Annotated in this window: 59 protein-coding genes and 5 tRNA genes (1 of these 64 running past the window's edge); 24 read left to right on the top strand and 40 right to left on the bottom strand. The window is 64.2% G+C overall.

Features of this window, described 5'->3' with window-relative positions; translation table 11 throughout:
* Positions 1-631, bottom strand: partial view of a 6-carboxyhexanoate--CoA ligase gene (locus HMPREF2550_RS05930; protein ID WP_070790312.1) — the 5' portion only. Its footprint begins 80 nt before the window's first position; the window shows 631 of its 711 coding nt (coding positions 1-631); its start codon is at positions 629-631; its stop codon lies off the left edge, out of view.
* Positions 632-708: 77 nt separating this feature from the next.
* Between HMPREF2550_RS05930 and HMPREF2550_RS05925 the strand changes: the two genes are divergently transcribed.
* Entirely contained in the window at positions 709-1,998 is a 1,290-nt protein-coding gene (locus tag HMPREF2550_RS05925) for an adenosylmethionine--8-amino-7-oxononanoate transaminase (RefSeq protein ID WP_070790311.1), read from the top strand.
* Complete coding sequence (bioD, locus tag HMPREF2550_RS05920; protein ID WP_070790310.1) at positions 1,995-2,660, top strand: dethiobiotin synthase; 666 nt, start codon at positions 1,995-1,997, stop codon at positions 2,658-2,660. Before HMPREF2550_RS05925 ends, bioD begins: the two co-directional genes overlap by 4 nt.
* Before the next feature lie 21 nt (positions 2,661-2,681).
* Here the strand turns inward: bioD and HMPREF2550_RS05915 are convergent, their stop codons facing one another.
* The 3 genes from HMPREF2550_RS05915 to HMPREF2550_RS05905 form a co-directional block, all read right to left on the bottom strand.
* Positions 2,682-3,890, bottom strand: a complete 1,209-nt coding sequence (locus HMPREF2550_RS05915) for an ATP-binding protein (RefSeq protein ID WP_070790309.1) — start codon at positions 3,888-3,890, stop codon at positions 2,682-2,684.
* Positions 3,891-4,056: 166 nt separating this feature from the next.
* Complete coding sequence (locus HMPREF2550_RS05910; RefSeq protein WP_070762132.1) at positions 4,057-4,530, bottom strand: ribose-5-phosphate isomerase; 474 nt, start codon at positions 4,528-4,530, stop codon at positions 4,057-4,059.
* Positions 4,531-4,540: 10 nt separating this feature from the next.
* Positions 4,541-5,161, bottom strand: a complete 621-nt coding sequence (locus tag HMPREF2550_RS05905) for a DsbA family protein (protein WP_070790308.1) — start codon at positions 5,159-5,161, stop codon at positions 4,541-4,543.
* Between the two features lie 74 nt (positions 5,162-5,235).
* Here HMPREF2550_RS05905 and pepN point away from each other — a divergent pair, with 74 nt between their 5' ends.
* Complete coding sequence (pepN, locus tag HMPREF2550_RS05900) at positions 5,236-7,635, top strand: aminopeptidase N (RefSeq protein WP_070790307.1); 2,400 nt, start codon at positions 5,236-5,238, stop codon at positions 7,633-7,635.
* Here the strand turns inward: pepN and HMPREF2550_RS05895 are convergent.
* Complete coding sequence (locus HMPREF2550_RS05895) at positions 7,632-8,354, bottom strand: GntR family transcriptional regulator (protein WP_070790306.1); 723 nt, start codon at positions 8,352-8,354, stop codon at positions 7,632-7,634. The genes pepN and HMPREF2550_RS05895 overlap by 4 nt on opposite strands.
* A 308-nt stretch (positions 8,355-8,662) precedes the next feature.
* Positions 8,663-9,799, bottom strand: coding sequence for a cystathionine gamma-synthase (locus HMPREF2550_RS05890; protein ID WP_070790305.1), 1,137 nt, complete (start codon positions 9,797-9,799; stop codon positions 8,663-8,665).
* A gap of 177 nt (positions 9,800-9,976) precedes the next feature.
* On the opposite strand from HMPREF2550_RS05890, the gene HMPREF2550_RS05885 reads away from it, so the two are divergent.
* Both HMPREF2550_RS05885 and HMPREF2550_RS05880 read left to right on the top strand, forming a co-directional pair.
* Positions 9,977-11,005 carry a mechanosensitive ion channel family protein gene (locus HMPREF2550_RS05885; RefSeq protein ID WP_083319801.1) on the top strand — a complete coding sequence of 343 codons (1,029 nt, stop codon included), beginning with the start codon at positions 9,977-9,979 and terminating at the stop codon, positions 11,003-11,005.
* Complete coding sequence (locus HMPREF2550_RS05880; protein WP_070790303.1) at positions 10,995-11,408, top strand: globin; 414 nt, start codon at positions 10,995-10,997, stop codon at positions 11,406-11,408. The genes HMPREF2550_RS05885 and HMPREF2550_RS05880 overlap by 11 nt, the downstream gene beginning before the upstream one ends.
* On the opposite strand, the gene HMPREF2550_RS05875 is transcribed toward HMPREF2550_RS05880, so the two are convergent.
* The 5 genes from HMPREF2550_RS05875 to HMPREF2550_RS05855 all read right to left on the bottom strand — a co-directional run bounded on the left by HMPREF2550_RS05875 (position 11,405) and on the right by HMPREF2550_RS05855 (position 17,231).
* Complete coding sequence (locus HMPREF2550_RS05875) at positions 11,405-12,046, bottom strand: DUF8185 domain-containing protein (RefSeq protein WP_070790302.1); 642 nt, start codon at positions 12,044-12,046, stop codon at positions 11,405-11,407. The two genes, HMPREF2550_RS05880 and HMPREF2550_RS05875, sit on opposite strands and share 4 nt — an antisense overlap.
* Positions 12,047-12,057: 11 nt before the next feature.
* Positions 12,058-12,531 (bottom strand): acyl-CoA thioesterase, encoded by a 474-nt coding sequence (locus HMPREF2550_RS05870; protein WP_070762124.1) that lies wholly within the window; start codon positions 12,529-12,531, stop codon positions 12,058-12,060.
* A 166-nt stretch (positions 12,532-12,697) separates the two neighbouring features.
* The gene (gene ettA, locus HMPREF2550_RS05865; RefSeq protein WP_070790301.1) at positions 12,698-14,368 is read right to left on the bottom strand and encodes an energy-dependent translational throttle protein EttA; all 1,671 of its coding nucleotides are present in this window, start codon (positions 14,366-14,368) and stop codon (positions 12,698-12,700) included.
* 96 nt (positions 14,369-14,464) lie between these two features.
* A complete protein-coding gene (locus HMPREF2550_RS05860; protein WP_070790300.1) occupies positions 14,465-15,091 on the bottom strand; it encodes a single-stranded DNA-binding protein in 627 nt (208 codons plus the stop codon).
* 145 nt (positions 15,092-15,236) lie between these two features.
* Complete coding sequence (locus tag HMPREF2550_RS05855; protein ID WP_070790299.1) at positions 15,237-17,231, bottom strand: bifunctional copper resistance protein CopD/cytochrome c oxidase assembly protein; 1,995 nt, start codon at positions 17,229-17,231, stop codon at positions 15,237-15,239.
* A gap of 93 nt (positions 17,232-17,324) precedes the next feature.
* On the opposite strand from HMPREF2550_RS05855, the gene HMPREF2550_RS05850 reads away from it, so the two are divergent.
* Positions 17,325-17,398 (top strand) — tRNA-Arg (locus HMPREF2550_RS05850).
* Positions 17,399-17,418: 20 nt separating this feature from the next.
* Here the strand turns inward: HMPREF2550_RS05850 and HMPREF2550_RS05845 are convergent.
* On the bottom strand, positions 17,419-17,967 hold the full coding sequence (locus tag HMPREF2550_RS05845; protein WP_070790298.1) for an LURP-one-related/scramblase family protein: 549 nt from the start codon (positions 17,965-17,967) through the stop codon (positions 17,419-17,421).
* Positions 17,968-18,017: 50 nt separating this feature from the next.
* On the opposite strand from HMPREF2550_RS05845, the gene HMPREF2550_RS05840 reads away from it, so the two are divergent.
* From HMPREF2550_RS05840 to HMPREF2550_RS05815, 6 genes are all read left to right on the top strand, one after another.
* The gene (locus tag HMPREF2550_RS05840; protein WP_141760534.1) at positions 18,018-18,446 is read left to right on the top strand and encodes a hypothetical protein; all 429 of its coding nucleotides are present in this window, start codon (positions 18,018-18,020) and stop codon (positions 18,444-18,446) included.
* Positions 18,439-18,765 (top strand): transcriptional regulator, encoded by a 327-nt coding sequence (locus tag HMPREF2550_RS05835; protein WP_070790295.1) that lies wholly within the window; start codon positions 18,439-18,441, stop codon positions 18,763-18,765. The genes HMPREF2550_RS05840 and HMPREF2550_RS05835 overlap by 8 nt, the downstream gene beginning before the upstream one ends.
* Before the next feature lie 19 nt (positions 18,766-18,784).
* A complete protein-coding gene (gene cmrA, locus HMPREF2550_RS05830) occupies positions 18,785-19,591 on the top strand; it encodes a mycolate reductase (RefSeq protein WP_070790293.1) in 807 nt (268 codons plus the stop codon).
* A gap of 2 nt (positions 19,592-19,593) precedes the next feature.
* Positions 19,594-20,223: an oligoribonuclease gene (gene orn / locus HMPREF2550_RS05825; RefSeq protein ID WP_371441172.1), complete on the top strand. Its 630-nt coding sequence runs from the start codon at positions 19,594-19,596 to the stop codon at positions 20,221-20,223.
* 50 nt (positions 20,224-20,273) lie between these two features.
* Positions 20,274-20,346, top strand: a tRNA-His gene (locus HMPREF2550_RS05820).
* A gap of 164 nt (positions 20,347-20,510) precedes the next feature.
* Complete coding sequence (locus HMPREF2550_RS05815) at positions 20,511-21,371, top strand: siderophore-interacting protein (RefSeq protein ID WP_070790291.1); 861 nt, start codon at positions 20,511-20,513, stop codon at positions 21,369-21,371.
* Here the strand turns inward: HMPREF2550_RS05815 and HMPREF2550_RS05810 are convergent.
* From HMPREF2550_RS05810 to HMPREF2550_RS05800, 3 genes are all read right to left on the bottom strand, one after another.
* On the bottom strand, positions 21,368-21,706 hold the full coding sequence (locus HMPREF2550_RS05810; RefSeq protein WP_070790418.1) for a P-II family nitrogen regulator: 339 nt from the start codon (positions 21,704-21,706) through the stop codon (positions 21,368-21,370). The two genes, HMPREF2550_RS05815 and HMPREF2550_RS05810, sit on opposite strands and share 4 nt — an antisense overlap.
* 6 nt (positions 21,707-21,712) lie before the next feature.
* On the bottom strand, positions 21,713-23,161 hold the full coding sequence (locus HMPREF2550_RS05805) for an ammonium transporter (protein ID WP_083319800.1): 1,449 nt from the start codon (positions 23,159-23,161) through the stop codon (positions 21,713-21,715).
* A gap of 166 nt (positions 23,162-23,327) precedes the next feature.
* A complete protein-coding gene (locus tag HMPREF2550_RS05800) occupies positions 23,328-24,527 on the bottom strand; it encodes a L,D-transpeptidase (RefSeq protein WP_070790290.1) in 1,200 nt (399 codons plus the stop codon).
* Positions 24,528-24,747: 220 nt separating this feature from the next.
* Between HMPREF2550_RS05800 and HMPREF2550_RS05795 the strand changes: the two genes are divergently transcribed.
* A tRNA-Lys gene (locus HMPREF2550_RS05795) sits at positions 24,748-24,820 on the top strand.
* 336 nt (positions 24,821-25,156) lie between these two features.
* Positions 25,157-25,723 (top strand): isochorismatase family protein, encoded by a 567-nt coding sequence (locus HMPREF2550_RS05790; RefSeq protein WP_070790288.1) that lies wholly within the window; start codon positions 25,157-25,159, stop codon positions 25,721-25,723.
* Positions 25,724-25,797: 74 nt separating this feature from the next.
* On the opposite strand, the gene HMPREF2550_RS05785 is transcribed toward HMPREF2550_RS05790, so the two are convergent.
* Positions 25,798-26,073, bottom strand: a complete 276-nt coding sequence (locus HMPREF2550_RS05785; RefSeq protein WP_070790286.1) for a DUF3618 domain-containing protein — start codon at positions 26,071-26,073, stop codon at positions 25,798-25,800.
* A 65-nt stretch (positions 26,074-26,138) separates the two neighbouring features.
* Between HMPREF2550_RS05785 and bcp the strand changes: the two genes are divergently transcribed.
* Complete coding sequence (bcp, locus tag HMPREF2550_RS05780) at positions 26,139-26,624, top strand: thioredoxin-dependent thiol peroxidase (protein WP_070790284.1); 486 nt, start codon at positions 26,139-26,141, stop codon at positions 26,622-26,624.
* Positions 26,625-26,722: 98 nt separating this feature from the next.
* Positions 26,723-27,346 carry an Ltp family lipoprotein gene (locus HMPREF2550_RS05775; RefSeq protein ID WP_070790282.1) on the top strand — a complete coding sequence of 208 codons (624 nt, stop codon included), beginning with the start codon at positions 26,723-26,725 and terminating at the stop codon, positions 27,344-27,346.
* 16 nt (positions 27,347-27,362) lie between these two features.
* On the opposite strand, the gene HMPREF2550_RS05770 is transcribed toward HMPREF2550_RS05775, so the two are convergent.
* A tRNA-Leu gene (locus HMPREF2550_RS05770) sits at positions 27,363-27,447 on the bottom strand.
* A gap of 96 nt (positions 27,448-27,543) precedes the next feature.
* Between HMPREF2550_RS05770 and HMPREF2550_RS05765 the strand changes: the two genes are divergently transcribed.
* Together HMPREF2550_RS05765 and HMPREF2550_RS05760 are read left to right on the top strand one after the other, a co-directional pair.
* Positions 27,544-28,005 (top strand): hypothetical protein, encoded by a 462-nt coding sequence (locus HMPREF2550_RS05765; RefSeq protein WP_070790417.1) that lies wholly within the window; start codon positions 27,544-27,546, stop codon positions 28,003-28,005.
* Entirely contained in the window at positions 28,002-28,379 is a 378-nt protein-coding gene (locus HMPREF2550_RS05760) for a DUF3817 domain-containing protein (protein WP_070790280.1), read from the top strand. Before HMPREF2550_RS05765 ends, HMPREF2550_RS05760 begins: the two co-directional genes overlap by 4 nt.
* 3 nt (positions 28,380-28,382) lie before the next feature.
* On the opposite strand, the gene HMPREF2550_RS05755 is transcribed toward HMPREF2550_RS05760, so the two are convergent.
* Genes HMPREF2550_RS05755 through clpS form a run of 9 tightly spaced genes read right to left on the bottom strand, consistent with a single transcriptional unit; the run spans position 28,383 to position 34,478 of the window.
* Positions 28,383-28,763, bottom strand: a complete 381-nt coding sequence (locus HMPREF2550_RS05755; RefSeq protein WP_070790277.1) for a hypothetical protein — start codon at positions 28,761-28,763, stop codon at positions 28,383-28,385.
* A 9-nt stretch (positions 28,764-28,772) separates the two neighbouring features.
* Entirely contained in the window at positions 28,773-29,402 is a 630-nt protein-coding gene (locus tag HMPREF2550_RS05750) for a non-canonical purine NTP pyrophosphatase (RefSeq protein ID WP_070790276.1), read from the bottom strand.
* The gene (gene rph, locus HMPREF2550_RS05745) at positions 29,396-30,124 is read right to left on the bottom strand and encodes a ribonuclease PH (protein ID WP_070790273.1); all 729 of its coding nucleotides are present in this window, start codon (positions 30,122-30,124) and stop codon (positions 29,396-29,398) included. Before rph ends, HMPREF2550_RS05750 begins: the two co-directional genes overlap by 7 nt.
* Positions 30,125-30,145: 21 nt before the next feature.
* Positions 30,146-30,910 carry an MBL fold metallo-hydrolase gene (locus tag HMPREF2550_RS05740; protein ID WP_070790271.1) on the bottom strand — a complete coding sequence of 255 codons (765 nt, stop codon included), beginning with the start codon at positions 30,908-30,910 and terminating at the stop codon, positions 30,146-30,148.
* A gap of 54 nt (positions 30,911-30,964) precedes the next feature.
* Entirely contained in the window at positions 30,965-31,783 is an 819-nt protein-coding gene (murI, locus tag HMPREF2550_RS05735; protein ID WP_070790270.1) for a glutamate racemase, read from the bottom strand.
* An 8-nt stretch (positions 31,784-31,791) separates the two neighbouring features.
* Positions 31,792-32,571, bottom strand: coding sequence for a rhomboid family intramembrane serine protease (locus tag HMPREF2550_RS05730; protein WP_083319799.1), 780 nt, complete (start codon positions 32,569-32,571; stop codon positions 31,792-31,794).
* 40 nt (positions 32,572-32,611) lie between these two features.
* Positions 32,612-33,586 (bottom strand): P1 family peptidase, encoded by a 975-nt coding sequence (locus HMPREF2550_RS05725; protein ID WP_070790268.1) that lies wholly within the window; start codon positions 33,584-33,586, stop codon positions 32,612-32,614.
* 4 nt (positions 33,587-33,590) lie between these two features.
* The gene (locus HMPREF2550_RS05720) at positions 33,591-34,130 is read right to left on the bottom strand and encodes a DUF2017 domain-containing protein (protein ID WP_070762103.1); all 540 of its coding nucleotides are present in this window, start codon (positions 34,128-34,130) and stop codon (positions 33,591-33,593) included.
* Between the two features lie 15 nt (positions 34,131-34,145).
* Positions 34,146-34,478, bottom strand: coding sequence for an ATP-dependent Clp protease adapter ClpS (gene clpS / locus HMPREF2550_RS05715; RefSeq protein ID WP_083316890.1), 333 nt, complete (start codon positions 34,476-34,478; stop codon positions 34,146-34,148).
* A 116-nt stretch (positions 34,479-34,594) separates the two neighbouring features.
* Between clpS and HMPREF2550_RS05710 the strand changes: the two genes are divergently transcribed.
* The 3 genes from HMPREF2550_RS05710 to HMPREF2550_RS05700 are packed head-to-tail and all read left to right on the top strand — an operon-like array spanning position 34,595 to position 38,528.
* On the top strand, positions 34,595-35,131 hold the full coding sequence (locus HMPREF2550_RS05710) for a CAP domain-containing protein (protein ID WP_070790265.1): 537 nt from the start codon (positions 34,595-34,597) through the stop codon (positions 35,129-35,131).
* A gap of 21 nt (positions 35,132-35,152) precedes the next feature.
* On the top strand, positions 35,153-36,490 hold the full coding sequence (locus HMPREF2550_RS05705; RefSeq protein ID WP_070790263.1) for a nicotinate phosphoribosyltransferase: 1,338 nt from the start codon (positions 35,153-35,155) through the stop codon (positions 36,488-36,490).
* A 34-nt stretch (positions 36,491-36,524) separates the two neighbouring features.
* Positions 36,525-38,528 carry an ATP-dependent DNA helicase gene (locus HMPREF2550_RS05700; protein ID WP_070790415.1) on the top strand — a complete coding sequence of 668 codons (2,004 nt, stop codon included), beginning with the start codon at positions 36,525-36,527 and terminating at the stop codon, positions 38,526-38,528.
* Here the strand turns inward: HMPREF2550_RS05700 and HMPREF2550_RS05695 are convergent.
* The 4 genes from HMPREF2550_RS05695 to nrdF form a co-directional block, all read right to left on the bottom strand.
* Positions 38,525-39,247 (bottom strand): aminoacyl-tRNA hydrolase, encoded by a 723-nt coding sequence (locus HMPREF2550_RS05695; protein ID WP_070790261.1) that lies wholly within the window; start codon positions 39,245-39,247, stop codon positions 38,525-38,527. The two genes, HMPREF2550_RS05700 and HMPREF2550_RS05695, sit on opposite strands and share 4 nt — an antisense overlap.
* A complete protein-coding gene (gene serB / locus HMPREF2550_RS05690; RefSeq protein ID WP_083319797.1) occupies positions 39,244-40,503 on the bottom strand; it encodes a phosphoserine phosphatase SerB in 1,260 nt (419 codons plus the stop codon). Before serB ends, HMPREF2550_RS05695 begins: the two co-directional genes overlap by 4 nt.
* Before the next feature lie 89 nt (positions 40,504-40,592).
* A complete protein-coding gene (ctaD, locus tag HMPREF2550_RS05685; RefSeq protein WP_038592192.1) occupies positions 40,593-42,344 on the bottom strand; it encodes an aa3-type cytochrome oxidase subunit I in 1,752 nt (583 codons plus the stop codon).
* 385 nt (positions 42,345-42,729) lie between these two features.
* The gene (nrdF, locus tag HMPREF2550_RS05680; RefSeq protein WP_038592195.1) at positions 42,730-43,719 is read right to left on the bottom strand and encodes a class 1b ribonucleoside-diphosphate reductase subunit beta; all 990 of its coding nucleotides are present in this window, start codon (positions 43,717-43,719) and stop codon (positions 42,730-42,732) included.
* 139 nt (positions 43,720-43,858) lie between these two features.
* Between nrdF and HMPREF2550_RS05675 the strand changes: the two genes are divergently transcribed.
* A complete protein-coding gene (locus HMPREF2550_RS05675; RefSeq protein WP_070762096.1) occupies positions 43,859-44,572 on the top strand; it encodes a FadR/GntR family transcriptional regulator in 714 nt (237 codons plus the stop codon).
* Between the two features lie 86 nt (positions 44,573-44,658).
* Here HMPREF2550_RS05675 and nrdE read toward each other — a convergent pair whose 3' ends face one another.
* The 5 genes from nrdE to HMPREF2550_RS05650 all read right to left on the bottom strand — a co-directional run bounded on the left by nrdE (position 44,659) and on the right by HMPREF2550_RS05650 (position 49,769).
* On the bottom strand, positions 44,659-46,812 hold the full coding sequence (gene nrdE / locus HMPREF2550_RS05670; RefSeq protein ID WP_141757731.1) for a class 1b ribonucleoside-diphosphate reductase subunit alpha: 2,154 nt from the start codon (positions 46,810-46,812) through the stop codon (positions 44,659-44,661).
* A 78-nt stretch (positions 46,813-46,890) separates the two neighbouring features.
* A complete protein-coding gene (gene nrdI / locus HMPREF2550_RS05665; RefSeq protein WP_083316887.1) occupies positions 46,891-47,418 on the bottom strand; it encodes a class Ib ribonucleoside-diphosphate reductase assembly flavoprotein NrdI in 528 nt (175 codons plus the stop codon).
* A 98-nt stretch (positions 47,419-47,516) separates the two neighbouring features.
* Positions 47,517-47,750: a glutaredoxin-like protein NrdH gene (gene nrdH / locus HMPREF2550_RS05660; protein WP_038592204.1), complete on the bottom strand. Its 234-nt coding sequence runs from the start codon at positions 47,748-47,750 to the stop codon at positions 47,517-47,519.
* Positions 47,751-48,124: 374 nt separating this feature from the next.
* Positions 48,125-48,247 (bottom strand): type B 50S ribosomal protein L36, encoded by a 123-nt coding sequence (gene ykgO, locus HMPREF2550_RS05655; RefSeq protein WP_005511141.1) that lies wholly within the window; start codon positions 48,245-48,247, stop codon positions 48,125-48,127.
* Positions 48,248-48,365: 118 nt separating this feature from the next.
* Positions 48,366-49,769, bottom strand: a complete 1,404-nt coding sequence (locus HMPREF2550_RS05650; RefSeq protein WP_070762094.1) for a sugar porter family MFS transporter — start codon at positions 49,767-49,769, stop codon at positions 48,366-48,368.
* 26 nt (positions 49,770-49,795) lie between these two features.
* Between HMPREF2550_RS05650 and nadE the strand changes: the two genes are divergently transcribed.
* Positions 49,796-50,653: an ammonia-dependent NAD(+) synthetase gene (nadE, locus tag HMPREF2550_RS05645; RefSeq protein WP_070762093.1), complete on the top strand. Its 858-nt coding sequence runs from the start codon at positions 49,796-49,798 to the stop codon at positions 50,651-50,653.
* Here nadE and HMPREF2550_RS05640 read toward each other — a convergent pair.
* The 4 genes from HMPREF2550_RS05640 to HMPREF2550_RS05625 form a co-directional block, all read right to left on the bottom strand.
* Positions 50,650-51,048 (bottom strand): type II toxin-antitoxin system VapC family toxin, encoded by a 399-nt coding sequence (locus HMPREF2550_RS05640; RefSeq protein WP_070790258.1) that lies wholly within the window; start codon positions 51,046-51,048, stop codon positions 50,650-50,652. The two genes, nadE and HMPREF2550_RS05640, sit on opposite strands and share 4 nt — an antisense overlap.
* Complete coding sequence (locus HMPREF2550_RS05635; protein WP_070790256.1) at positions 51,048-51,377, bottom strand: type II toxin-antitoxin system Phd/YefM family antitoxin; 330 nt, start codon at positions 51,375-51,377, stop codon at positions 51,048-51,050. The genes HMPREF2550_RS05640 and HMPREF2550_RS05635 overlap by 1 nt, the downstream gene beginning before the upstream one ends.
* A gap of 63 nt (positions 51,378-51,440) precedes the next feature.
* The gene (locus tag HMPREF2550_RS05630; protein ID WP_070790255.1) at positions 51,441-52,214 is read right to left on the bottom strand and encodes a fructosamine kinase family protein; all 774 of its coding nucleotides are present in this window, start codon (positions 52,212-52,214) and stop codon (positions 51,441-51,443) included.
* Positions 52,207-52,686: a methylated-DNA--[protein]-cysteine S-methyltransferase gene (locus HMPREF2550_RS05625; RefSeq protein ID WP_141760533.1), complete on the bottom strand. Its 480-nt coding sequence runs from the start codon at positions 52,684-52,686 to the stop codon at positions 52,207-52,209. Before HMPREF2550_RS05625 ends, HMPREF2550_RS05630 begins: the two co-directional genes overlap by 8 nt.
* 62 nt (positions 52,687-52,748) lie before the next feature.
* On the opposite strand from HMPREF2550_RS05625, the gene HMPREF2550_RS05620 reads away from it, so the two are divergent.
* Positions 52,749-53,453, top strand: a complete 705-nt coding sequence (locus HMPREF2550_RS05620; RefSeq protein ID WP_070790250.1) for a hypothetical protein — start codon at positions 52,749-52,751, stop codon at positions 53,451-53,453.
* A gap of 64 nt (positions 53,454-53,517) precedes the next feature.
* On the opposite strand, the gene HMPREF2550_RS05615 is transcribed toward HMPREF2550_RS05620, so the two are convergent.
* Positions 53,518-53,590 (bottom strand) — tRNA-Ala (locus tag HMPREF2550_RS05615).
* Positions 53,591-53,645: the final 55 nt, after the last annotated feature.

The raw sequence follows: 53,645 nt of genomic DNA, 5'->3' as shown, positions 1-53,645 counted from the left end.
GGACGAGGAAGGCGCGCGCCCCGGCTGGCGAACCTTTCGGCTTGATGTGCGGGATGCGCGTGTACGTGCCGCCGTGGGCAACATAGCCCGTGGTGTACTCGGGGTCGTCCGAGATACACAGCTCGGCGATCACGTCCGGGTGCGCGGCAACTTTGCTGCTCAGCACGAGCGCCTCGCGCGCGGCGTCCTTGCCGGTGGCGTGTACGTATTCGAGCGCGTCCATGTGACTGACCCGCACGCCGCGCTCGCAGTCCGGTTCCAGACGCGCGCCGGTGCCCGCGCACACGAGCATCGCGCCGCGCATGTCGCGAGCGGCAAACGTTTCGCGGATCAGCGCGTCCGCGTGCGGGGTCAGCGGCGCAAGCAACCCGTGGATCACAGCGCGCGCGGCGTCCGGATCCGGACACTCGGCGACGTCGACGCGCAGGGCATCGGCGTGCGTAATCGCAGCCGCGTCGAGCGCTTCCACGGTCAGGTGCGTCTGCGCCGCCTCGCCTTTGGGGTGGTCCAGCGCCCGCTGCGCGAGTTGCGCGCAGGTCTCGGCGACATGCTCAGCACCCACGATGCGCTCGGCACCGGAGATGTGTCGGCCCTGGGTGTTGGCGCGCATCCGCACCGAAAAGTAGGTCATGTGACTCAACCTACACTCCCAGTTGTACGGTGTTCAATAAAGTTCAATATCGCCACCAACAGCAACGAAAGGCCCTCATGACGCCCGAGACACTCGCGGCCATCGACACCGCGCACATCTGGCACCCCTACGCCGCGCCCGGCTCCGGCAACCTGTCCGTCGCCCGCACCCACGGCGTGTACCTCGAGCTCACCGACGGCCGCCTGCTTATCGACGCCATGTCGTCCTGGTGGGCCGCCGCCCACGGCCACGGACACCCCCGCCTAGTCCGCGCCGCCCACGAACAGATCGATAAAATGTCGCACGTCATGTTCGGCGGACTCACCCACGAACCCGCCGCGCGCCTGACCCAAAACCTGCTGGAGCTGACCAGCGGCGCGGCGGGCCCAAACTACAGCCGCGTCTTCCTCGCCGACTCCGGCTCCGTCTCGGTCGAGGTGGCCATCAAGATGGCACTGCAATACGCGCGCGGCACCGGGCATCCCGAACGCAACCGCCTGCTGACCTGGCGCTCCGGCTACCACGGCGATACCTTCGCGGCGATGAGCGTGTGCGACCCCGACGGCGGGATGCACTCAATGTGGCAGGGCGTGCTCGCCGAGCAGCACTTCGCCCCTGCCCCGCCAGTGCGCGGCGCAAGCAAGGAAGAGCGCGACGCCTACCTCGCCGAATTCGAGAAACTCATAACCGACGACGTCGCCGCCGTAGTCATCGAGCCGGTCGTCCAGGGTGCCGGCGGCATGCGCTTCCACGACGCCGAGCTGGTCCGCGGCGTACGCGAGCTGTGCACCACGCACGGCGTGCTTTTGCTTGCCGACGAAATCGCCACCGGCTTCGGCCGCACCGGGCAGCTGTTTACCACCCTGGACAACGGCGTCGTCCCCGACATCCTGTGTCTGGGCAAGGCGATCACCGGCGGGTTCATGACGCTCGCCGCCGTGCTCACCACCGACAAGGTCGCCGCCGGGATGGAGCCGGCCGCCATCATGCACGGCCCCACCTTCATGGGCAACCCGCTGGCCTGCGCCGTGGCAGCCGAAGCCACCGCCATCATCCAAGAGGGCGACTGGCGCGAGCAGACCCGCAACATCGAGGGCTGGCTCAACGCGGCACTCGCGCCCGCCCGCGAGATCCCGGGCGTTGCCGACGTCCGCGTCCTCGGCGCAATCGGCGTGGTGGAAATGGCCTTCGACGTGGACATGGCCGCCACCACCCAGGCCGCGGTGGACTTAGGCGTGTGGATCAGGCCGTTCGGGCGCAACATCTACACCATGCCGCCGTTTATCTGCACCGAAGACCAGACCCGCCAGATCGGGCACGCCGTCGTCGCCGCAGCACAAGCAGCAAGCAAGGAGCAGCAGCAATGATCATCGTCGTCACCGGTACAAACACGGATGTGGGCAAGACCATCGCCACCGCAGCCCTCGCCGCCGCCTGGCAGGATGCGGGTTTCAGCGTCCGCGTGGCCAAGCCGCTGCAGACCGGCGAGCCCGAAGGATTAGGCGACGCCAACACGGTCGCGCGACTGACCGGCGTGCGCACCCACGAGCTCGCACGCTTCCCCGAGCCGCTCGCACCGAACCTGTCTGCCCGGCGCGCCGGCATGCAGGTCCCGCCGCTGAAGGAAGTCTGCGAGTGGATCCGCGACCTCGACACAGAGCACGGCGTCACCCTCGTCGAAGGCGCGGGCGGACTACTCGTGCGCCTTGCAGATGAGTACACGGTCGCCGATATCGCTGCCGAGCTGCGCGCACCACTTGTCGTCGTCACCTCGCTGGAGCTCGGCAGCCTCAACGCCGCCGAGCTCACGGTCCGCGAGGCGCAGCGCCGCGGCGTGCGCGTCGCCGGGCTGATCGGCGGCAGCCTGCCCGCAGACCCAGATCTTGCTACGCAGCTCAACCTGGAAGAACTGCCCGTCGTCACCGGCGTTGAGTTGTGGGCCAACATCCCCGCCGGGGCCGGTGCCTTAAGCCAGGAGGAGTTCGCGGAGATGGCGCACGCGTTGGGCATTCCCACGCCGCCGCGCTGACGCGGCGGGAGCGTCCCAGTCTCAGAGCAAGGCAGCGCGGGCAAGAAAGTCGAACGCATTGCGCTGTTCGACATGTCCCGTATCTAGGTCGAGCCGGTCACCGGTAAGCAGGATGCAGCGCGCACCCGTCGGAAGCCCTTCAAAAGAAGAGAGCTCACGCTCCCTAACCTGCGAATCTAAGGCGGTGAGTGCAACCTGGATATAGAACGAGTCGTCGCCCCGACGCGCAAGAAAATCAATTTCGCCGCCGCGCCCGACGCCCGTACACACTTCGAAGCGCTGGCGTCGCAGCTCGAGGTACACCTGGTTTTCCAAGTCGTGCCCGGCGTTGGAGTCGCGTCTGCCAGTGAGTGCGTCGCGCAGCCCCGCGTCAACCCAGTAGTACTTCGGGTTGGATTTGAGCCACCCGCGGCCGCGGGTGTCGTAGCGGTGGCACGGATAGATGAGGTGTGCGTCCTCCATCAGCCGCAGGTACTTATCCACCGTGTCTGCACTGATTTTCGCGCCATTGGACTTCAGCGTGTTTGCGATCTTGTTGGCAGAAAGGGGTGAGCCGGCATTATCGAGGACGAACGCAGCAACGCGGAGAAACACCGCGGTATCGCGGACCTGCCCGCGAAGCGCGATGTCCCTGGTGAAGATCGAGTCGAAGAGATCCCTGTTGAGCTGGCGAGTAAGCTCCGGGCCGGATGCAAGCACGCTGCGCGCGAACCCGCCGGTGGTCATCCACCGCTGATACGACGCTTCCGTCGGCTCCTGCTCCGGGGTGGCGGTAAAGAGTCGGAACTCGGCTAAAGAGAGCGGGAAAACCTCGACGGTGACGTATCTGCCCGCCAAATAGGTGAGTCCCTCGCCGGAGAACATCGAGGCGTTCGAGCCGGTCGCGCAGATCTCCACGTCACCCGACGCACGCAGCGAATTGATCACGCGTGCCCACTGCTCAAGCTCTTGTACCTCGTCAACGTGAAGGTGGGTAACCCCATTGCTGACCGCTTCGCGCACGTAGTCGTGAAACACGGTCGCATCGCGAAGATGGTCGTTTGCCATGTCTTCGAAGTTGACGGTGAGAATGTGCGACGGATCCACTCCACCGGCAACCAGCTGTTCGCGGTACAGCTGCAGCAACGTGGATTTCCCGCTGCGCCGCACACCGGTGACCAGGCGGACGAGGTCATTGCCGGTGATCGCATTGAGCTCCGCCAAGTATTGCGGACGGGGAAAGGTATTCACGTTTTCCGATCATAATCGGAAAACTCCCAATCTTGTAGAAGTTTTCCGACTATAGTCGGAAAACTTTCCAATTCAGCGCAGTTTTCCGACCATACTCGTAACTCTCATGCGCGAAAAAGCCCGGGGACAACCCCGGGCTCAATCATGAAATCGCGAAAAGCCTTCCCTAGTTCCCCGGAACCTCCGGGGCCACGCCGGTCTCCTCGTACTTGGACAGGATGTCAATGCGGCGCTGGTGGCGCTCCTCCTCGCTCCACGGCTGGGCAACAAAGGCGTCGACGATTGCGAGCGCCTCTTCCTCGGTGTGCATACGGCCACCGATGCCGATGAGCTGGGCATTGTTGTGCTCGCGCGCCAGCTTCGCGGTCTCTACCGACCACGCAAGAGCGCAGCGTGCGCCCTTGACCTTGTTCGCGGCGATCTGCTCGCCGTTGCCGGACCCGCCCAACACGATGCCGAGCGAGCCGGGGTTCGCCACCACGGCTTCGGCGGCGGCGATGCAAAACGCGGGGTAGTCATCCGCGGCGTCGTACTCGTGGGCACCGCAGTCGATCACCTCGTGGCCCGCCTTTTCCAGGTGGGCCTTGATCTGGTTCTTCCGCTCGAAACCGGCGTGGTCTGCTCCTAGATAAATACGCATGCGCCTTAGCCTACCCGCGTACCTGGGGATCTTCGGTGCGGGAGCGCTTGAGTTCGAAGAAGTGGGGGTAGGAGGCGAGGGACACGGAGGCGTCGAAAAGCTTGCCTGCCTCCTCGCCAGTGGGAACCCGGGTGATCACGGGGCCGAAGAACGCGGTGTCCCCGAGCTTGACCACGGGCGTGCCGACCTCGTCGCCGACGTTGTCCATAGCCTGCTGGTGGTAAGCGCGCAGCTGCTCGTCCACGACTTCGGAGTTGGCCACATCCGCGAACTGCGGCGGCAGGTCGCACGCGTCGAGCGCGGCACCGATGATCTCGTCGTAGGCGCCGTAGCCCTCCTTACCGCCCTCGCCCTCGGTGTGGATCATCGTGCCCATCATGGTGTAGAGGGCGTCGATCTTCTCTGGGGCTTCCTCCTTGACCTTGGTAAACACGCGGGCCGGGCCCCAGTTGGCCTCCATTTTGCGCGCGTAGGCCTCCGGCAGGTCGCGGCCCTGGTTCAGCACGCTCAGCGACATGGGTACCCACTCGACCTCAATATCGCGGACCTTCTCTACCTCCTTGATCCAACGGGAGGTCAGCCAGCAAAACGGGCAGGACACGTCGAACCAAAATGTGACGGACTGAGCCATGGTGTTCTCCTTCACTCCTTTTAAAGCAGTTGCCCCCACAGTAGCGATTCTTGCGCGGCGAGTATGTTGGGGCCATGAAAACTAATCTCACTCGCGCCGACGCGCGCCACCGCGCCGGCCTGATTTCCAACGTCCACTACGACATCAACCTCGACGTCACCGGAGCCGAGCAGTTCCGCTCGCGGACCACGATCACCTTCGATTCCACTGCAGGCGAGACCTTCTTCGACCTGGTCGCCGACTCCTTTTCCGCCACGCTCGACGGCGCGCCGATCGAGGGCGCGAAGCTGGACTTGAGCGAGGGCACGCACACCGTCGTCGTCGACGCCACGATCACCTACAACCGCACCGGCGAGGGCCTGCACAAGTTCACCGACCCGGTCGATAACAAGGACTACCTGTACACCCAGTTCGAGCCCGCCATGGCCATGAAGGTCTTCGCCTGCTTCGACCAGCCGGACATCAAGGCCACCTACGACATCCACGTCACCGCCCCAGAGCACTACACGGTCGTTCTCAACGAGGCCGCCACCCGCGAGGGCAACACCTGGTCGGCGAAGGTGGACTATCCGCTCTCCACCTACCTCATCGCCGTCATCGCCGGCGAGTACGAGCACGTCACCGACACCTACTCCGACGCACACGGCGAGATCCCGCTCGGCCTCTACGCCCGCGCCTCGCTCATGGAGCATCTGGACGCCGAGCGCCTGTTCCGCCAGACGAAGGACGGCTTTGCCTACTACCACGAGAACTTCGGCGTGGCCTACCCCTTCGGCAAGTACGACCAGATCTTCTGCCCCGAGTACAACATGGGCGCGATGGAAAACGCGGGCGCGGTGACCTTCCGCGACGAGTACGTCTTTACCTCCGAGCCGACCCCCTACCGCCTCGAGCGTCGCAACGACACCATCCTGCACGAGATGGCGCACATGTGGTTCGGCGACCTGGTCACCATGGAGTGGTGGGACGACCTGTGGCTCAACGAGTCTTTCGCCACCTGGTCCGCCGCGATCGCGCAGACGGAGATCGGTGAGTACCCGAACGCCTGGACCACCTTCGCCGCCGTGGAAAAGGCCTGGGCCTACCAGCAGGATCAGCTGCCCACCACGCACCCGATCGCCGCCGATGCCCCGGATATTGAGACCGCGGAGCAGAACTTCGACGGCATCACCTACGCCAAGGGCGCCTCCGTGCTCAAGCAGCTGCAGGCCTACGTCGGCCGCGACGAGTTCTTCGCGGGCGTGCAGCAGCACTTCCGCAACCACGCGCACGCAAACGCCACCTTCGCCGACCTGCTCTCCGCGCTCGAGGAGTCCTCCGGCCGCGACCTGTCGAGCTGGTCCGAGCAGTGGCTGCGCACCACCGGCGTATCTATCCTGCGCCCAGACATCACCGCGGACAGCTTCGCCGTGGTCCAGGAGTCCGAGGTCATGCGCACCCACCGCGTCACCGTGGGCCTCTATTCGCTTGTCGACGGCAACGTGCAACGCACCCACCACGTCACCCTCGACGTCGACGGCGCACGCACCGAGGTGCCCGAGCTCGCTGGCGTCGCACACGACCTGGCCCTGGTCAACGACGAGGACCTCACCTACTGCAAGATGGGGCTGACCCCCGAACACCAGCGCTTCGCGCTCGAGCACCTGGGCGAAATCGCCGACCCGCTGGCGCGCACGCTGGTGTGGTCCTCCCTGTGGGAGTCGGTACGCGACGGTGCCCTCCCGGCCCGCGAGTTCGTCCGCCTAGTGGCCAAGCATGGCGCCGCCGAGGACCAGCCGAGTGTCCAGGAGCGCCTGCTCGCCCAGGCCACGCTGGCGGTCAAGCAGTACGTCGACCCGTCCTGGCAGGACGAGGGCTTCGCGCTGCTGAACGACGCCTTCCGCGGTGCCGAGCCCGCAGCGATCTTCGACCGGGCGCTGGCACGGCTGACCCCGAACGATGCAACGGTCGCCTACCTGAAGCAGCTGCTTGAGGCTTCGGAGAACCAAGAGGTGCGCTGGCTGGCGCTGACCAGCCTGATTGCCGCGGGCGAGGTGCCGCTTTCGGCCGCAGACGATGAGAAGGACACCTCCTCGGAGGGTGTGATCTCCCGCCTGCGCTGCCGCGCGACGGTAGAAAAGCAGTGGGCCTGGGACACGCTGGTTAACGAGGATCTGACCAACCTCGAGGCCCGCTACATCATGGACGGGCTCACCTTCAACGCACAGGGCACCGACGTCAACCTGGACTCGTTCACCGACGAGTACTTCCGCATCGCGCCCACCCTGTGGGATCGCCTGACCAACGAGATGGCGCAGCGCACCCTCGAGGGCATGTACCCCACCTGGGCCGTGACCGAGGAAGCGGTGCGCAAGGCCGACGCCCTGCTTCACGACGCCTCCGTGCCCGCAGGCCTCAAGCGCATCCTCGCGGAGGGACAGGACCGGGTCGCGCGCGCGGTACGCAACCGCGCCTGCGACGCGGCAGCCAACTAGTCGAAACGGGTGATCGCGCGCAGCTGCGCGACATCCGGTCGGATCACGATGCTGGAGTACGCCACGACCACGTCGCGCTCATAGAGCTTGCGGGTCACCCGCTGCAGCGGCGTGTTCGCGGCGAGCCCCAAGCGTTCACGCTCTTTTTCCGTGGCGACGCCGGGGGCGACCAGGTCCTCGCGCAGCGTCGTCGCCGCGGGGCGGGTCGCCGGAGTAAACGCCAGCCCGCTGGTCGCGTAGTGCGCTTCGCGCCCGGGGCGGACGTAGAGGACCTCGGAGAACGCGGGCACGTCGTCGGCGTAGTGGAGCCGGTCCTGCTTGAGTACTGCAAACGCAGGCTCATCGGTCTCGCTCTCCGCGTCAACGCCGAAGGCGGCTTTGACGGCTTGCGGGGCGTCGACGTTGGCGTCGAAAAGCAGCTCGGTGCGGATGCGCACCCCATGGGCTTCCAGCTGGGCGGCGAGCCCGACCGGGCCGTTGAGGTCGACGACCGGTGGCAGCGCGCGTACAAAGGTGCCGCCGCTGCGGCCGCGCTTGCGCTCGATGATTCCTTCCAGCTGGAGGATGTCGAGCGCGTGGCGCACTGTCATCCGCGCCACCCCAAACTGGTCAACAAGGACGCGCTCGGGCGGCAGCTTGTCGCCGGGTTCGAGCTCACGGGCTTCGATCCGGTTGCGCAATGATTCTGCAATACGCAGGTATGCCGGTTTCCTGGACATAGCTACCTTTCCGCTCGCGCGGCGCGACGTCATGCGTTCCTGCACCGTAGCTGCCAGGAACAATCCTTCCCCTCAGGCTAATAAACATGCAGCGGAAATTGGCCATTCTCACAGCTCAATTTGGGAAAAGCGCGCCAACGTTGGAAAAGGTCTACGCTCTAACTCTGCGCGCTCGCGGCGGTGAACCCGGAATGGTCCAGCATGCACACAGACACAGCACCGCCGCATAACTTCCCCCGTTTAGGGGTGAGGTGCACACTGCAAGCTATGCGCTCAAGTGAATAAATCAGCACCTCACCCGACGCCGCCTACAGCGCGGCGATCGCCTGCTCGAGATCCGCGATGAGGTCCTCGACATCCTCGATGCCCACCGAGATCCGCACCAGCTCGCGCGGGACCTCCAGCTCCGAGCCGTTGACCGCCAGATGCGTCATCGTCGCCGGGTGCTCGAGCAGGCTCTCCACCCCGCCGAGCGACTCCGCCAGGCAGAACAGTTTGGTCGACAGGCAGAACTTCTGCGCCTGCTCCTCGGTTTGGAATTCGACGGAAACCATGCCGCCAAAGCGCGTCATCTGACGCTTCGCCACCTCGTGGCTGGGGTGAGTTTCAAGTCCCGGGTAGTGGACCTTGGCCACGCAGTCCTGGCCTTCGAGGTACTCGGCGACCGCCTCCGCGTTGTCGCAGTGGCGATCCATGCGCACGGCGAGCGTCTTCAGGCCGCGGCCAGTGAGGTAGGTGTCAAACGGCGAGGGAATCGCGCCGACCCAGCCGAAGAAGAAGCGCAGGTCTTCCTCCAGCTTCGCGTCGCGGCCACAGACAATGCCGCCGACCACGTCGGAGTGGCCGCCAATGTACTTCGTAGTCGAGTGCAGCACCACGTCCGCGCCCAGCTCGAAGGGCTTCTGCAGGTAGGGGGAGGCAAAGGTGTTGTCCACCACCAGCGTCGCCTCGCCCTTGACCTTGGAGATCGCGGTGATGTCGGCGATGTCCAGCAGCGGGTTCGTTGGCGTTTCCACCCACACCACCTTGGTATTCGGTTGAATCGCCGCGGCGATCTCCTCGGTATTGGTGATGTCGACCACCGTGTTCTCCACGCCCCACAGGCTAAAGACCTGCTGGATCAAGCGGTAGGTGCCGCCGTAGGCGTCGTTGCCAATGACGATGTGGTCCCCCGGCTTGAGCAGGATACGCAGCAGCGAGTCGATCGCAGCCATGCCCGAGGCGAACGCCACGCCGTAGTCCGCACCCTCGAGCGCCGCGACTGTTTTCTCCAGCGCAGTCACGGTTGGGTTGCCCACACGCGTGTACTCGTAGCCGCCGCGCAGCTTGGCCAACCCGTCCTGGGCGAAGGTGGTCGAGGCGTAAATCGGGGTGTTGATCGGGCCGTACAGACTGTCCGGTTCATAGCCGGCATGGATGGAATCTGTGGAAAAACCAGAGGTCATCGCGTTGCCTTTCGTTGCTTCGTAGTGGGGGTATCGCCCTCAGTAGAAGGAGCTTTCCCCGCAGTGTAGACCAAGCGGTTCAGCTAGTCCGGTTCCCGCGGTATTTATATGCACGCGCCCTCCGGCCCCACCGCGGTCACACCTTGCGCACAGCTCGCATGTCTACACTCGCTCTCGATGCATTATTCAACAACTTCTCCCGTACAGATCTTGTCCGCCGCGCCCGAGGGCACCGAAGAACGCGTGACCGAGGCCGTCTCCGGCCTCAGCGCGTGGTGGAATGACCCAGATACCCAACAGAATTTTGTCACCCGCCCGTTCTGGATCCTGGTCATCATCCTGGTGGCCTGCCTCGCGCAGTGGGGCACCCACCGGCTCATCCGCCGCGCGACAAAGAAGGCCATCGCCAAGCCCAATAGCAACGGCCGCTTCCGCCGCGGCGCGGGACCAGACGACTCCCCGCAGGCGCGCTCCCAGGAGCAGCGCCGCATCGCGCGCTTTAAGACACTGTCGAACGTGGGTCGCTCGCTTGCCGCCATCGTGATCTGGGTGTGGGCCATCATGGCCATCCTGGATCAGTTGGGCATCAACGTCGCGCCCTTGGTCGCCTCCGCCGGTATCGTCGGCGTCGCCCTCGGTTTTGGCGCGCAGTCGCTGGTCAAGGACTTCCTGTCCGGCATGTTCATCCTGCTGGAGAACCAGTACGGCGTCGGCGATGTGATCGCTGTCAACGACGTCGAGGGCACCGTCGAGGACATGACCATGCGGATCACCACGCTGCGCGACATCGACGGCACCCTCTGGTACATCCGCAACGGCGACATCGAGCAGGTGGGCAACAACTCGGACCGCTACTCCGTTGCCCGCATGGAGGTGCCCGTCTCGCTGTTCGCCGACCCTTCCAAGGCTGCCAACGTGATCATCACCGCTGCCCGCGCCGCCGCGAAGGACGAGCACGTCCGCCGCGACATCATCAGCGAGCCCGAGCTCCTCGGCGTGTCCAACTTCAGCACCGACCACCTCACCTACCGTGTGACTGTGGACACGATGCCGGGTGCCCAGTGGGGCGTGAGCCGCTTCATGTACGAGCAAATCCTCGAAGCCATGCAGGAAGCCGACGTCCGCCTGCCCGGCTCCGAACCGATGCTGATGCGCAATGACCCGCGCGAAAAGATCACCGAAAGGGGCCCTTCCCATGACAAGTAATCCTCCCAGCCAGGAGCAATCGCTTTTCGACGCCCTGGGGCAGGACTTCTTCGACCGCCTCGTCGAAGGCTTCTACTCCCAGGTCAAAAACGATGACCTCATCGGGCCGATGTACCCGGACGACGATTGGGAGGGGGCCCAAAACCGGCTGCGCTGGTTCCTCGTCCAGTACTGGGGCGGACCACGCACGTATCAGGAGGAACGCGGTAACCCGATGCTGCGCCGCCGCCACTTCCCCTTCGCCATCGGCGAGCCGGAAGCGGATCGCTGGCTCAGCCTCATGGAGCGCTCACTCGACCAGTTCAGCGCCGAGGAGCTGCCGGAGGCCTACCGATTCGCCCTGTGGAACCACATGCAGCGCGTCGCCTACATGATGATCAACCAGGGGCCGCGCTCGTACTAAACGAACAGCCCCAGGCCCGCTGCGTGGTAGACGCTGCCAAAAGGCGCGTCCATGCGTACCCACCGGCCGGCGGTGGCGATCCGGAGGTGCCGCGGGACGTCGATAGGCGCGGCAAAGCCCGGGATCAATCCGAGCGCGGTGCACGAAAAGATCATGCGCATGGGCACCTCGACTGGTTGCGCCGACTCTGCGTCCACGGTGAGCACGGTTGAATCCAAAAGCGACTTCGGTGGGCCGAGCGGACCGGAGAATTGGCGGGCAAGCTCGCGGCCCTTGTCGGCGAGCTGGCGCGCGACGGATACCGGCACCTCATCGCGGGCGATGAAGCCACCCTTCGGCGGCAGCGCGCCCGGCCAGTTGGCGTCGCGCGCAGTACCGATCTCTTCACGGCCCGCCTGCAGCGCCGCGAGCAGGTCGCTTGCCGCCACCACTGCCCCGTCGCGCGAGGCCTCGCCTGCAACGCGGCGGGCGGCGAGGCAGTCGAAGGGGGTCGTGACGAACACGTCAACGGACGGGTCCTCGCCCTCCTGGGGTGTCCGCGTCTGGAAGCGCGCGGACGCCGTGGCATCCAACCCGGTAGCCCGCCCGACAAGGGCGGTCAGGCCCGGCGCGCCGTCAGTCACTCGAAGCGACTCCATCTACGTTCCTGCTACTCCCCGTCCGCTTCCTCGATGCTGGAGGCCACGCGGGTAAGAATACCGATCTCCTTCTGCGTGATCTGACGCGGTGCAGTCGTCGTCGTATCCACGGTGACCTGCACGGTTTCCACGACACAGCAGATCTTGCCCTGCGCGTCCTTGATCTCCTGGCGGGTGGTAAACGAGGTGTTGCCCAGGCGGACGACCTCGGTTTCTACCCGCAGCTCGGTGGTATTCGGCAGCACCGGGCGGATGTAGTCCGCGTCCACGCGGCGAACGAAGACGACGAACTCGTGGCCCTGCGCCTCAAAGAACTTCTGCGCAAACGCCAGGCGCGCTTCTTGCGCGATCTCGATGTAAGCCGAGTTAGTCACATGCCCGTAGCGGTCGAAGTCGCCCCAACGCAGCGGGACGGTATGGACGTGCGGGGCCTGCCCAGCGCCTTCTGCCTGGGATTGCGCCTTGCGCTCTTCTTGTTCAGCCATGGTCTCCGCTCCTTGCTCAGTGATTCGCAGTGGTGTGCACCTGCACCCGAGTCTTCCGGGTGCCATACTGCCGACATGCTACCGCAGAACCAACGCCCCGCCACGGGCCCGGCACTTGCTCTAAGTGCGGTGGGCCGGCAGCGGGGCGTCGACAAGCGGGCGCGGCTTAGCGGGTGAGCTTGCGGTGAGTGACGCGCGAGGGCTTCGCAGCCTCCTCGCCGAGGCGCTCGACCTTGTTCTTCTCGTAGTCGCCGAAGTTGCCCTCGAACCAGTACCACTTGCCTTCCTCAACGTTGCCCTCCCAGGCGAGGATGTGGGTACAGGTGCGGTCCAGGAACCAGCGGTCGTGCGAGATGACCACGGCGCAACCCGGGAAGGACTGCAGCGCGTTTTCCAGCGAGCCGAGCGTTTCGACGTCCAGGTCGTTGGTCGGCTCATCGAGCAGGATCAGGTTGCCGCCCTGCTTCAGCGTCAGCGCCAGGTTGAGGCGGTTGCGCTCACCGCCGGAAAGCACCTTCGACGGCTTCTGCTGGTCCGCGCCCTTAAAACCGAACGCAGACAGGTAGGCGCGCGAAGGCATCTCGTTCTGGCCGACGTGAATGTAATCCAGCCCGTCCGAGACGACCTCCCAGACCGTCTTCTCCGGATCGATGTTTTCGCGGCCCTGGTCAACGTAGGACAGCTTCACCGTGTCACCGACGACGACGGAACCAGCGTCCGGCTCCTCCAGGCCCACGATCGTCTTGAACAGGGTGGACTTACCCACACCGTTCGGACCAATGACGCCGACGATGCCGTTGCGCGGCAGCGTGAAAGAAAGGTCCTTAATCAGGATGCGGTCGTCGAAGCCCTTATCCAGATGCTCGACCTCCACGACCTTGTTGCCCAGGCGCGGCGGGGTCGGAATCTGGATCTCCTCGAAGTCCAGCTTCTTGTACTGCTCCGCCTCGGCGGCCATCTCCTCGTAACGCTCGAGACGCGCCTTGTTCTTCGCCTGACGTGCCTTCGGCGAGGAGCGGACCCAGTCCAGCTCCTTCTTCAGACGCTTCTGCAGCTTCTGGTCCTTCTTACCCGCAACCTCGAGACGCTCCGCCTTCTTCTCCAGGTAGGTGGAGTAGTTGCCCTCGTAAGGGTAGAGCTGACCACGGTCAACCTCGCAGATCCACTCGGCAACGTTGTCCAGGAAGTAACGGTCGTGGGTAATGGCCAGCACGGCACCAGGGTAGTTCTGCAGGTGCTTCTCCAGCCAGAGGACACTCTCGGCGTCGAGGTGGTTCGTCGGCTCGTCGAGCAGCAGCAGGTCCGGCTCGGACAGCAACAGCTTCGCCAGCGCAACGCGGCGACGCTCGCCACCGGAGAGGTTGGTCACCGGTGAATCCGACGGCGGGCAGCGCAGCGCCTCCATCGCCTGCTCGATCTTGGAGTCGACCTCCCAGGCGTCGGCGGCGTCGAGCTCCTCCTGGAGCTTGCCCATCTCCTCCATCAGCTCGTCGGAGTAGTTGGTGGCCATCTCCTCGGCGATCTGCTCGAAGCGAGCCTTCTTCTCAAAGATGTCGCCGAGGCCCTCCTCGACGTTCTCACGCACCGTCTTCTCCTCATTCAGCGGCGGCTCCTGCAGCAAGATGCCCACCGAAGCGCCGGGCTGGAGGAAAGCCTCGCCGTTGTTCGGCTGGTCAATGCCAGCCATGATCTTGAGCAACGACGACTTACCCGCGCCGTTGGGCCCCACGACACCAATCTTGGCGCCGGGGTAGAAGGCCATGGTGACATTGTCCAAAATGACCTTGTCACCGATGGCCCTGCGAACGTTTTTCATCGTGTAGATGAACTCAGCCACGTGAAGTCCCCTCTTGTGAAATTGACTGTGAGATATGCGCAAATGCTTTCCACAGACTACATCATTTCGGCGACTGCACATGGCCCGCCGTGGGTACTAAAAGGGCGGCGTGTCCGCCTCTCCCTTCCCAGCCGCTGCCTTTTCACTGCCAGCGGCTGCGCCCACCTTCTCTCGCTCCTTCGCCTTGCCCACCTGCTCGAGGGCGTCTTCCGCACTGACCCGGTGCTCATCTCCTCCCCCGCCAACGAGGTCCCACTTCGACTTCGGTTCCACCGGCTTCTGCCCCTGCAGCGTGTTGCCGCTCGGCACAGAGCGCACACTGCTGACCTGGTAATGCGAGAGCTCAAAGGAGACCTGGTGTGCCTTCAACACGATCTTGGAGCGCATCTCCTTTTCCTTCTCCGGGTGGGGAGAATCCACCTCCCACGTCTCGGTAACAAGTTTGCCGCAGACGGAAACCGGGAAGCCCTTCTTCAGCGAGGCGGCGACGTTGACGGCGAGCTGGCCCCAGCACTCGACGTCGATATACAGCTGGTCGGTGTCTTCCCAGACCTGGTTGGCGTTCGCGCCCTGCGCGCCGTCGGTATCGCCCTTTTGGGTGACGAGCCTGCGGCGCGAGGCGGCAAGCCGGAATTTGGTAAGTGAAGCATCCGAGTTCTCAAAGGTGCGGAACACCGGATCATCAATAAGGTTGCCGTGCAGGTGAGTGTGCAGGTGGCTCATGGTTCAACATCCTTTTCTTCATGCAGATTCTGTCGTGTGTTAGTGCGGGGCGGAAACGAACTAACCAAAACTACCGCCCGGAACACAGATTACACGAATCTAAAGAAAAGGGAAGGGGTAGCGCGAAATATTCGTATTTTCGCAGCTACCTGCCGTTGTATTGCGCCAGCATTTCGTTATACCTGCGCCATTCCTCGTCATCCGTTTCTTCTTCACGCCTGTCAGATTCGACTGCTTCGCGCTTATCCTCCGACAGCCAGGCTCGGAACAGCTCCGCAAAAACGATCACGAGCGGGAAGGAACCGGACGCCCAGCCGATACCGCCGCCGACCTTCTGGTCTTGCAGCAGGTCCGGCTCCCACGGCAACAGGAGCGAACGATAGAAGTCCTCCGCCAACACGAAGTTCAGCTGCATGAGGTAGACACCCATGAACAGGTGGACCGGCATGGACACCCACAGCCAGGCCAGCCGCACCTTCGCCGAGGCGCGCCCAGGGATCTCGTCAATGCCAATCAGCTCCCAGAAGTAGAAGTACCCCGAGACCAAGAACACCACATTCATCAAGACGTGGCCTGCGTGCTCTGAAATCATCAGCGCGTACAGCGAGGGGAAGACGTACATGACGTAGAACAGCACCAGAAACTGCACCACCGACACCGGCGGGTAGGTCACGATCTGCAGGAACCTCGAGCGTTGGAAGCTCTCCGCCCACAGGCGCGGGTTGAACTCGCCGGCCGGGTAGGCCTCGCGAACCAGCGTGAGCGGCGCGCCCAGCACCAGGAAGACGGGCACGCCCATCGACAGGATCATGTGGACGGTCATGTGCGTCGAGTAGGCAGCCGGCATGTACATCCCCAGCCCCGAGCTCATGGTCACCGCGAGCATGGCGCATCCCGCCAGCCACCACGCCGTCCGGACGTGGTTCCACCCGTCGACGCGGCGCAGCAGGTGCAGGTAATACACGGCAAGCCAGATCGCGATCACGCTGTAGAGCAGCTCCGGGCGCCAAAAGGTCAGCCAATTCGTCCAGGTCAGCGGCTCATACAGGTTGTAGCCCAGCTTGATCTGCATCGGCGTGAGGTTCGGGTCCAGCGGCGGCGGAGGCGGCGTACGACCCAGCGTGACGGAAAGTCCCGCGATCGCGGCCATCACGGCAACCTCGACCGCAGCGAAGCGGGTAAACGCACCCGGGCGCTGTTCCAGCTGCGGCAGCGTGATCTGGCGGTGCGCCAACCCCATCAGGCCCAGCACGAGGATGCCACCGAACTTAATCAGGATCACCCAGCCATAGGCGTAGTCCAGCATGTCCGACAGGCGCACTCGGATCAGCGCATTGACCACGCCGGACACGAGCATAACCACGAGCGCGGCAAAGGCGATCATGGAGTAGCGGCGCGCGGCCATCTCCAGGTTGGGGCCGAGCCTGCGCCCGTGCGCGACTAACGCCATCAGCCCGCCGATCCACAGCAGCATGAACACCAGGTGCCAAATCAGGGAGTTCGTACCGAAGTCGTGGTTACCGCCAGAAGCAGAGTGCCCGGTCAGGGCCAGCGGCATGATGGTGCAGATCGCACCAAAAAATAGCGCAACCTGCGAGAACCAGCTGCGGGCGAAAAGTGCTCCCCCGCCGACCACCGCCGAAAACGCTGCGGTAATCAGCCAGACCTTCGCCTCGGCCACCTGCTCCAGCGCGACCGACCACGCGCTGAGTTGGAAGAAGACGTCTGCGAGTGGTTGGCCGGAGACGTCGGAAAGCACCAGCGGGATCATCACCAGCGAAATCAGCGCCATCGCCAGCTGCGCCCAGCCGCCGGTACGCGACGCGATCACGCCATCGACGGTCAAACGTGCCCCGTTGAGATCCGCGTGTTCACCCTCGGGCATTCTCGGCGGGATCAACCACGCCGACAGCATGAACGAGCCAGTGGACAACGCCGCAAGCAGCCAGACCACCCCGCGCAACGCAGGCAGCCCGGCGGTCGTGAGCGCGCCTGGATCCGGGATACCCAGCGCGGCAAGGGACGCGCCCGAGAAGGACTGCGCCACCGCCCCGGCGATCAACGCGGCGAGAAGAAATGCCACGACATACACGGGCCAGGACGACCGGACGGCTCGCTTGCGAACTCCCACTTCAGACATGCCCCCCACCCCACTTTCGATTGATTGGGGTGCCTAACTGGCCATGCGCTACAATGAGCGGGCCGCAAAGCACATACACGGCTGACGCGGCATGCCCCCATAGCTCAGTGGATTAGAGCATCCGGTTTCTACCCGGCTGGTCGCGGGTTCGAATCCTGCTGGGGGCGCTTATTTCGCTTAAGGCCGCCTAAGAACTGTTTCTCCGCTTTCGCCGCAACATGTCGATCGCCACGGCAGACCCCAGGATCGCGGCGTGCTGACGCTCGTCGAGCCCGGGCGCAAAAGAGATGCGGTACGTGGTCTTGCCCATCATCATCCGGCCCATCCCTGAGTACTCGGCGGTGATGCGGGCGATTTCGCGGCCCATGCTGGTCAGCGTGAAGTCGAAGGCCATGATCTTGCCATCGACTTCCACCTCGGGAAAGCCCGCGATCTCCAAGTTAAGTTTGGTGCGCAGCCAGGCGAAACGGGTGCGCAGGGTGGCCAGCAGCATGTCGGGGTTGGCAAGCCGGACCTCGTAGGAATCGTGGATCAGGTTCACCGGGTCAGTCACCCCGAGCACGAGGTTACCCTCGGCATCGCGCACCTCGGTACCGCGAGAGCTGGAAAAGAGGTCACTGAGTTTGAGGGTTTGCCGCGCGGTGCCGACAAGCGCGCCTGCAGCGTCAGTGATCTCAAACTCGTCCGTACCTAGCGCCTTGGTTTGGCTGAAGATGAGTTCGTCGCGGTCAAGCATGGCTCAATACTACCGCGACAACACCGTCCCCGCAGTCTATACTTTCCACTATGGAAAACATGGATACTGCCGAGGCCCGGGAGGCACTCGCCGCTGTACGCGCAACCGAGGCCCGCGCGACCGCCAGGTCGCAGCGCGTGCCGTGGCTGCGCATCACTGCCGCCAGCGTCTGCTTCGGCGCAGGCATGACGCTCACGCTGCTCGGACACGCGTGGGGGCTACTCGTCCTTCTCGCCGGCATCGCCGGCATCGTATGGATTGAGTTCTCCGCGAAACGCGGAGTACGCACTGCCATGAAGCAGGAGGTGCGCGAGGACCCGAAGCTCAATTGGAAGGCCGCCATCGCCCCGCTGCTCGCCTACCCATTGATGATGCTCGCTCAGACCGCCGGCACCACCGCCGTCATCACCCTCGGCGTCCTCATCACGGTCGGCTTCATCGCCGGGTACGGCCTGACCTGGAGCAAGTACCATGACTAACCCCATCATTCACCCCATCAACCGGCTCAAAATCTGCGCAGCGCTCAACGCCGCCGGCGCCTACGAGGGCGAGGTGCGCTACGAGATGCGCTTCGGCACGCTTCGCGACGCCACGCAGCTTTCCGACGCCACGCTGTCCAAACAACTCACCGCCCTAGAAGAAGCCGGCTATATCACCCGCTTCCGCGAGTACGGCCCCACGAGGCAAAAGGACACAGTGTGGGTCACGCTTACCAGGGAGGGGCGCGCCGCGTTCCTGGCTCATATGGATGCGCTGGAGGCGCTTGCGAAGGGCGAGGCGGGCGTCGAGAAGCAATAGCCCAGGTACCCTGTAAACCATGACTTTTCCAGCCCCCGAAATCGATTCCTATGCCCTGGTGACCGGCGCGTCGCAGGGGATCGGCGAGGCAATGGCACGCGACCTTGCCGCCGCAGGCTACAACCTCATCCTTGTCGCCCGGCGCGAGAACGTGCTGATGAAGCTCGCTCGCAAGCTGAGCGACGCGCACGGCGTCAACGTGGAAGTGTTCGCCGCCGACCTGGCCAAGCAGCGCGACGTTGATGCGCTCATCGCGCACATTGCCACGCGCAAGGTCACGCTGTGCATCAATTCCGCGGGCATCGCCAGCTTCGGCCCGTTCATGCGGCAGGACTGGGAGTACGAGACGAACCAGTTCAACCTCAACGCCACCGCGGTCTTCCGCATCACAAAAGCCGTGCTGGACCAGATGGTGCCGCGTGGCGAGGGTGCGCTGTGCAACGTTGGCTCCGCCGCGGGCAACATCCCCATCCCCAACAACGCGACCTACGTCTTCACCAAGGCCGGGGTCAACGCCTTTACCGAGGCGCTGCACTACGAGCTCAAGGACACCGGCGTACACTGCACGCTGCTCGCCCCGGGTCCGGTGCGCGAGGCGTACGTGCCCGAGGAGGAACAATCCATCGTGGATAAGGTCGTGCCGGACTTTTTGTGGACAACCTACGAGTCCTGCTCGCGCGACACGCTGCGCGCGATGCGCACCAACAAGCGCCGCGTCGTACCTGGCCCGCTGTCCAAGGCGATGGACGTGGTGTCTACCTACGGCCCGCGCGGTGTCATTGCCCCGCTGGTGGGCAGCTTTTACGCAAAGATGGGAGAAGAATAACCGTGGAAATTCAGGCCAAAGACAACCGCATCGTCTGGATCGATCTGGAGATGACGGGCCTGGACCCCAAACGCCACGTAATTGTGGAGGTCGCAGCACTCGTCACTGACGCGGAGCTGAACATCCTCGATGAGGGCCTGGACATTGTCGTCGGCGCAAGCGCGGCGGAGCTTGCCGAGATGGACGACTTTGTCACCAAGATGCACACCGACAACGGGCTGCTCGATGAGATCAAGGCGTCGGCGGTCTCCGTGCGGGAGGCCGAGGACGCGGTGCTTGAGCTGCTGGAAAACCACTGCGATCCGGCACACCCGGCTCCTTTGGCGGGCAACTCCATTGCCACCGACCGCGCTTTCATCCGCGAGCACATGCCCCGCCTGGACGCGGCACTGCACTACCGCATGATCGACGTTTCCACCGTCAAGGAGCTCACGCGCCGCTGGTTCCCCCGCGCCTACTTCAACCAGCCAGATAAGGGCATGGCGCACCGCGCGCTGGCGGACATCGTGGAGTCGATCCGGGAGCTGGACTACTACCGACGCGCCGTGTTCGTGGACACCCCGGGACCGGAAACTGCGGCGGCGGAGCAGGCGAAGCACGACGCTACCGACGCCTACCAGCAGTTTTTGTAAAACATCGTTCGCGTACTAAGGTAGATCCCGCTGCTGAAAACGCAGCGATGGTGGCTGTAGTTCAGCTGGTAGAGCACCAGGTTGTGATCCTGGGTGTCGCGGGTTCGAGTCCCGTCAGCCACCCCGAATAGTACCCCGTAACCTGCACAAACAGGTTACGGGGTACATTGCTTTTTCTGAAAACTTAAACCCCCTTCAGCATTATTGTGTTAGGCTTGCCTAACCGAAGATCCGTGAGTCCCCGCCAGTACACGGCATACGAGAAGTGTTGAAGGACAGTGATAACCATGGCTGCCCAACCTCAAGCAGCAGCACCGAAGCGCAAGCCCCGTAAAGCACATGAGGCAACCGTGACCGGTCGCCGCCAGATTTCTCCCGATCTGGTCCGATTGAGCATGCACTCCCCAGCATTGGTTGGCAAGGAACTCGAGTTCACCGACCACTACATCAAGTTATTGTTCGCACCAGAAGGTGCCGATTACGCTTGGCCGTTTGATGTCGCGCAGATTCGCGAGCAACAGCCGCGCGAGAAACACCCCATCACCCGCACCTACACCCTGATCAACCTGGACCCGGAAACCGGGGACTTCGACGTCGACTTCGTCACCCACGGCGATGCCGGATTGGCCGCCCCTTGGGCACGCGCCGCCGAGGTCGGAGAAAAGCTCGGTTTCCTCGGCCCGGGCGGCGCGTGGAGGCCTACGGCAGTCTACGAGCACTTTGTGCTGGCCGGGGACGAGTCCGCGGCACCAGCCATTAGCGCAGGCTTGAAGCACCTCCCAGCAGGTGCGACGGCGACCGCTTATATCGAGATCGAGGCCGATGATCGTACGTTCGACTTCCCTACCCGCGAGGGCGTGGAGGTCAACTGGGTGGTCCGCAACGGCGCAACCCACGGCACCGAGTTGTCTCGTGCAGTGCGCGAGGCAGGCACCCCGGAGGGAAAGAAAACCAGCTGGTTCATCCACGGTGTCGCAGAAATGATCAAGGAGATGCGCCGCTTCCTCTTCGTTGAGTCTGAGATTCCCCGAGAAGACGTTTCCATCTCCGGCTACTGGCGCCTCGGTATGACTGAAGACCAGTGGCAATCCTCCAAGCGCGAGTTCAACGCTGAGATTGAGGCCGAAGAAGCACGGGCCAAGGCCTAGAGCGCCTCCTCGCCTCGCTCGCCGGTTCGCACTCGGATGACTTCTTCGATGGGGCTGACCCAGATCTTCCCGTCGCCGACGTTCCCCGTCGATGCGGCCTGCAAGATCGCGTCCACGATCTGGTTTACTTGCCACTCGCCCGCCACGACCTCGATCTTGACCTTAGGCACAAACTCTGCCGAGAATTCGGTGCCGCGGTAGATTTCGGTGCGCCCGCGCTGCTGGCCGTAGCCCTGAGCTTCCGTCACGGTCATCCCGCGCACGCCCTCGCGCTCGAGGTTTTCACGAATCGCAGGTAGAGCGTAGACCTGCACCACTGCGGTAATGAGCTTCATCATGATTTACTCCTTTGTTGCCGCTGCCTGCGGCTGCGCTTGCGGGGAAACTGGTTGTGCGGGATCTGGCTGCTGAGGACCTGATTGCTGAATACCTGGGGCGGCCAAGAGTGCCTCCGGCAGCGAGCGCATAAGCGGCTGTGTCTTACCGCCGGCCTCGCTGATGTCGTAGGCGGACTCGCGGTGCTGGGCAAGGTCGATGCCGTCGTGTTCTTCGGCCTCGCTGACTCGCCAGCCGATCGTGGCACCGATCAGTACTGCGAGCAGCAGCGTCACAAGGCCCGAGACGAGCAGCGCCACCAGCGCGATACACACTTGCACTACCAGCAGCTTCAGTCCCTCACCGGCGTGAACGTTGATTATCCCGCGGCCATCTGCGAACAGTGCCAGGCCGACGGTACCCCACAGCCCGGCGCACAGGTGCACGCCGACCACGTCAAGCGAGTCGTCGAAACCGAAGCGGTACTTCAGTCCGATGGCCAAGCAAGCGATGACACCGCCGAGCGCGCCAAGCGGGATGGAGGTCACCGGCGTAAGCGCCCCGGCCGCCGGCGTGATCGTGACCAAGCCAGCGACCGCGCCGGATGCAGCGCCGAGCGAGGTTGCCGCCTTGTCGCGCACGGCTTCGACAGCCATCCAGCCCAGCATTGCGGCAGCGGTAGCCACGGTGGTGTTCATCCACGCCAGGCCTGCCAAGCCATCAGCCGCAAACGCGGAGCCGCCGTTGAACCCGTACCAACCGAACCACAGCAGTGCGGTACCCAGCATCACCATCGGCAGGTTGTGCGGCTTGTCCACTTTCATCGGGAAACCCGTGCGCGCACCGACGTAGAGCGCGAGCACAAGCGCAGCAGCGCCAGCGGAGATGTGCACAACGGTGCCGCCCGCGAAGTCCACGGGTGCGACGCTCGCTTCCTCGCCGGTGGTACCGAAGAGCCACGCGGCAATCGAGTTTTCAGATTCAGAAAGCAGCCCGCCGTCCCACGCCATGTGCGCGATGGGAAAGTACGCGAGGGTGACCCAGCCCGCGACAAAGGCCAACCAAGCCTCGAACTTCACGCGCCCGGCCAGCGCACCGGAGATGATCGCCACTGCGATGATGGCGAAGGTAACCTGGAACCCGATATCCACAATCCGCGGGTAGCCACTAGCCCCTGCGATGAAATCGCCATTAGAGTCCATGATCTCGCCGCGCAGCCCGAAGGTCTGCAGCGGGTTACCAACGATGCCGCCGAGATCGTCTCCCCCGTAGGAGGCCGACCAACCCCACAGCACGTAGATGACGGGGACCACCGCCATCGCGCCAAAAGACATCATCATATTCAGCGCACTTCGACGACCCGACATGCCGCCGTAGAACAGCGCGAGCCCCGGCGTCATCAGCAGTACGAGCGAGGCGCTGATGAGCATCCACCCGGCGTTCCCCGAGGCAGCTAGTAGTTGATCGTGTGTCATTTACCTGCCCTTTTCTATAGCTCGATAGTTACAGGTAGGATTCTATCTATCGGCCTATAGATTTAAAGAAGGGAGAAAAACGGCCCGGTCATCCGGGCCGAATTTGTGAATAAAAAAGACCCCAAGCATCATCAGTGCCTGGAGCCTTTTGCTTCTCGACGCCCCCTTACGCGTTCGGGTCAGCACTCCCACCCGAGCGAGTCTCCCAATCCATATTCCAGTACCCGAGACCATCAGCACCGTTAAGCGTGCCGCCACCGGCGTTTGTCACCGTGACTACATCGCCACGCTTCACGTTTTGCTGGAACCACTGCGCATCCGCGATGGTGGCATTAATGCACCCGTGCGACTGGTTCGTATTGCCCAGCGCCCAGACAGCCCACGGCGCCCCATGCAAGTAAATGCCAGAGTAGGACAGCTGCGTCGCATACGAGACTGGCGTGACGTAGCCACCCTGCCCCAAACCAAGGCCGAAGGTGCGCGAGTCCATTACCAGCGACTCGTGCATGTCCCCCACCACGTAGGTGCCGTTTGGCGTATCAAAGGAACCGTCGGTGCCCAGCGAGATCGGGAACTCCCTCTCCAGTGCGTCATTGCGGTAGAAGCGCAGCATCTTGTCGTTGTTGTCCACCACGGCTTCAACCTTGTCACCGACAGTGAAGCTGTGTTGCACATCCTCCACGCCGTAGATGCCGCCGCCCATGTCCTTGCCGTAGACGTTCGCAGACACGGTCACTTCAGTGCCCGGCTCCCACGTCTCTTTCGGGCGCCAGCGCAGCTCCGTGGCATCGAGCCAGAAGAAGCCGCCCTCCGTATCATTCGAAGTCTCGACATCAATGAGCTCCTCGACGGCCTTCGTGTCCTGAATCGGCACATCAAACTGGAAGGTAATCGCCTGACCGACGCCAACCGTCGCACCGTCAAGCGGACCCATGTACACATTGGTCTGCGCAGCCGGCACCACGGTAGTAAACGTCTTGGTCTTCTCCTGCCCCGCCGTATCGGTTGCTACCACCGTGTAGGTACGCCCATAACCAAGCGGTTCAGTCGTGTGCCACTCGGTTTTCTCATCGTTCATAGCGGCCTTGATGGTCTTCCCCTCTTCGTTGGTCATTACCACCGACTTCAGACCCGCCTCCGAACTGACAGTCACAGGGTCGCCGGGCGCAACGTCCTCGTCACCGTCAGTGAATGAAAACTCCGGAGGCTCCGGCAGCTTTTCAGCCTCTTGCTCCTCGGTGTGCGCAGCACTTTCCAGTGCCTTGCCACCATCCGTGTCCCCGATCGTGCAGGACGCCAACCCCGCCGCCAACGCGCCCACCGTCAACGCACTGGCGATTCGTCGCATCACTGCAGTTTTACGCATGAGCAAATCCTTGCCTCCACAATCCTCGCGCGCCTCCCTGCGCATTTCCGTCCTACACACCCTATCGGCACCGGGGAAGAAAATGCTACTTCAACAAGGCCAAGAAAGATCACAATTTGGACACTAAGAAAACCGGGGATGACCAGGCGATTTCACAGTTGTCACGAGATGGTGTTATTGTTTTCAACGTTGCCGAGAGCAACAGAGAAAAACAAAATACGCGCCATTAGCTCAATTGGCAGAGCAACTGACTCTTAATCAGTGGGTTCGGGGTTCGATTCCCTGATGGCGCACAAACTGGCCAGGTCAGGAAGTGTACTGCACTTTCTGGCCTGGCCCTTTTTTCGTGCACAACCCACAAATTGCCCCATCAATAAACACCATAGGTTGAACACACGGGACACGCCAGGGTTGAGCAACGTGCATGTACCCCCAACTGACTACCAGCTTCTATACTGCCGATTACGGGTTTTTTCCGCGCCTGTCGCGTAAGATTCCTGAGAATACCCGTCACCGAAGCCCCCACAACAGCCTGCACAATCGTCCAAATCAATAGATTGCTCAACAATACCTGAGAATACTGGGCCAACTATTTGCAGAATTATTGAGTTTTTATTAAGGTTATAGACATGAAAACTGCACTCCTGCTCGTCGACGTGCAAAATGACTTCTGCCCCGGCGGGCCGCTTGCGACCGCCCGCGGGGATGAGGCCGCGTCGAAAATTGCCCAGTTCCTCGCCTCCGAGGACAACCGCACCCGTGAGTACGCCTACGTCCTGGCTAGCCAGGACTGGCACATCGATCCGGGCGAGCACTTCTCCGAGACCCCCGATTTCCGCGACACGTGGCCGCCGCACTGCGTCGCCGACACCTTCGGTGCGGAGATTCGAGGCCCCATTGACACCTCCGCCATTGATGTCTTCTTTCGCAAGGGCCAGTACTCGGCCTCCTACTCCGCCTTCGAGGGTGCTGACGCCAACGGCACCTCGCTGGCCGACTGGCTGCGCGCCCACGAGATTGCAGCGCTCGACGTGTGCGGCATCGCAACGGACCACTGCGTCCGCGCGACCGTCCTCGACGCGCTGAAGCAGGGCTGGACGGTGCGCGTGCTGCGCTCGATGGTCGCCCCCGTCGACGACGCCACTGGTGCCCAAGCGCTGCAGGAGATGCTCGACGCCGGTGCGGAACTGGTCTAGGCGCTCGCCAGAATAAAAGAGAAGGCCGTCCACCCGATCATCAGATCCAGGTGGACGGCCTTTACTGTGCGTGCTTAGTCGCGCGAGAGCAGCTTCTGCAGCTCCTTGAGCTCCTTCTTGCGCTTGCGGCCGTTGAGCACCTTGATGCCCACGAGCGCGACGACGGCAGCGCCGATACCGGCGAGCACCTTCTGCACCGTCTCGTCCTGCAGCCACTCAGCGGCGCTCGACTTGGCACCATCCGCCAAGGTTGCCGGGCTGGTGCGGTCGGCGAGCTCGTCGAGGGTAGCGGCCAGCTGGCTGCGGGTGCGGGAGATGTCGCGCTCAATATCGTGAATGTCTCGTGCCACGTTGTACTCCTACGTTTTCGTTGTTCAGCGGTTCTTTCAACAACAGTAGTGTAAAACGGGGAGGTATGACCGATCAGATCAGACTAGAAAAGGGCGACACTGCCCCCGCTTTTACCCTGCCCAACGATAAGGGCGAGCAGGTCTCGCTCGCAGACTTCGCCGGCCAGCGCGTCATCGTCTACTTCTACCCGCGCGCAAACACCCCCGGCTGCACCACCGAGGCGTGCGACTTCACCGAGAAGCTCGACGAGTTTTCCAACGCCAAGGTCACCGTAATCGGCATTAGCCCCGATCCGACCGAGAAGCTGGCTGACTTCCGTGCCAAGCACGACCTTGGCGTCGAGCTCCTCGGCGACGAGTCGAAGGAGACGCTCACCGCCTACGGTGCGTTCGGCGAGAAGAAGATGTACGGCAAGGTCACCCAGGGCGTCATTCGCTCGACCTTCCTGGTGGACGTGGATGCCGACGGCGTCGGCACGATCGCCCAGTGCCAGTACAATGTGCGCGCTTCCGGCCACGTCGGCCGCATCCTGCGCGACTGGGATCTCTAGGGCCCTTTTGCTTATCGACGGCACGCCGCCCCATAATGGTCATATCAGTGAACCGAGGGCGGTGTTCCCCGCCGAGACGAAGAAGCAAGTGAGGCCACATGACTTCCCCGAACGATCCAACCCCGAACCCCAGCACGCCCGATAACGCGACGCATCCCTACGAGCCGCAGCCGCAGGTTGAAAACGAGCGTCCCCGCTCCACAGCAGCGCAGTGGGTCACCGTCGGCTTGCTGGCAGCCTTCGGCTTTGGGTTCCTCGGATGGCTGCTGCTCAGCAGCAACGACAGCAATGACGCCGCGCCGGAGACCCCGCAAGCGGCACAGACCACGCAGGTCACCGAAACCGTGGAGACATCCGAGCACCACGCGGCCGAGGACGGGGTAGTTGGCCTGCCCGACACGGAAAACAGCGCGCCAGAAGCCGAAGAGACGGTCCCCGCCGAGTCGCGCGACGCACTGCAGGCAGCCGAGGAGTACCTGGCTGCCCAGCCACTGTCTAAGTCCAACCTGTACAACCAGCTGCGGGACGAGGAGGGCTTCTCCACCGACGCTGCCTCCTACGCCGTCGATACGGTTGAGGCAGATTGGAATGCGCTCGCGCTCCAGGTGGCGCGGCAGATGCACGCGGATGGCACGCCGGAAGAAGAACTACTCGACGCGCTGACCAAAGGCCCGGAGCACTTTACTCGTGCCCAGGCCGAGCACGCGCTCGAAAACCTCTAGCGCGAAGCTTGAGAAGTGGTGCGCCCGGAGAGACTTGAACTCTCACGTCCGAAGACACTGGAACCTAAATCCAGCGCGTCTGCCAATTCCGCCACGGGCGCGCAATGGGAGACATCCTACATGCCAATGGGCCACAATTTGAAACCGACTCCAACTTTAGTTTGGCCACGGGGGCGGCGTTGGTAGACTGTTCAGGTGTGAACGAGCCCCGCGACCCCCAGACCCCCGCACCGGAGAAACGCTCCCGTGTGAAGGTTCGTGCTTGGCACATTCTCTTACTCATCGCCGCGGTGATCACCACGTGCCTGCTGGCGTGGTGGCAGTGGACCCGCTACCAGTCGGGCACCGGCACGTTCCAAAACTTGGGCTACGCCTTGCAGTGGCCCTTCTTCGGCGCATTCTTCGTCTACGCGTACCGGGCCGGTATCCGGATGGAGAACGAGAAGATTGACGCCCTCAACGCCGGTGAGCAAATGGAGCACCTCTACGAGGCGGACTTGGCACGCTACGGCAACGATCCCAGCGCGCCAACGCAGATCGACGAGGACTTTCTTCCCACCCGCCCGCAGATGGACGTCGAGGAATACAACGATCTGCTGACCCCGCGCAGGCGGGGTACCGCCAGCGAACACACCCTAGAGGAGAAGGACGGTCAATGACCCAGCCCCAACCCCAGCCAACCGAGCCGCAGGCACCGAACCGCATTCACCCGGAGCGCCAGCGTCGCGTCAAGCAGGCGCTGAGCCTGTTTTCTATTGCCGCTTGGGTGACCGGCGTGCTCCTTTTGCTGCTGGTGCTGCGGATGACCCTGGAGTACGGCTTCCACATGGACGTGGTCTACCTGGCGTGGGTGGCCAGGGTCCACGGGATCGCCTACATGCTCTTCCTTGTCGCTTCCCTGAACCTGGGGCTCAAGGCACGCTGGCCCGCGAGCACCTGGGTGGTTACGGCGATCTCCGGCGTGGTGCCTTTCCTCTCCTTTGTGGTGGAGGCAAAGCGCCGCAAGGAAGTCACCGCGACGTTCCAGCTATAGCGATTAGTTTTCCTCGTCGGTGGTGCGGGTCAGCACCATCACGCCAATCTTTTCCGCCCGATCATTATCCGGCGTCATGGTGAGCGTATCGCCGTTGACCTGGCCCTTGTACTCCAAATCCCGGCCGCTGAGCGGGTCGGCGAGCTTAAATTCCTCGTCGTCCTGCTCGCAGCGCGCGTCGTTGGTTTCCCCGGTCGGCTCGGTCAGCTCCCAGGAGCAGTCGCCCCCGTCGATGGTAAGCGTGGCCGCCCCGTGGGGCTGGCCCGCCTCGGTCGGGGTCACGTCCCCGGACCAGGCACCGTCCCACTCGGAGGAGGAACCACACCCGACGAGGGTGGCGCTAGCGAACAGAGCACTTGTGCAAAGGGCAATCGTCTTTTTCATGCCCCCACCCTAACCCAGCAGCCGTGTGATGTCCGGGGCCAGCGCACGCAGCGCCTGGCCGCGGTGCGAGCGCGCGTTCTTTTCCTCCGGGGAAAGCTCGGCCGAGGAAAGCGTGGCACCGTTGGCTCGCTGCGGGGCATCGTCCGGGGCAAACAGCGGGTCGTAGCCGAACCCGTTCTGACCTTGCGGGGCGTGCAGAAGCTGCCCGGTCCAGCGGCCCTCCGCGGTGAACTCGTCACCCGCCGGGGTCACGAGCGCGCAGCAGGAGACGAAGGCACAGTCCCGCAGTGCGATGTCTCGCATCTGTGCAAGCAGCAGGCGATTGTTCGCCTCGTCCACGTCCGGGGCATCATGATCCCCCGACCAGCGCGCCGAGAGCACGCCCGGCATGCCATTTAAGGCAACAACGGCGAGCCCGGAGTCATCTGCCACGCACGGCAGGCCGGTGTGGGCGGCCCCGGCGCGCGCCTTGATCAGCGCGTTGTCCTCGAAGGTCAGCCCGTCCTCCTGCGGTTCCGGGTAGGGCTCGACGTCGCGCAAGGAGACGAGCTCAATGCCCTCGATGGAAAGCTCGCGCAGCACTTGCTCGAGCTCGCGGAGCTTGCCGGGGTTGTTCGAGGCGACGAGGACTTTTACCATCCCAGGGCCGCCTTCTGGGCGTCGATAAGCGAGTTGAGCCCCAGCTCAGCCACGTCGAGCATCTCGTTGAGCTCCTTGCGGCCGAAGAGGCCCTGCTCGCCGGTGCCCTGGATCTCCACGAAGTTGCCGCCCTCCTGCATCACCACGTTCAGGTCGACCTCGGCGCGCGAGTCCTCCTCGTACGGCAGGTCCAGGCTCACCCGGCCGTCGACGATGCCGACGGAGACTGCAGCGACCGGTTTGAGCAGCGGCTCGCCCGGCACGACGCCGCGTTCCTTGAGCACCGCGATGGCGTCTGCCAGCGCCACGTATGCGCCGGTAATCGACGCCGTGCGGGTCCCACCGTCGGCCTGCAGCACATCGCAATCCAGCTGGATCGTGTTCTCCCCCAGCTCGGAAAGGTCGACCGCGGCACGCAGGGAGCGGCCAACCAGGCGCGAAATCTCATGCGTGCGGCCCTTCACCTTGCCGCGCATCGACTCGCGCGGCGTGCGGTCGTGCGTGGCCGAGGGCAGCATCGCGTACTCAGCGGTGAGCCACCCCTCACCCGAATCCTTCTTGAAGCGCGGCACGCCCTCCTCCACGGAGGCCGTGCACATGACGCGCGTGTTGCCGAACTCGACGAGCACGCTGCCAGCAGGGTTGGAGGTAAAACCGCGGGTGATGCGCACCGGGCGCATCTGCGTCAAACCGCGGCCATCTGCACGTGTGAAATCAGTCATGGGCACCAGCGTACCCGCACGCTAGAGCTCGAAGACATCGCCGGCTGCGCCGATGACGATCTCCCCGGAAAACTCGGTGCGGGCCGCGGCCAGCGTGTCCTGCACACTCGACCAGGGCTGGATGTGCACGATTACCAGCGTGCGCACGCCCGCCTCGCGGGCAATACGGCCGGCGTCCTGGCCCGACATGTGCATCCCCTCCGGGTTGCCCTCCGCGGAGGCACCCCAGGCGGCCTCGCACAGGAAAAGGTCCGCGCCGCGGGCCGCGTCCACGAGCGAGGGGGTATATGCGCTGTCGCCCGAATAGGTCAGCACCTTGCCGTCGTGCTCCAGGCGCAGCGCATGCGACTCGGCCGCGGGGTGGACGACGTCGAAGGGGGTCAGCGCCACGTCGCCAAGCGTCTCGGTGTGCCCGGCGCGCAGCGGGGAGAAGTCAAAGGTGTCGGCGATATCGTCGACCTGGCCGGGGCCGTCGGCGCTCATTCTGCCCACGTGCTCCGGGGTGTAGCTCGGCCCCAGCATGCGGTGGCGTGTGCTCGCCGGCTTCGTTGGGTGGTAGCGGCGCCACACCAACAGCGAGGCGATGTCGGAGCAGTGGTCGGCGTGCAGGTGGCTGAAGCACACGTGCGCATCGGACGGGTCGAAGTGCTCCTGCATCGCGGCCAGTGCGCCCGGCCCGAAGTCCAGGACGATGTCGCTGTTGCCAGCAACGCTGACAACGTAGGAGGAACCGGGATTCCCGGGGGCGGCGAGGCTCCCGGAACAGCCGAGGATGGTCAACTTCATGGAATCACTGTGCCACGAATCGAGGGGGAATTCTAAACTTCCGGGTATTTTGGCTCATCCGTGCGCCTTCGCGCCCACCGCGTGCACCTGCGGTCCGAGGAAACGTTCCGCAAGCCGATCGAAGATAGCCGGGTCGCCGGTGGAGGCGAACACGCGCTCCGGTGCACGGCCGCCTTCCTGCGGCGCGGGCGCGAGCATGTCGCGCTCGGTGAGTACGCGCAGCACGTCCTTTGAGGTCTCCTCCGCGGAGGAGACCAGCGTGACGTGCTCGCCGATCGCGAGCTGGATCACGCCTGAGAGCAGCGGGTAGTGGGTACACCCGAGCACCAGGGTGTCCACCCCAGCCGCCTGGAGCGGCTCCAAGTATCCCTGCGCCACCCCGAGGATTTGGCGCCCGGAGGTGATGCCACGCTCGACGAACTCCACGAACGCCGGGCACGCCGCGGCGCTGACCTCCAGGTCGGACTTCAGCGAAAAGAGGTCCTGGTACGCGCCCGAGGTAATCGTGCCCTGGGTGCCGATCACCCCAACCTTGTTGTTGCGGGTCGCCGAGATCGCGCGGCGCACCGCCGGCTGGATGACTTCGAGTACCGGGATGTCGTAGCGCTCGCGCGCGTCGTGCAAGAAGGCGGCGGTCGCGGTGTTGCAGGCGATCACGAGCATCTTGCAGCCCTGCTCGACTAGCTCGTCGCCGATGCGCTGGGCGTGGCGGCGGACATCGGCAATCGGCTGCGGGCCGTAGGGGGCATTCGCGGTATCGCCGATGTAGCTGATCGACTCGTAGGGCAGCTGGTCCATTACCGCGCGCGCCACCGTCAGCCCGCCCACGCCGGAGTCAAAAATCCCAATCGGCGCCGAATTGTCCGGACGCATACGTCTTCCTACCTTCCTGCCTGTTTTCGTGCCTGCTTCGCCTCTCGCTTGGCCACCAGCTCCGGCGGGTCGTCGGAGGTGATGAACATGCCCGCGAGCAGACCACCGATCGCGCCGCACAGGTGAGCCTGCCAGCTTACCCCCGGCGTGCCGGGCAGCACGCCCCAGATCAGACCGGAGTAGAAAAACGCCAGGATAAGTCCCAGGAGGATCTGCGGCAGAGAGCGGTTAAAGATGCCGCGCAGCAGCAGGTACGTCAACCACCCATAGATCACGCCGGAGGCACCGATGTGGTTCGTGCCGATCCCGCCGATCAACCAGGTACCCAAGCCGCTGACCAGCATGGCAAACGTCGTGACCTCCCAGAACACGCGCTTGCCCGAGTACCCGATGAGGAAGGCGAAGATCGCGCCTGGAATCGAGTTACCCACGATGTGCTCCAGGTTCGCGTGCAGGAGTGGGGAGGTAAAGATGTGCCAGATTGTCGAAAGGTCGAGAGGCTGGATGCCGAAAACCCACAGCGCGCCGTCGAACACCAGGGCGTTCAAGGCGTACACAACCCAGATCACTGCCAGGTACGTCAACGCGAAACGCCACCCTGTGCGCCGCTGCCGCTTCCGCTTGGCGCTCTTGTCCAGCGGCTGCTGGTGGTAAGAGAAGGCCGGTGGCTGGTTTTCCGGGTGAGAGAAGGGGCGATTGAACGGCTTGCCGTAGCCGGGCTGGCCGGTTTGCCCGTAGCCCCAGCCGTCGGGGTGGTAAGGACTAGATCCGTAAGGGTTGTGAGTCATCGTTGACCCAGTCTAGCGGCGCGCGAGAGAAGCGGTCGTCTCAGTCGCGCGCGAGATCGCACCAGGCGGTCAGACCGAAACCGCTCGTGGCCGAGCGCACCGCATCCACAATCGCCGCCTCCACAGCGTCCGCCGCCGCGGCACCCAACTCCGCGAGCGCTTCCGGTCCACACGGCACGACTTCCCGCGCGGGATCCTGTGGCGCAGACACCGCGAAGAGCGTGTCCCCGTCCAGCGGTGAGTGGACCGGGCGGATTGCGCGGGCCAAACCGTCGTGACCGGCAATGGCGAGTCGCTTGAGCTGGGCCGGCGGCAGCGCCGCGTCGGTGGCCAGCACGCCGATGGTGGTGTTCAGCTGCGGGGCGGGACGCTTGAGCTGGACGAAGCGCTGCGTATCCACCGCGGGCGCGCCCGGATCACCGAAAAGCAGGCCGGTGCGTGCGTCCACGACCGCACCCAGCGGGTTCGCTACCACCGCCGCGGTGACCGTGCCTGCGGACGCGGCGCGCGAGGCGGTCCCGAACCCGCCACGCAACACGCCCGCGGTTGCGCCGCAGCCAGCACCAACGCTGCCGGATTCCAGCTGCGCCGGGCTCGTGACAGTCCCGTCGCACGCAGCCGCAACGGCTGCCGCGCCATCCTCGGCACTCGGACGGTGCGCGGGATCGCCCACTGCCAGATCAAAAATGACAGCCGCGGGCACGATCGGCACCCGCGGGCCCGGCGAATCCTCGCCGAAAACCGGGAAGCCCACCCCGCGGGACTCCAGCTCGCGCATCGCCCCGTCGGCTGCCGCCAGCCCGAAGGCAGAGCCGCCGCACAACAGGATGGCATGCACGCGCTCGACCGTGTTGTGCAGGTCTAACAGGTCGGTTTCGCGGGTGCCCGGCCCGCCGCCGCGCACATCCACGGCCGCCAGCATCCCCCGCGGGTCGGCGGAGACAAACGCCGTCACGCCGGTATCGCCGAGGGAGAGGTGGGCGCAGGGGAGGTGCACCGCATCGTCGACAAGCAATGGCTCACTCGCTTAAGACATCGAGCAGCGAGTCCTGGCAGAAGGCGAGCCACTCCATGAGGCGCTCACGGTCCTGGGCCTGGCCCTCGCCGCCGCGATCGTCGGCGGAAATGTAGAGGCGCATGTCGTTGAGCGCGGCGACGAACTGGTGCGCCTCCTCCTCGTCGATGGTGACCTCCACGCCACCATCGGGCCCAAGCGCGTCGTTGACCACGCGGATGTTCATCAGCTTCGCGCGGATGATGTCGTTTTCGTGCAGGCTGCGCAACAGCCCGTTGTCGCCGTCGAACTCCTCGTCGCCCTCTCGCTCAAAATCAGGCAACAGGCGCGCCAACTTCGGATCCTGCGGAGCCTCCGTGTGCCCAGTGGACAGGCCCATCATCTCGGCGAACTCGTCCTTCGGCGCGGACTGGGCGCGCGCGATCAGCGCCTCGGACACCGTGGCGGTGAGGTCCCCAATCACCTCCCGCTCCAGCGGATCAAACTTGGTGGTGAACTTGGCTCCCGAACGCATCAGGGCCTTCTTTCGCCTCCACGGCTGCATGCTTTTCGTCCCTTTCTACCCTGCCTGCTGCATGGTCGCCCACAAGCCGGCGGTGTGCAGCTTCTTCACATCACCCTCGACCTTGTCCTTCTCACCCGAGGAGACCACGGCCTTGCCCTCGGTGTGGACCTGCATCATCAGCTCGTTCGCGCGCTTGCGGTCATAGCCCAGGACAGTCTGGAACACGTAGGTGACATAGCTCATCAGGTTGACCGGGTCGTCCCACACAATGCACATCCATGGCAGGTTCTCGCCGGTGGCAACCTCAAACTTCAGGTCTTCTTCCAGGTCCGGCGTTGCCATCGGCGAGCTCAGCTGCGGGACCTGGCTCGTGGATTCGCAATTCATGCGCCCCAGCCTACCGGTTGGCAGCCAGGCACGTTGCGCGGCCACTTGCTAGGCTGCAATGCATCCTTGCACACACTTGCAAGTCCCCTCCCTTACGACGGAAAGGCGCACGCCCCATGCAGAAACTCCCGATGAGCAACGAGCAGTTGCTGCGCACCATCCTCGGAGTGCTTGGCCTCATCGCCGCCGTCGCGGTGACCGTCAGCGCCGCGCAACATCAGCCTGCGGGCGGCTCCTCCAACCCGACGGTGGATGATCGCCGGGCAGGCTACGTCGCACCCGATTTTGAAACCGGCCAGAAGCTCGAGGAGATCCGCCAGGACTTCTTCACCGCGGTGCGCCAGCTGCGTAGCGACGACGCGTTGCCACCCGTCAGCCTCGACCCCGAACTGCAGCGCCTCGCCCAGCAGCACGCAGAGGGCAACGCGGTGACAAAGACGCAGCCGAACTTGGAGCCAGACGGTGGCCGAGACATCGGCCAGGTTTCTGCGAGCATGCCGTTGGAGAACGCGAGCGGGCACGCCTTTTTGGAGCTGATCATCCACTCGCAGAAGCACATGGACGTGCTTTTGAACCCGGAGCACCGCTACATGGGCGTCGGCGTGGCCTACGGCCATGGCGAGGTGTGGGTGGTCGTGGCCTTCTCGCACTAGCAGGGCGTAGTCTGTATCACTATGACTGACTCCGCGTATTCCACCGCGTTCCTCACCGACATGTACGAGCTGACGATGCTCGACGCCGCGTTGCAGGACGGTACCGCGCACCGCGAGTGCGCCTTCGAGGTCTTTACCCGCCGGTTGCCCAGCGAGCGCCGCTACGGCGTGGTCGCCGGCACCGCGCGCGTGCTCGACGCGATTGCCAAGTTCCGCTTTACCGAGGACCAGCTCGCCGCGGCCGACTTCCTGTCCGATGAGGCCAAGCGCTACCTGGCCGACTACCGCTTCTCCGGGCAGATCGACGGCTACCGGGAGGGCGATATTTACTTCCCCTACTCCCCCATTATGACGGTGCGCGGCACCTTCGCCGAGTGCGTCATCTTGGAGACCGTGATCCTGTCCATCCTGAATGCCGACTCCGCCGTAGCCTCGGCTGCCTCGCGCATGGTCTCTGCCGCGGACGGGCGCCCGATCATCGAGATGGGGTCGCGCCGCACCCACGAGCAGGCCGCCGTCAGCGCCGCCCGCGCCACCTACATCGCTGGCTTCGACGCCACCTCCAACATGGAGGCCGCGCTGCGCCACGGCATCCCGCCCTCAGGTACCGCCGCACACTCCTGGACCTTGCTGCACGTCGATGAAAACGGCGTGCCGGACGAGAAGGCAGCCTTTCAGGCACAGATCGATCGCCTGGGCGTAGATACGACCCTGCTGGTGGACACCTTCGACATCACCAAGGGTGTAGAGCACGCACTCGAGGTCGCCGGTACCGACCTGGGCGCGGTCCGCATCGACTCCGGCGACCTGGGTATCGTCTCGCGTCGCGTGCGCCAGCAGCTGGACCAGGCCGGGGCGTTTAATACCCGGATTATCGTCTCCTCCGATCTGGACGAGTTCACCATCGCCGGGCTGCGCGGCGACCCGGTCGATGGCTTCGGCGTCGGCACCTCGGTCGTGACCGGTTCCGGCGCGCCCACCGCAGGGCTGGTGTACAAGCTCGTCGAGGTCGACGGCCACCCCGTGGCGAAGCGCTCCTCGGGTAAGCGGACCTACGGCGGGGCGAAGACGGCGCTGCGCGGCTACCGCGCCTCCGGCGTCGCCGTTGCTGAGATCATCTGCCCGCTGGACGGCGAGATCACCCGCAAGCCCAACCTGGACTACCAGGAGCTGGTCGTGCCGATGATGCGCGACGGCGAGCTCGTCGCCGACTACGAAGCTCAGCACGGCGGCTTGGAAAAGGCCCGCGCACTGCACGCGACCGCACGCGAGACGCTGCCCTGGGAGGGCCTGGCGCTCTCGCGCGGCGATGCGGCGATCCCGACCCGCTTTGTCGGCTTCCCCGACCCCGGCGAGTAATCCCCTCCCCCGCTTGCCGCTACACTTGCACGATGTGAGCGAACCCGACCTTGTCCCCTCCAGCGCCCCCACCAGCGCCCGCGGCGACGTCTCCTTAAGTCGAGCAACGACTGAGCTTTTGGACGCCGCGGTTGAAGCCCTTGGTGGCGCGCGCCGCGAGGGCCAGCACCGCATGGCGGAGGCAGTGGCGAAGGCACTGGATTCACAGCGCCACCTCGCAGTCCAGGCCGGCACCGGCACGGGTAAGTCGCTCGCCTACCTCGTGCCCGCGGTGCGCTACGCCCAGGCCAACGACACGACGGTGGTCGTCTCCACGGCCACGCTCGCGCTCCAGCGCCAGCTGGTGCAGCGCGACCTGCCGCGGCTCGCGGATGCGCTGGAGCCGCACCTTCCGCAGCGCCCCACCTTCGCAATCCAAAAGGGCCGCAACAACTACCTGTGCTTAAACAAGCTCGCCCAGGACGAGGGCGAGGACTCGCTTATCGACGATGCCGAGCTCTCCTGGACCGGCCGCCACGTCAAGCGCGTCGCCGAGTGGGCCCAGGAGACAGAAACCGGCGACCGCGATGACCTCACCCCCGGCGTCCCGGACCTGGCGTGGCGGCAAGTCTCGGTGACCTCCAACGAGTGCCTGGGGGCGGCGCGCTGCCCGCACGGCGAGGAGTGCTTCGCCGAGCTCGCGCGCGAGAAGACCCGTGACGTGGACATCGTGGTGACCAACCACGCGCTGCTGGCTATCGACGCCCTGTCGGACACCAACGTGCTGCCCGAGCACGACGCCGTGATTATCGACGAGGCCCACGAGCTGGACCAGCGCATCACCTCGGTGGCCACCAACGAGATCTCCGCCCGCGCGCTCACACTTGCCGCGCGCCGCGCCACCAAGATCGGCGGTGATGGCGAAGAGCTCGAAAACGTCAAGGACGACCTCGCCGCGGTGCTAGACCTGGAACAGCCCGGCCGCTGGGAGCGCATCTCGGAGCCGGCTCGTGGCGCGTTTGCCGCGCTGCGCGACGCACTGTGGAAAACGCGCCTGAGCATCGCGGACAGCCCCGAGGGCGAGTCCGAGAACAACCCGGAGAAGTTCGCCGAACGCACCAACTTGAAGAACCACCTCGGCGACCTCCACGACGCCATCGTGCGCATCCTCGGTGTGTTCGACGAGGACGACCCGGCCAAGCACACCGACGTGGTGTGGCTCACCCGCAGCGAACGCTTCGGGGATTCCGTTGCCGTGGCACCGCTGTCCGTAGCCGCCCTTTTGCGTGACAACCTCTTCGGCGAGCAGACGGTCGTACTGACCTCGGCAACGCTGACCGTTGGCGGCAACTTCGACGCAATGGCCGCTGCTTGGGGCCTACCCAGCGGCTCGTGGGACAGCCTGGACGCCGGTACTCCCTTCGATCCGGCGAAGTCCGGCATCCTCTACACCGCCCGCCACCTGCCCGCACCCGGCCGCGACGGCTTAAGCACGGAAACGCTCGACGAGATCGCCACGCTGATTACCGCCGCGGGCGGGCGCACCCTCGGGTTGTTCTCCTCGCGCCGCGCCGCCGAGCAGGCCGCCGAGGCGATGCGGGCGCGTCTGCCATTCGACATCCTTCTCCAGGGCGAGGACTCCACCGGCGCGCTGGTCACGGAGTTCAGCAACGCGGAAAACTCCTGCCTCTTCGGCACCCTTTCGCTGTGGCAGGGCGTCGACGTGCCCGGCAGCGCGCTCTCGCTCGTGCTCATCGACCGCATCCCCTTCCCCCGCCCCGACGATCCGCTGCTCCAGGCCCGCGCGAACGCCGCCGACGCTGCGGGCCGCTCCGGGTTCATGGAGGTCTCCGCCACCCACGCCGCGCTGCTCATGGCCCAAGGCGTCGGCCGCCTGCTGCGTTCCGTCGACGACCGCGGCGTCGTCGCCGTGCTGGACAACCGGCTGGTGACCAAACGCTACGGCGCGTTCCTGCGACGCTCCCTGCCCCCGTTTTGGCAGACCGACCGCCTGGATGTAGTCACCGGTGCGCTCGAGCGACTGGTCAAACGGGGCTAATTCCGCTCGGAAAACACACCCGGCGGCAGCGTGAGCACCGTCGTGGAGCCGGGCGCGACTTCGGTAAAGCCCGCGTCCCGCACCGGCACCGCGCGCGGGTCGGCCGCACACGCCGCGAACACGTCCGCGTCCACTTCGCGAACGTTCAGCGGGCAGCCCGCTGCCACCCATTCGTGCACTTCCTCCTCCGGCCGTGCTGCCGCATACAGCATCGAGGCATGCCCTACCTGAGCGGCGGCCTTCCCGGCGGTCATCTCGAGGGAGGCGTCAACGACGATGGTGGGCGCGGTGTTGTCGAGAAGCGGCGGGTGCGTGTCCGCTGGCAGGTCGGTCCCGCGGATCTGCAGCTTCGCCACCTCGTGCGGCACCTCGGACACGGCGCACGGCACGAAAGCGCGCACGCACCCCACGGTGATCCCGGGCAGCGCCTGCACGTCGTCCCACGCCTTGTTGCGGGCGCGCCGCGCGACCTTTCGGATGCGGCGCGAGTACCAGGCCTCGAGCCGCTCGCGCCAAAACCCCTCTCGGCCGGCCCGCTCGTCGAGGCATACCAGGGCCACGGCTTGCGCCGCGCACACAAGCATGGCGTTGCGCGAAGGCGGGTCTTGCTTCGGCAGGTTGATGGCCATCTGCATGGCCTGCACCGCGGCTGGATCGTCGGGGTCGCCCGAGCCTTTGCTTATCGACGCCGCGAGCAACCCATGTGCCGAACCCGTCACAGCGGACGTCGGTCGTCGATGCCAGCGGCCTCATCGGAAGAGTCGATCTCCTCGCGCGGGATGCCCAGGATGTAGAGCACCTCGTCCAAAAACGGGAAGTTCACCGAGGCGTCCGCGATCTCCTTGAGCGCCGGCTTAGCGTTGAAAGCGATGCCGAGGCCAGCGCGCGAAAGCATGTCGATGTCATTGGCACCATCGCCCACGGCCACGGTCTGCGACATGGCCAGCCCGGAGTCCGCGGCGAACTCGGCAAGGAAGTCCGCCTTCGCCTTGCGGTCAACCACCTTGCCGATGACGCGGCCGGTAAGCTTGCCGTCCTCGATCTCCAGCGTGTTCGCGCGCACGTAATCGAGCTCCAGGTCCTTGGCCAGGTCTTCGAGCACCTGGATGAACCCGCCCGAGACCACCGCCGTGCGGTACCCCAGGGAGTTCAGCGTGCGGATGGTCGTGCGCGCGCCCGGGGTGAGCTGGATATCGGCCGCAACCTGCTGGATCACCGAGGCGTCCAGCCCGGCAAGGGCCTTGACGCGCTCGCGCAGAGACTCCTCGAAGTCCAGCTCGCCGCGCATCGCGCGCTCGGTCACCTCGGCGACCTCCGCCTCGCGGCCAGCGTGCGCGGCCAGCATCTCGATGACTTCGCCGGTGATCAGCGTGGAGTCGCAGTCGAAACACACCAGGCGCTTCGCGCGGCGGTGCAGGCCCGCGTGCTCCATAGCCAGGTCGATCCCCAGCTCCGCCGAGAGCTCAGCCAGGCGCTTGCGCAACTCCTGGCCGTCGCCCGGGGTGTAGTCCGGCATCGTGATACGGAACTCAAGGCCGGTGACCGGGTATTGCGTGATCCCGCGAATGGCGTCAATGTTCGCGCCCACCTTCGCCATCTCGGTCCCCACCTTCGAGATCGCCTCGGCGTTGACCGGGTTACCCAGCGCGACAAGGACGTGGGTAGAGCGTGGACGGGACACGGCGCGCGCGGCGGCGTCGGTTTCGATGTTGACGCGCTGACCGTACTCCCACAGGCCCGCGCGCAGCTCGCGCTCAATGTCGGTGAGTTCGAGCGGGTCCATGCCTACGAGCGCGGCGAGCATCATGCGCCCCCGGAAGTCGGTCTGGGTCACGTCGAGGACCTGCACGCCATGGCGCGCGAGCACGGTAAAGAATTCGGCGGACACACCGGGGCGGTCCGGACCGGAGGTGGAGATGACTGCGGCCTTCAAACCGGGCTGCAGTTCTACTTCAAACGCTGGCTGATCAGTCACAACAGCTGACCATAGCACAGCAAAACCCCTCACCAGCCGGTGAGGGGTTCGCTGTCAGGGGGGGTAGCGCCTATCGCGTTACACGGCGACTACTTGGTCGCGGCTGTGGAACCGGCGGTCTCGCCCTTCCACGTTGCGGGACCCTCTGCGCTGTGGCCGGTGTGGGCCTCGCGGCGCAGGGTCTCCACCATGTGCGGGTAGTGCAGCTCGAACGCCGGGCGTTCGGAGCGGATACGCGGCAGGGAGGTGAAGTTGTGGCGCGGCGGCGGGCAGGAGGTGGCCCACTCGAGCGAGTTGCCGTAGCCCCACGGGTCGTCCACGGTGACGACCTCGCCGTAACGCCAGGACTTGAAGACGTTCCAGATGAACGGCAGCATACCGATACCCAGGATCAGGGAGCCGACGGTGGAAACCTGGTTCAGGAAGGTGAAGCCGTCGGTGTCCAGGTAGTCAGCGTAACGACGCGGCATACCCATGTTGCCCAGCCAGTGCTGGACCAGGAAGGTCATGTTGAAGCCGATGAAGACCAGCCAGAAGGACCACTTAGCCAGACGCTCATCCAGCATGCGACCCGTCATCTTGGGGAACCAGAAGTGGACGCCAGCGATTGCGGAGAACACCACGGTACCGAACAGGGTGTAGTGGAAGTGCGCGACCACGAAGTAGGAGTCGTGCAGGTGGAAGTCCAGCGGCGGGGAGGCCAGCATAATACCGGTCAGGCCACCGAAGAGGAAGGTGAACAGGAAGCCCATCGCCCACAGCATCGGCGACTCGAAAGTGATGTGACCGTTCCACATGGTACCGACCCAGTTGAAGAACTTCACACCGGTCGGCACGGCGATCAGGAAGGTCATGAAGGAGAAGAACGGAAGCAGCACCGCGCCGGTGGCGAACATGTGGTGCGCCCACACAGCCATGGACAGACCAGCAATAGCCAGCGTTGCGAAGACCAGGCCAATGTAGCCGAAGATCGGCTTGCGGGAGAAGACCGGGATGATCTCCGAGATGATGCCGAAGAACGGCAGAGCCAGGACGTACACCTCAGGGTGACCGAAGAACCAGAACAGGTGCTGCCACAGGATGGTGCCGCCGTTCGCAGTGTCGTAGATGTGTGCACCGAGCAGACGGTCGTACAGGACGCCGAGCGCAGCAGCGAGCAGCAGCGGGAAGATCATCAGTGCGATGATCGAGGTCACGAAGATGGTCCAGGTGAACACCGGGAGGCGGAACATGGTCATGCCCGGTGCGCGCATGGTGAGCACGGTGGTGAGCATGTTGATCGCCGAGGCGACGGTACCGATACCGGTTGCGCCCACACCGATGATCCACAGGTTTGCGGACACGGACGGGGTGTGGACCGCGTCAGCCAGCGGCATGTACATGGTCCAGCCGAAGTCGGCCGCACCGCCCGGAGTAAGGAAGCCAGCGAGCATGGCGACAACACCAACGCTGGTGAGCCAGAAACCAAAGGCGTTCAGACGCGGGAAGGCCACGTCCGGTGCGCCGATCTGCAGCGGCAGCACGTAGTTGGCAAAGCCCCACACGATCGGGGTACCAAAGGCCAGCAGCATCACCGTGCCGTGCATGGTGAACAGCTGGTTGAACTGCTCGTTGGACAGGAACTGCATGCCGGGGCTGAAAAGCTCCGCACGGATAAGCAGCGCCATAAGTCCGCCCAGGAAGAACCACAGGAAGGACATGATGATGTACATGATGCCCAGTTCTTTATGGTCGGTCGTGGTTAGCTGCATGTAAAACTTGGAGCCACGACGAGCGTTACCCGTCGGCTCCGGACGTGTCGGCGGGACGTGATTGTCCAGCCTTGGCGCCACAGCGGTCATTCGATCCTCCTGACTACGGCTCGCCCCGGTATGGAGCGAGACCTTTGCGATACCGGTTCATCATAGGTGATCGCCTTATGAAATTGCCAGCCCTCCCAGGCCAGCTACAGGTTTAACAATAGGCCCTTGTGCCCCGCTGCGCGCGCGATTGACAGTGGCGAGCAACACACAAAGGCCAGGTCGTCCACGAAGAATCCCGCGCACCCTCATGCGGCCTGCCATCGCCGCTGCAGAAGCGGCATATCGGCCCCGGCTTAGGAAGAGGTGCGCGGGATTGACCCCAAACGTGGTCAACCACTACAAACGACGCCCGCAGGTACCCCGTTGGGGATCAAACTTTAGGATGATCGCGTGTCGGGGACTGCGCGGCGTCGATAAGCATGCTTTAGAAGTCCCAATCCTCATCGGCGGTATCTTCCGCCTTACCAATGACATAGGACGAGCCCGAGCCCGAGAAGAAGTCGTGGTTCTCATCCGCATTCGGGGAGAGGGAAGCGAGGATGGCCGGCGACACCTTCGTCTCATCGGCCGGGAAGAGACCCTCGTAGCCGAGGTTGTTCAGCGCCTTGTTGGCGTTGTAGCGCAGGAAGCGCTTCACGTCCTCGGTCCAGCCCAGCGGATCGTAAATGTCCTCGGTGTACTGCTGCTCGTTCTCGTAGAGGTCGTAGAGCAGGTCGAAGGCGTACTCCTTGAGCTCCTCCTGGCGCTGCGGCGACTCGTCTCGAATGCCCACCTGGTACTTGTAGCCGATGTAGTAGCCGTGCACCGCCTCGTCGCGAATGATCAGGCGGATAATGTCGGCGGTGTTGGTCAGCTTGGAGTGCACCGACCAATTCAGCGGCAGGTAGAAGCCCGAGTAGAAGAGGAAGGACTCCAGCATCACCGAAGCGATCTTCTTCTTCAGCGGGTCGTCGCCGCGGTAGAAGGACTTAATGATCTTCGCCTTGCGCTGCACCTGGACGTTCTCCTCGGTCCAACGGAAGGCGTCGTTAATCTGCGGCGTGGACGCCAGCGTCATGTAAATATTGCTGTACGACTTCGCGTGCACCGACTCCATGAAGGCGATGTTGGTGTACACGGCCTCCTCGTGCATCGTGCGCGCATCCGGAATCAGCGACACCGCGCCGACCGTGCCCTGGATCGTGTCCAGCAGCGTCAAGTTGGCAAACACTCGCATCGTTGCGAGCTGCTCTGCGTCATTGAGGGTGTTCCAGCTCGGGATGTCGTTGGACACGGGGATCTTCTCCGGCAGCCAGAAGTTGCCGGTCAGCCGATCCCACACCTCCTGATCCTTCTCGTCCGGGATCTCGTTCCAGTTGATGGCCTTAATCGGGTTGGGGTGGCTATCCAGATACTCCTGATATTCCTCACTCATGGCTCACATCCTAGCCAATCCGGCGTGAGGTAAGCCAGGCACCCAACGGCCGTGGGCCGAGGTTTGGATTACGCCCGTCCTGGATTAAGATAATGGTAATTTTAATTCCCGTTTACCCACCATATGAGGTCGAATCGCCATGGCGGCACCCCACGAACCTTCAGCAGAGCCACTACTCACATCCATCCTCGACACCCTGGGCGAGCAAATCGTCTCCGGCGCGCTTGAGCCCGGCCACACGTTCACCCTCCAGGACCTGTCCAACCGCTTTGGCATCTCGCGGACCGTGGCGCGCGAGGTCATGCGCGCGCTCGAGCAGCTCGGCCTCGTCTCCTCCTCCCGCCGCGTCGGTATTAAGGTGTTGCCCGCAGAGCACTGGGCCGTGTTTGACCGGTCCGTGATCAACTGGCGCCTGTCGTGCGCCGAGCAGCGGCCTGCGCAGATCACCTCGCTCAACGAGCTGCGCACCGCCGTCGAGCCGATCGCGGCCTCGCTCGCCGCCACTCACGCCACCCCGGCGCAGTCGCAGCGCCTGCTGGAGCTCGCCCACCTTTTGGTCGAGCTCTCCGAGGCCGGCGTCGGCAACTCGGACGAATTCCTCGACGCGGATAAGGAATTCCACACGCTGATCCTCCATGCTTCCGGCAACGAGATGTTCTCCACGCTCGCCGACCCGATCATGCACGTGCTGGAGGGCCGCACCCGCTACGGCATCATGCCGGACGAGCCGTCGGTGCCCGCAATGCGGATCCACATCGACTTGGCCCAGGCGATTATCGACGGCAACGCCCCCGACTCCGAACGCGCCTCCCGCAACCTGCTCACCGGTATCAAGGAGTTCCTGGCGATCTAACCGCCTCGCGTAAACCGCCGCAAAAGCCCCGCGCACCGTTTCCGGTGCGGCGGGGCTTCTCTGCTGCTAGGGCCTGAAGGCTAGGTCTAGAGCATGCAGGACACGCAGCCCTCGACCTCGGTGCCCTCCAGCGCCATCTGGCGCAGGCGGATGTAGTACAGCGACTTAATGCCCTTGGTCCACGCGTAGATCTGAGCACGGTTCAGGTCACGGGTGGTCACAGTGTCCTTGAAGAACATGGTCAGCGACAGCCCCTGATCCACGTAGCGGGTGGCCACAGCGTAGGTGTCCACGATCGCTTTGTAGCCGATCTCGTAGGCGTCCTCGAAGTACTCGAGGTTCTCGTTGTCCATGTGCGGCGCCGGGTAGTAGACGCGGCCGATCTTGCCCTCCTTGCGGATCTCAATCTTGGAGGCGATCGGGTGGATCGACGAGGTGGAGTTGTTGATGTACGAGATCGAGCCGGTCGGCGGCACTGCCTGCAGGTAGCGGTTGTAGATGCCGTCGCGGGCGACGTCCTGCTTCAGCTGCTCCCACTCTTCGGCGGTTGGGGCGGCGATGTTGGAGGCGTCGAAAAGCGCCTTGACCTTGTCGGTCTTCGGCTGGAAATCCGCCGGATCGTAGCGGTCGAAGAACTCGCCGCTGGCGTACTCGGACTTGTCAAAGTCAGCGAACCGCTCCCCCTTCTCCACCGCGATTGTGTGCGAGGCGCGGATGGCCTGGTACATCACGGCGGCGAAGTAGGCGTTGGTGAAGTCGAGGGCCTCCTCGGAGCCGTAGCGGATGTGCTCGCGGCCGAGGTAGCCGTGCAGGTTCATCTGGCCCAGGCCGATCGCGTGCGAGGCGTCGTTGCCCTCGCGCACAGACGGCACGGAGTGGATGGCAGTCTTGTCCGCCACCGCGGTCAGGCCTCGGATGGCGGTCTCCACGGTGCGGGCGAAGTTGTCCGAGTCCATCGTCATGGCGATGTTGAGCGAGCCCAGGTTGCAGGAAATGTCGTGGCCGACCTCGGCATAGGTGAGGTCCTCGTTCAGCTCGGACGGCGAGTTGACCTGGAGGATCTCGGAGCAGAGGTTGGACATGTTGATCCGGCCGGTCTTGACCGGGTTCGCGCGGTTCGCGGTGTCCTCGAACATGATGTACGGGTAGCCGGACTCGAACTGGATCTCCGCGACAGTCTGGAAGAACTGGCGCGCGTTGATCTTGGACTTGCGGATACGCGGATCCTCGACCATCTCCTCGTACTTCTCCGTCACCGAGATGTCGGCGAAAGGCTTGCCGTAGACGCGCTCGACGTCGTACGGGCTGAACAGGTACATGTCGTCGTTGCGCTTGGCCAGCTCGAAGGTGATGTCCGGAATGACCACTCCGAGCGAGAGCGTCTTGATGCGGATCTTCTCGTCCGCGTTCTCGCGCTTGGTATCCAGGAACTTCATGATGTCCGGGTGGTGCGCGTTCAGGTACACCGCGCCAGCACCCTGTCGGGCACCGAGCTGGTTGGCATACGAGAAGGAGTCCTCCAGAAGCTTCATCACGGGGATCACACCGGAGGACTGGTTCTCGATGTGCTTGATCGGCGCGCCGGACTCGCGAATGTTGGAGAGCAGGAGCGCCACGCCGCCGCCGCGCTTGGACAGCTGCAGCGAGGAGTTAATCGCGCGCCCGATGGACTCCATGTTGTCCTCGATGCGCAGCAGGAAGCAGGACACGAGCTCTCCGCGCTGCGCCTTGCCCGCATTCAGGAAGGTCGGGGTAGCGGGCTGGAAGCGCCCGGTCATAATCTCGTCCACCAGCGCGGAGGCGAGCTCCTCGTTGCCGTCGGCGAGGAACAGCGCCGTCATGGCCACGCGGTCTTCGAAGCGCTCGAGGTAGCGGCGCCCGTCGAAGGTCTTCAGCGTGTACGAGGTGTAGTACTTGTACGCGCCGAGGAAGGACTTAAAGCGGAACTTAAAGGCGTAGGCGCGCTTGAAGGTGTCCTTGACAAACTCCCAGTCGTAAGCCTCGATCACCTCGGGCTCGTAGTACTTGTTGTCCACCAGGTACTTCATCTTCTCTTCCAGGTCGTGGAAGTACACGGTGTTCTGGTTGACGTGCTGGAGGAAGAACTGGTTGGCGGCCTCGCGGTCCTTGTCGAACTGGATCTTGCCGTTCTCGTCGTACAGGTTCAGCAGCGCGTTGAGAGCGTGGTAATCCAGCTGGTCAGCGGCGTTGACCGGCTCGGGGACGACTTTTCCGTGCATTTCAGAGGTAGACACAGCGGGGCCTTTCATGTTCCAAGTATGTCGGTTGTCTAGGTTACAAGTTTGTGGTTTGCCGCGTCAGGCGGTGCGGTATTTGCCCTGGTATTTGGCGCGCAGTGCAGTCAGCCGGTCGCTATTGTCTGCCGGCAGCGGGGCAAGCGCCTCGCGTGCTTCTTCACTCAAGGGGGTCAGGCCGAGGGTGTGCGCGCCGTCGAGAAGCGAGGTGCGCACACGCGCAACATCCTCGGCGGTGCCCATCAGCTCGACCCGGTAGAGGTAAGGCACGCCGCACTTTTCGGAGATGATGTCGCCGGCGATGCAGTAGTCGGGCCCGAAGTTCGAGTTGCCCGCGGCAATCACCCCACGGATCAGCCCGCAGTTGCGCGGGTTGTTCAAAAAGCGGATGACCTGCGGTGGCACGGGGCGAGAGTAGCCATTGCTTATCGACGCCCCGCCCCCGTACGTCGGGCACACCAGCACATAGGGCTCGTCCACCTCGAGCGGGGCGTCGCCGCGCCGCAGCGGGATCCGCGCGCTGGGCAACCCCACCTTGTCTACGAAGCGCTTCGTATTTTCGGTAGTGGAGGAAAAGTACACGACGAGCATGAGTGCCTACTTATTTCATTCTTGTCAAGAGCGGGTGCAGATAAACGTGAAGCCGCCAACCACAGGAATTGACGGCTCTGGGTGAAGCGTGCTGCTTTTTAAGCTGCGGACTGGATGCCGCGGATGCGGTCCGGGCGGAAGCCGGACCAGTGTTCCCCGTCGACCTCCACGATCGGGGCCTGCAGGTAGCCAAGGGCCATCACGTAGTCACGTGCCTCTTCGTCCACGGAAATGTCCACGAGGGAGTACTCCAGGCCAGCCTTGTCGAGGGCCTTGGTGGTCGCCTTGCACTGCATGCAAGCGGGCTTGGTGTACACGGTGATAGAAGACATAACCTGTGGGCTCTTTCTGTAGCGTTTGCGGGAAACTGAACCAAAAATCTTGGGCGCCGACGTTCTCGGCGCGACACCAACAAACACTATACCTTGGGGGAATATATGGCAACCGCTACTACATGTAGTAGTTACAGGCATGGTATTCCCAGGATGACGCCCCCGGCTTACCTACATGTAGTTCGCTATAACCACTTCCATGTAAGTTCCGGGGCGAAAACCGGCTCACAACGGTGGTATTTAATTTCACTAGACGCCGTGAAACAGCTGCTGCCCCGCCACCGCCCGGGGTATCACGGGGCGGTGGCGGGGCAGCAGAACGGCGCACGGTATCGCACCCTTGAAGGTGCGACGCCGTGCGCCGAGTAAGGGAACTAGCCCTGGCGAGCCTTGAAGCGCGGCTCCTTCTTGTTGATCACGTAGACCTTGCCGCGGCGACGCACAACCTGGGCGCCCGGCTTGTTCTTCAGCGACCGAAGCGACTTGCGGACCTTCATCGGGCGCTCCTTTCTTCTCGAAGTTGCATTGCTCTGACGACCTGCGGACTCACCACCCCACACTCGCAGCACGTTGTGTGAGTGTTGGGCATGCCGGGTCGCGACACGTCGGTTAAGGTTACACGCTCTTTGCCTGGTTACCAAACCCGGGATCAAAGCGCTCGCGCATCTCATCGGCCACCTCGTCCAGACTGCGCCCCATTGTCTCAGGCACCTGGCGGCGCACGAAGAGCGCGGCCACCACGCCGAAGACGGCGAACAGCAGGAAGGTGAAGGTGGCGGAGGTGACGTCGACAAGCGGGAGGAAGAACTGGGCGACGATCCAGTTCATCACCCACAGCGCCAGGCCCGCCAGACCCATGCCCACGCCGCGAACCTGCGGCGGCACAAGCTCGGAGATGAGCAACCACGTCGTCGGCGAGACCGCCGCCTGCTGGGAGGCGATAAACCCGGCCATGCACGCCAGCGCCACTAGCGCCAGGCCCGCGTTATTCTCAGCCGCGCGGTACATCACAGCGAGCGCCACCAGGAAGATCACGTTGCCTGTCAGGCCGATGAGCAGGAGGCGGCGCCGCCCAATCTTGTCCACCACCTGCAGCCCGACCCAGCAGGCCACAACGGAAACAAGGCCGATCACGATCGAAGTGTAAATAGCGTTTTCGGTCGACAGCCCCACCGTGTTCATCATCGTCGGCGCGAAGTAGACGATTGCATTAACGCCCGTGACCTGCTGGGTAATGCCCAACAGCGCCGCGACGATCACGGTGGAGCGCAGCCACTTGGTCTTGCGCAGCGTACGCCATTCGCCGCGGGAGGCGGCCTGGCGCGTGCGGGCGTCGTTAGCCAGCAGCTCCTCGAGCTCCGCCGCGCTCATACCGATGCGCGCCGCGGTGGCCTCCGCCTTCGCGCGTGCGCCGCGGCGAGCCTGCCACAGCGGCGTCTCCGGCAGCAGGAACATGCCGATAGCCAGCGCCGCGCCCGGCACGGCGGCCAGGCCGAGCATCCACTCCCAGCTACCCGTGCGCGCAAGCAGAGAGTTAACCAGGTACGCGAGCAGTTGGCCCACCACGATCATCAGCGTATTCAGCGAGACCAGCTTGCCGCGGACCTTCGCGGGCGACATCTCCGCGATGTACATCGGGGTGACGATGGACACGCCACCCACGCCCACGCCGAGGAAGGTACGCGCCGCGGCGAGCGCGCCGACCCCGTCGGCCATCGCGCACCAAATTGAACCGAGGATGAACAGCACGCCGCCGACGATGAGCGTGCGGCGCCTGCCGAGTGCGTCGGCGACCGCGCCGCCGACGATTGCACCAATGGCCGCGCCCACGAGCAGCATGGAGGTGACCAGGCCCTCCTGGCTGGGCGTCATGCCGAACTCGGGCGTGATGTAGAGCAGCGCGCCGCTCATCACGCCGGTGTCATAACCAAAAAGGAGGCCGCCAAGGGCGGCGATCGCGGCGACAGTGCGCACGTAACGCTGCGTGTCACCGGCACGGGAACGTGTGTTTTGAACCATGAAAACTCATCTTGGCGGCCGCTACGATGAATGTCATGTCTTACCAGCCCGAAAACCTGCAGTCAGAGATCATAAAAGCCCTGGGTACCCGCCCCTTGATCGATACAGATGCGGAGGTGCGCACCCGCGTGGACTTCCTCGTCGATTACCTCGCCGCCACGGGAGCGAAAGGCTTCGTGCTGGGCATTTCCGGCGGGCAGGACTCCACGCTCGCAGGCAGACTCGCCCAGCTCGCGGTTGAACAGCGCCGAGCCGACGGCGCGGAGGCGACGTTTACCGCCGTACGCCTGCCGTATGGGGTGCAGGCGGATGAGGACGACGCGCAGCTCGCCCTCAAATTCATCCAACCGGACGAAACGGTCACCGTGGACATCAAACCCGCCACGGACGCGCTGGGGGCGCAAGTGGCGGACGCGCTCGGGGCGCCTGGCCTCGGCGACTTCAATAAGGGCAACGTGAAGGCGCGCGTGCGGATGGTCGCCCAGTACGCCATCGCCGGCGAGCGCGGCAGCCTAGTCATCGGCACCGACCACGCGGCAGAAAACGTCACCGGGTTCTTTACCAAGTTCGGCGACGGCGCGGCCGACCTCCTCCCCCTTGCCGGTCTGAACAAGCGCCAGGGTGCCGCCCTGCTTAAGCACCTGGGAGCGAACCCACGGCTGTGGGAGAAGGTGCCCACCGCGGACCTGGAGGAGGATCGCCCGGCGCTGCCTGACGAGGAGGCGCTCGGCGTGAGCTATCCGCTTATCGACGACTACCTGGAAGGCAAGCCCGTCCCCGCAGAGGCAGCGGCGCGCCTGGCGCACCTGTGGCACGTCGGCCAGCACAAGCGCCACCTGCCACCGGGCCCGCGAGAAACCTGGTGGCGCAACACCGCCGACTAAAGGTCCTCGAAGGGGTGGATGACGCGTGCGCCGATGCCCTGTGCCGCCGCGGCGAGGCGCCGGTCCGCTGTGACGAAATCGCAGTCGAGCCCGAACGCGCGCGCCTGCACCCACGTGCCGAGGTGGATGGCGTCGAGCGTCTTAACTTTGCCGATAATGAGTTTTGCAGCCTGCAACACTCTCGAATCAATCGCCAGCGTCAAAAGGCTCTCCGACACCTCATCCGCACTCTTCGGATCCATACCCGCACGGTACGTGTACCGCGTCAACTCGACCTCAGTCAGCACCGAGCTCACCAACCCACGCCCGTCAAGCACGTCCTTGGCCCATTCCGTATAGACTTCGCTGCTCATCGTGGGAATGATCGCCGAGGTGTCCACATACAGTTGGCGCATCACAGCTCCGCCTCCTCCCGCTCCTCGGCGAGAAATTGCTCAAGCGTCAGCCCATTGTTGGGCGCAAGCTCCCACGTGATCTTGAAAGGCCTGCCACGGCGCACGACCAAGCCGGCTTCTTCCATCAGGTCGATGGGGCTGCGCTCGCCTACCGGCCGGATCTCCGCCACAGGTTCGCCCCTATCCGTCACCGCCAAGGTCTCGCCACCATTGCGCCCCCGCGCAATCACGTCCCTGGTTTTCTGATTCAGCTCTCGCATTGACACGGTCGCTCCCGCCTTCCGCGTTTCTTGCAGAAGTTGCTCAAGACGCTTTTCTACCTCGCTCATCACCAACAACCTCCTGCACCTACATTGATGTATTACTTGTAAGACATGAGAGTATTACAGGTATTACATTGCGTCAAGGGTGTCGTGCGCGGCGCGGACCAGCGCGGATGCGTAGCTGGGCCCGTGAGTGGTGGCATGTACCGCCAACGGGTGGAGCTGGTGGATCGGGATGCGGGCCCGCCAGGTGTCTGCGGTTTCAGCGCTGCCGAGCACCCCACCGGCGCGCACGTAGCCGTCCACGATCGCGTCAAAGTAGGGCGCGCCAAACAGCTCCAGCATCGCGATATCGGTGAGCGGGTGCCCGCCGTGCGCAGCTGGGTCGATAAAACGGGGACCTTCCGGGCTAAACAGGAGGTTGCCGGCCCATAGGTCGCCGTGGATGCGCGCAAGCGGGGCATCCTCGTCTTCTTCAAGCAGCGCATCGCAAGCACGGGCGACCTCCTCCAACCCCCGCGCGTCGAGATTGCCCACTTCGTGCGCGGAGTGGGCGAATGGCAGAACCCGTTGGTGCACGTAGAAGTCCGCCCAACGTTCCGTTGGTGTGCACTCCTGCTCGAGGCGGCCAATGAAGTTGGGGCCGTCCCACCCGGTCGGCGGGGCACCGAAGGCGGGAGCGCCTGCCGCGTGGACTGCCGCCAGCTCGCGTCCAGCCTGAGCCGCGGACTCAGCGGTGGGGCGTGCAGGGTTGACGGTCTCGATGGTGAGGGTATTCGCGGCGTCGTCAAGCGAAAGCACCTCGACCACCGCCGACGACCCCTCGCGCAGCCAGCGAAGACCCGCGGCCTCGGCGGCGGCTGAGCCCGGCGCGCTGCCTCGCTTGAGAAAACCATCAGACATTGTTGCCCTCCAGATTCAATAGAAAACGTTTTGCCTGCTTACCGCCACGATAACCGCCGAGCGAACCGTCGGCGCGCAGCACGCGGTGACAGGGCACAAGCAGGGGCAGCGGGTTGCGTGCGCACGCACTGCCCACAGCGCGCACCGCCTTGGGGTTGCCGACCCGCTCCGCGAGCGCCTTATACGTCGTGGTGACACCGTAGGGCACCCGGGCGAGCTCCTCAAGGACCTGGCGGTGGAAATCGGTGGCGAAGCGGAAGTCAAGCGGCACCGTAAACTGCTGCCGCCTGCCCGCGAAATACTCTGTCAGTTGGTGCGCAGCGAGCGGCACCTCGGCCTGTTCTCCGATGCGGGCGCGCTGCGCTTCAATATCGTCGGCCTCAAGCAGGACCTTGGCCACTCCCCTGCTCGATATCACCAGGCCAAGGCGACCGATCGGGGAATCAATGTCGTGGAACTGCAAACCGTCCATGCGCCCCACCGTAGTGGGCAAATGGCGAGACCGCCGGGCGAGCATTGAGTAAACTCCATGCTATGTCCAAGAAAATTACAAGCTTTTCCCTTGCTCTCGTCACTGCCGCTTTTGCCCTGGTCGGCTGCGGGGACTCCTCCTCCGACACGATCCCTGGCACCAGCCCCGCGATTGCGGCAGCCGTGTGCGACGGGGACGCGGGCTGCGAATCCGACATGCGCACCCTGAGCCACAAGTTGGATTCCTCCGACGACGCCGACGGCAACGGTCTCATCGACCAGGAAGAACTCAACACAGCCCTCGACCGGCTTGACCGCGAGGAAAAGGAGGCCGAAGAAGCAGCAGCGTCCTCGGCGGCCGCCGCATCCTCTTCCGCGGCCGCGGAACGTTCCTCCGAGGCAGCAGCGAAGAAGCGAGAGGCCGAAGCCTCCTCGCGACGCGCTAAAGAGAGGGAGGCCGCTGACCGCGAGCAGGCCGAGCGGGAAGCCGCCCAGCGCGAGCAGGCGGCGAGGGAGCAGGCTGCCGCCGAACAGGCCGCGGCTGAGCAGGCAGCAGCCGAGCAGGCCGCCGCAGAACAAGCCGCAGCCGAGCAACAGCAGCAACAGCAACAGGCCGGCCCGCAGATGGAATACGCGACCATGGGCCCCTATGGTTCACTTTTCACCTGCGAACAGGCCCGTGACAGCTGGCCGGTACAGTCCAGTCCCTGCTACACCGGCAGTGATGGTAACGCCTACTTCGAGGGCATGCGCCAGGCAATGCGCTAGCGCTCAAGCCCCGGCAACGAAAAAGCTGCTCGGCCTTCTCCGGCCGGGCAGCTTTCTTGCGAAGTGGAGCTAACGGGATTCGAACCCGTGACCCCCACACTGCCAGTGTGGTGCGCTACCAACTGCGCCATAGCCCCGTAGAAACGGTATGAAGTTGTACAAGTGGAGCTAACGGGATTCGAACCCGTGACC

Source organism: Corynebacterium sp. HMSC074A01 (assembly GCF_001831515.1).
Lineage (GTDB): Bacteria > Actinomycetota > Actinomycetes > Mycobacteriales > Mycobacteriaceae > Corynebacterium.
This window is presented reverse-complemented; position numbering and strand designations above follow the sequence as displayed.

Bases quoted from the DNA above. Each gene is read 5' to 3' on its own strand.
- HMPREF2550_RS05925 (WP_070790311.1), top strand. From the start codon at position 709: ATGACGCCCGAGACACTCGCGGCCATCGACACCGCGCACATCTGGCAC.
- bioD (WP_070790310.1), top strand. From the start codon at position 1,995: ATGATCATCGTCGTCACCGGTACAAACACGGATGTGGGCAAGACCATC.
- HMPREF2550_RS05910 (WP_070762132.1), bottom strand. From the start codon at position 4,530: ATGCGTATTTATCTAGGAGCAGACCACGCCGGTTTCGAGCGGAAGAAC.
- HMPREF2550_RS05905 (WP_070790308.1), bottom strand. From the start codon at position 5,161: ATGGCTCAGTCCGTCACATTTTGGTTCGACGTGTCCTGCCCGTTTTGC.
- pepN (WP_070790307.1), top strand. From the start codon at position 5,236: ATGAAAACTAATCTCACTCGCGCCGACGCGCGCCACCGCGCCGGCCTG.
- HMPREF2550_RS05895 (WP_070790306.1), bottom strand. From the start codon at position 8,354: ATGTCCAGGAAACCGGCATACCTGCGTATTGCAGAATCATTGCGCAAC.
- HMPREF2550_RS05890 (WP_070790305.1), bottom strand. From the start codon at position 9,799: ATGACCTCTGGTTTTTCCACAGATTCCATCCATGCCGGCTATGAACCG.
- HMPREF2550_RS05885 (WP_083319801.1), top strand. From the start codon at position 9,977: ATGCATTATTCAACAACTTCTCCCGTACAGATCTTGTCCGCCGCGCCC.
- HMPREF2550_RS05880 (WP_070790303.1), top strand. From the start codon at position 10,995: ATGACAAGTAATCCTCCCAGCCAGGAGCAATCGCTTTTCGACGCCCTG.
- HMPREF2550_RS05875 (WP_070790302.1), bottom strand. From the start codon at position 12,046: ATGGAGTCGCTTCGAGTGACTGACGGCGCGCCGGGCCTGACCGCCCTT.
- HMPREF2550_RS05870 (WP_070762124.1), bottom strand. From the start codon at position 12,531: ATGGCTGAACAAGAAGAGCGCAAGGCGCAATCCCAGGCAGAAGGCGCT.
- HMPREF2550_RS05860 (WP_070790300.1), bottom strand. From the start codon at position 15,091: ATGAGCCACCTGCACACTCACCTGCACGGCAACCTTATTGATGATCCG.
- HMPREF2550_RS05855 (WP_070790299.1), bottom strand. From the start codon at position 17,231: ATGTCTGAAGTGGGAGTTCGCAAGCGAGCCGTCCGGTCGTCCTGGCCC.
- HMPREF2550_RS05845 (WP_070790298.1), bottom strand. From the start codon at position 17,967: ATGCTTGACCGCGACGAACTCATCTTCAGCCAAACCAAGGCGCTAGGT.
- HMPREF2550_RS05840 (WP_141760534.1), top strand. From the start codon at position 18,018: ATGGAAAACATGGATACTGCCGAGGCCCGGGAGGCACTCGCCGCTGTA.
- HMPREF2550_RS05835 (WP_070790295.1), top strand. From the start codon at position 18,439: ATGACTAACCCCATCATTCACCCCATCAACCGGCTCAAAATCTGCGCA.
- cmrA (WP_070790293.1), top strand. From the start codon at position 18,785: ATGACTTTTCCAGCCCCCGAAATCGATTCCTATGCCCTGGTGACCGGC.
- HMPREF2550_RS05815 (WP_070790291.1), top strand. From the start codon at position 20,511: ATGGCTGCCCAACCTCAAGCAGCAGCACCGAAGCGCAAGCCCCGTAAA.
- HMPREF2550_RS05810 (WP_070790418.1), bottom strand. From the start codon at position 21,706: ATGAAGCTCATTACCGCAGTGGTGCAGGTCTACGCTCTACCTGCGATT.
- HMPREF2550_RS05805 (WP_083319800.1), bottom strand. From the start codon at position 23,161: ATGACACACGATCAACTACTAGCTGCCTCGGGGAACGCCGGGTGGATG.
- HMPREF2550_RS05800 (WP_070790290.1), bottom strand. From the start codon at position 24,527: ATGCGTAAAACTGCAGTGATGCGACGAATCGCCAGTGCGTTGACGGTG.
- HMPREF2550_RS05790 (WP_070790288.1), top strand. From the start codon at position 25,157: ATGAAAACTGCACTCCTGCTCGTCGACGTGCAAAATGACTTCTGCCCC.
- bcp (WP_070790284.1), top strand. From the start codon at position 26,139: ATGACCGATCAGATCAGACTAGAAAAGGGCGACACTGCCCCCGCTTTT.
- HMPREF2550_RS05775 (WP_070790282.1), top strand. From the start codon at position 26,723: ATGACTTCCCCGAACGATCCAACCCCGAACCCCAGCACGCCCGATAAC.
- HMPREF2550_RS05760 (WP_070790280.1), top strand. From the start codon at position 28,002: ATGACCCAGCCCCAACCCCAGCCAACCGAGCCGCAGGCACCGAACCGC.
- HMPREF2550_RS05755 (WP_070790277.1), bottom strand. From the start codon at position 28,763: ATGAAAAAGACGATTGCCCTTTGCACAAGTGCTCTGTTCGCTAGCGCC.
- HMPREF2550_RS05750 (WP_070790276.1), bottom strand. From the start codon at position 29,402: ATGGTAAAAGTCCTCGTCGCCTCGAACAACCCCGGCAAGCTCCGCGAG.
- rph (WP_070790273.1), bottom strand. From the start codon at position 30,124: ATGACTGATTTCACACGTGCAGATGGCCGCGGTTTGACGCAGATGCGC.
- HMPREF2550_RS05740 (WP_070790271.1), bottom strand. From the start codon at position 30,910: ATGAAGTTGACCATCCTCGGCTGTTCCGGGAGCCTCGCCGCCCCCGGG.
- murI (WP_070790270.1), bottom strand. From the start codon at position 31,783: ATGCGTCCGGACAATTCGGCGCCGATTGGGATTTTTGACTCCGGCGTG.
- HMPREF2550_RS05730 (WP_083319799.1), bottom strand. From the start codon at position 32,571: ATGACTCACAACCCTTACGGATCTAGTCCTTACCACCCCGACGGCTGG.
- HMPREF2550_RS05720 (WP_070762103.1), bottom strand. From the start codon at position 34,130: ATGCAGCCGTGGAGGCGAAAGAAGGCCCTGATGCGTTCGGGAGCCAAG.
- clpS (WP_083316890.1), bottom strand. From the start codon at position 34,478: ATGAATTGCGAATCCACGAGCCAGGTCCCGCAGCTGAGCTCGCCGATG.
- HMPREF2550_RS05710 (WP_070790265.1), top strand. From the start codon at position 34,595: ATGCAGAAACTCCCGATGAGCAACGAGCAGTTGCTGCGCACCATCCTC.
- HMPREF2550_RS05705 (WP_070790263.1), top strand. From the start codon at position 35,153: ATGACTGACTCCGCGTATTCCACCGCGTTCCTCACCGACATGTACGAG.
- ctaD (WP_038592192.1), bottom strand. From the start codon at position 42,344: ATGACCGCTGTGGCGCCAAGGCTGGACAATCACGTCCCGCCGACACGT.
- nrdF (WP_038592195.1), bottom strand. From the start codon at position 43,719: ATGAGTGAGGAATATCAGGAGTATCTGGATAGCCACCCCAACCCGATT.
- HMPREF2550_RS05675 (WP_070762096.1), top strand. From the start codon at position 43,859: ATGGCGGCACCCCACGAACCTTCAGCAGAGCCACTACTCACATCCATC.
- nrdE (WP_141757731.1), bottom strand. From the start codon at position 46,812: ATGCACGGAAAAGTCGTCCCCGAGCCGGTCAACGCCGCTGACCAGCTG.
- nrdI (WP_083316887.1), bottom strand. From the start codon at position 47,418: ATGCTCGTCGTGTACTTTTCCTCCACTACCGAAAATACGAAGCGCTTC.
- nrdH (WP_038592204.1), bottom strand. From the start codon at position 47,750: ATGTCTTCTATCACCGTGTACACCAAGCCCGCTTGCATGCAGTGCAAG.
- ykgO (WP_005511141.1), bottom strand. From the start codon at position 48,247: ATGAAGGTCCGCAAGTCGCTTCGGTCGCTGAAGAACAAGCCGGGCGCC.
- HMPREF2550_RS05650 (WP_070762094.1), bottom strand. From the start codon at position 49,769: ATGGTTCAAAACACACGTTCCCGTGCCGGTGACACGCAGCGTTACGTG.
- nadE (WP_070762093.1), top strand. From the start codon at position 49,796: ATGAATGTCATGTCTTACCAGCCCGAAAACCTGCAGTCAGAGATCATA.
- HMPREF2550_RS05640 (WP_070790258.1), bottom strand. From the start codon at position 51,048: ATGCGCCAACTGTATGTGGACACCTCGGCGATCATTCCCACGATGAGC.
- HMPREF2550_RS05635 (WP_070790256.1), bottom strand. From the start codon at position 51,377: ATGAGCGAGGTAGAAAAGCGTCTTGAGCAACTTCTGCAAGAAACGCGG.
- HMPREF2550_RS05630 (WP_070790255.1), bottom strand. From the start codon at position 52,214: ATGTCTGATGGTTTTCTCAAGCGAGGCAGCGCGCCGGGCTCAGCCGCC.
- HMPREF2550_RS05625 (WP_141760533.1), bottom strand. From the start codon at position 52,686: ATGGACGGTTTGCAGTTCCACGACATTGATTCCCCGATCGGTCGCCTT.
- HMPREF2550_RS05620 (WP_070790250.1), top strand. From the start codon at position 52,749: ATGTCCAAGAAAATTACAAGCTTTTCCCTTGCTCTCGTCACTGCCGCT.